This is a genomic window from Prevotella sp. CAG:255, from assembly GCF_000431195.1.
Classification (GTDB): Bacteria; Bacteroidota; Bacteroidia; order Bacteroidales; family Bacteroidaceae; genus Prevotella; species Prevotella rara.
Genome location: NZ_HF986818.1, coordinates 1 through 57,671, shown reverse-complemented (window position 1 = coordinate 57,671; position 57,671 = coordinate 1). Strand labels below are relative to the sequence as shown.

General features: G+C 49.9%; 23 protein-coding genes and 1 pseudogene. 3 read left to right on the top strand and 21 right to left on the bottom strand.

Annotated elements, in window-relative coordinates:
* Nucleotides 1–170 precede the first annotated feature (170 nt).
* A complete protein-coding gene (locus QVO66_RS08345; protein ID WP_021855015.1) occupies nt 171–3,002 on the top strand; it encodes a putative LPS assembly protein LptD in 2,832 nt (943 codons plus the stop codon).
* 844 nt (nt 3,003–3,846) lie between these two features.
* Here QVO66_RS08345 and QVO66_RS08340 read toward each other — a convergent pair.
* Nucleotides 3,847–6,586: pseudogene (locus tag QVO66_RS08340) on the bottom strand (family 78 glycoside hydrolase catalytic domain).
* Nucleotides 6,587–6,958: 372 nt separating this feature from the next.
* Here QVO66_RS08340 and QVO66_RS08335 point away from each other — a divergent pair.
* Nucleotides 6,959–8,191, top strand: coding sequence for a Cof-type HAD-IIB family hydrolase (locus tag QVO66_RS08335; RefSeq protein WP_021855011.1), 1,233 nt, complete (start codon nt 6,959–6,961; stop codon nt 8,189–8,191).
* A gap of 144 nt (nt 8,192–8,335) precedes the next feature.
* Nucleotides 8,336–9,508 carry an iron-containing alcohol dehydrogenase gene (locus QVO66_RS08330; protein WP_021855010.1) on the top strand — a complete coding sequence of 391 codons (1,173 nt, stop codon included), beginning with the start codon at nt 8,336–8,338 and terminating at the stop codon, nt 9,506–9,508.
* 247 nt (nt 9,509–9,755) lie between these two features.
* Here the strand turns inward: QVO66_RS08330 and QVO66_RS08325 are convergent, their stop codons facing one another.
* The 20 genes from QVO66_RS08325 to QVO66_RS08230 form a co-directional block, all read right to left on the bottom strand.
* Complete coding sequence (locus QVO66_RS08325; protein WP_441295431.1) at nt 9,756–11,975, bottom strand: DUF5703 domain-containing protein; 2,220 nt, start codon at nt 11,973–11,975, stop codon at nt 9,756–9,758.
* A gap of 239 nt (nt 11,976–12,214) precedes the next feature.
* Nucleotides 12,215–13,780 (bottom strand): ATP-binding protein, encoded by a 1,566-nt coding sequence (locus tag QVO66_RS08320; protein WP_021855008.1) that lies wholly within the window; start codon nt 13,778–13,780, stop codon nt 12,215–12,217.
* A 918-nt stretch (nt 13,781–14,698) separates the two neighbouring features.
* Entirely contained in the window at nt 14,699–16,108 is a 1,410-nt protein-coding gene (locus QVO66_RS08315; protein ID WP_021855006.1) for a sialate O-acetylesterase, read from the bottom strand.
* Between the two features lie 34 nt (nt 16,109–16,142).
* A complete protein-coding gene (locus tag QVO66_RS08310) occupies nt 16,143–19,289 on the bottom strand; it encodes a glycosyl hydrolase (protein ID WP_021855005.1) in 3,147 nt (1,048 codons plus the stop codon).
* Complete coding sequence (locus tag QVO66_RS08305) at nt 19,289–22,099, bottom strand: glycoside hydrolase family 2 (RefSeq protein WP_021855004.1); 2,811 nt, start codon at nt 22,097–22,099, stop codon at nt 19,289–19,291. The genes QVO66_RS08310 and QVO66_RS08305 overlap by 1 nt, the downstream gene beginning before the upstream one ends.
* 10 nt (nt 22,100–22,109) lie before the next feature.
* Nucleotides 22,110–25,208, bottom strand: coding sequence for a glycoside hydrolase family 2 TIM barrel-domain containing protein (locus QVO66_RS08300; RefSeq protein ID WP_021855003.1), 3,099 nt, complete (start codon nt 25,206–25,208; stop codon nt 22,110–22,112).
* 323 nt (nt 25,209–25,531) lie between these two features.
* Nucleotides 25,532–29,575 (bottom strand): beta-d-glucuronidase/beta-L-arabinofuranosidase, encoded by a 4,044-nt coding sequence (locus QVO66_RS08295; protein ID WP_021855002.1) that lies wholly within the window; start codon nt 29,573–29,575, stop codon nt 25,532–25,534.
* Between the two features lie 18 nt (nt 29,576–29,593).
* Nucleotides 29,594–32,236 (bottom strand): alpha-d-galacturonidase, encoded by a 2,643-nt coding sequence (locus tag QVO66_RS08290; RefSeq protein WP_021855001.1) that lies wholly within the window; start codon nt 32,234–32,236, stop codon nt 29,594–29,596.
* A complete protein-coding gene (locus tag QVO66_RS08285; protein WP_021855000.1) occupies nt 32,233–34,314 on the bottom strand; it encodes an alpha-L-rhamnosidase-related protein in 2,082 nt (693 codons plus the stop codon). The genes QVO66_RS08290 and QVO66_RS08285 overlap by 4 nt, the downstream gene beginning before the upstream one ends.
* Nucleotides 34,298–35,674 carry an MFS transporter gene (locus QVO66_RS08280; RefSeq protein ID WP_021854999.1) on the bottom strand — a complete coding sequence of 459 codons (1,377 nt, stop codon included), beginning with the start codon at nt 35,672–35,674 and terminating at the stop codon, nt 34,298–34,300. Before QVO66_RS08280 ends, QVO66_RS08285 begins: the two co-directional genes overlap by 17 nt.
* Before the next feature lie 70 nt (nt 35,675–35,744).
* The gene (locus tag QVO66_RS08275) at nt 35,745–37,505 is read right to left on the bottom strand and encodes a right-handed parallel beta-helix repeat-containing protein (RefSeq protein ID WP_021854998.1); all 1,761 of its coding nucleotides are present in this window, start codon (nt 37,503–37,505) and stop codon (nt 35,745–35,747) included.
* On the bottom strand, nt 37,484–39,565 hold the full coding sequence (locus QVO66_RS08270; RefSeq protein WP_021854997.1) for an aceric acid hydrolase: 2,082 nt from the start codon (nt 39,563–39,565) through the stop codon (nt 37,484–37,486). Before QVO66_RS08270 ends, QVO66_RS08275 begins: the two co-directional genes overlap by 22 nt.
* A 36-nt stretch (nt 39,566–39,601) precedes the next feature.
* Complete coding sequence (locus QVO66_RS08265; RefSeq protein WP_021854996.1) at nt 39,602–40,267, bottom strand: DUF3826 domain-containing protein; 666 nt, start codon at nt 40,265–40,267, stop codon at nt 39,602–39,604.
* Nucleotides 40,264–41,130 (bottom strand): sugar phosphate isomerase/epimerase family protein, encoded by an 867-nt coding sequence (locus tag QVO66_RS08260; RefSeq protein WP_021854995.1) that lies wholly within the window; start codon nt 41,128–41,130, stop codon nt 40,264–40,266. Before QVO66_RS08260 ends, QVO66_RS08265 begins: the two co-directional genes overlap by 4 nt.
* Nucleotides 41,131–41,535: 405 nt before the next feature.
* Nucleotides 41,536–43,491 (bottom strand): RagB/SusD family nutrient uptake outer membrane protein, encoded by a 1,956-nt coding sequence (locus QVO66_RS08255; RefSeq protein ID WP_021854994.1) that lies wholly within the window; start codon nt 43,489–43,491, stop codon nt 41,536–41,538.
* 13 nt (nt 43,492–43,504) lie between these two features.
* Nucleotides 43,505–46,522 carry a SusC/RagA family TonB-linked outer membrane protein gene (locus QVO66_RS08250; RefSeq protein WP_288172751.1) on the bottom strand — a complete coding sequence of 1,006 codons (3,018 nt, stop codon included), beginning with the start codon at nt 46,520–46,522 and terminating at the stop codon, nt 43,505–43,507.
* Nucleotides 46,523–48,649: 2,127 nt separating this feature from the next.
* A complete protein-coding gene (locus QVO66_RS08245) occupies nt 48,650–50,461 on the bottom strand; it encodes an endo-1,4-beta-xylanase (RefSeq protein ID WP_021854992.1) in 1,812 nt (603 codons plus the stop codon).
* 78 nt (nt 50,462–50,539) lie between these two features.
* Nucleotides 50,540–51,934: a glycan-binding surface protein gene (locus QVO66_RS08240; protein ID WP_021854991.1), complete on the bottom strand. Its 1,395-nt coding sequence runs from the start codon at nt 51,932–51,934 to the stop codon at nt 50,540–50,542.
* Nucleotides 51,935–51,971: 37 nt separating this feature from the next.
* Nucleotides 51,972–53,684 carry a RagB/SusD family nutrient uptake outer membrane protein gene (locus QVO66_RS08235; RefSeq protein WP_021854990.1) on the bottom strand — a complete coding sequence of 571 codons (1,713 nt, stop codon included), beginning with the start codon at nt 53,682–53,684 and terminating at the stop codon, nt 51,972–51,974.
* Between the two features lie 51 nt (nt 53,685–53,735).
* Nucleotides 53,736–56,900, bottom strand: coding sequence for a SusC/RagA family TonB-linked outer membrane protein (locus QVO66_RS08230; protein WP_288172747.1), 3,165 nt, complete (start codon nt 56,898–56,900; stop codon nt 53,736–53,738).
* Between the last annotated feature and the right edge of the window lie 771 nt (nt 56,901–57,671).

Sequence of the window (57,671 nt, the reverse complement as noted above, 5' to 3'; positions counted from 1 at the left end):
AAATGCATAACCGTCTAAGGCACAGATATATGTGCCGATTATGTTTTCATACTTGCATAAATGCCGGTGCAATAGGCATACGGGTGCACGTAAAACGTTAAATATTAAATAAAAAGGCGATTTTGGTGTGCTATTAGGTTTAATTTCTGTAAATTTGCACCCTGCATTATATGAGAACTAAAACCGTAATATTTGTATTGCTGTTTGCCTTCATATTTGTGATGGCAGGCACCTCCTTGCCTTTGTTCAAGGAAAATGACAACGGGCGCGCGCAGAACGACTCTCTGAGTGTGGGCGACACGGTGTCGTCTGACTCCGTTCCGGCAGATTCGACAGATAAGTCAGGCGAGCCCGACACCACCAACATGGACTCGCTTCAACTTGCCATATATCACCATAACAAACAGGTGGACGACTCGATCAGGCTCGACAGCATAAACCGTAAGAAGTCGGGAGCGTTAGACGCCCCCGTTACCTTCTCGTCTGAAGACTCTATGGTCTATGACGCAAAGAGCAAGGTGGCGAGGCTATACGGCAACTCAAACGTGAAATATCAGAACATGGACCTCAGCAGCGACCGCATACAGATGAGCCTCGACAGCAGTCTGGTGCGCGCAACGGGTACTGCCGACTCAACCGGAGCCATATCCGGCACTCCGGTGTTCACCATGGGACAGGACAAATATGAGAGCGACACCATGGCCTTCAATTTCAAGACCAAGAAAGGCTTTATATATAATGTATATACTGAACAGGAAGACGGCTACCTGTCGAGCCAGCACTCAAAGCGCGACTCGAGCGGAGTGCTCTATCTTGAGCATGGACGCTACACCACATGCGACCAGCCTCACCCTGACTTCTACATAGCCCTGTCGCGTGCAAAGGTGCGCCCCGGCAAGGATGTTGTGTTCGGTCCGGCCTATCTCGTAGTGGCAGATGTGCCGCTGCCGCTGGCCATTCCTTACGGATTCTTTCCGTTCACCAAGAGCTATTCAAGCGGATTCATCATGCCGAGCTACGGAGACGAGAGCTCGCGCGGCTTCTATCTGCGTGACGGAGGATATTATTTTGCGATGAGCGACAAGTGGGACCTCAAGCTGCTTGGCGAAATTTACACAAAGGGATCGTGGGGATTGTCGGTGGCAAGCAACTACCGCAAGCGCTACCGCTATAACGGAAGCTTCTTCTTCAGCTACCAGAACACCAAGAACGGCGACAAGGGTATGCCCGACTATACCGAACAGACCAGCTTCAAGCTGCAGTGGAGTCATCGTCAGGATCCTAAGTCAAACCCCTTCAGCAGCCTTTCGGCGAGCGTCAACTTCGCATCTACGAGCTATGAGCGCAACAACCTTAACAGTATGTACAATCCGCAGAGCTACACACAGAGTCTGCGTACGTCAAGCGTCAACTGGAGCACATCGTTCTCGAGCCTTGGCATGACCATCAGCGGATCGGCCAACCTCAGCCAGAACATGATAGACTCTACCGTGAGCCTCACGCTGCCTGACCTCAACATTTCTGTGAGCCGCTTTTATCCGTTCAAGCGCAAGCACATGGCCGGCAAAGAGCGCTGGTATGAAAAGATCTCTATGAGCTATACCGGACAGTTCAGCAACTCTATCGACACGAAGGAAGACAAGCTCTTCAAGTCGAACCTCATAAAGGACTGGCGCAACGCTTTCCAGCACAATATTCCTATCAACGCCAACTTCACGCTGTTCAACTATATCAACATCAACCCCTCGTTCAACTTCACCGACCGCATGTACTCCAACAAGGTGATGAAGTCGTGGGATGAGCAGGCACAGACAGAGCGCGCCGACACAACATACGGATTCTACAACGTATACAACTGGAGCATGAGCATCGGCGCCTCAACCAAGATGTACGGATTCTGGGTTCCGTCGAAGAAGATTTTCGGCGACAAGATACAGGCCATACGCCACGTGCTGACGCCTCAGGTTACGTTCAGCTATGCGCCCGACTGCGGCTCGAGATACTATGAGACCTACCAGAAGACCGATGCCGACGGCAATGTAAGCCTCGTTGAATATTCACCCTTTGAGAACGGCTTGTTCAATGTGCCGTCGAGGGGAAAGACGGGAAGCGTAACCTTCGACCTGTCGAACAACATTGAGATGAAGGTGAAGTCGGACAAAGACTCTACCGGATACAAGAAACTCAGCATTATAGACGAACTCGGATTCAACATGGGCTACAACATGGCTGCAAAGGAGAAACCATGGAGCGACCTTACCGTAAGGCTCAGGCTGAAGTGGTGGAAGAACTATACATTCAACCTCAATGCCGTGTTTGCAACCTATGCTTACGAGCTTGACGATAACGGAAGGCCATACGTCAGCAACCATACCGAGTACAGCAAGGGCCGCTTTGGCCGCTTCCAGGGTCTGTCGCAGAACATCTCGTTCACCCTTAATCCCGAAAAGCTGAAGAAATGGTTCGGCGGAGGAGATGACGAAGAAGACGCCACGGAGGATGACAACAACACGGAGGACGACGACACCGGAATAGAGTCGAACGTTGATGACGATATGGTGAACGGACAGAACGGTGCGAGAAAGAAGAATGCAGGCAAGGCCGAGACCGACGCAGACGGATACATGAAGTTCTCAATGCCATGGTCGCTCACATTCGGCTACGGAATAACGATGCGTGAGAACACAAGCGGAAAGTTCAACACCAAGACCATGCGCTATCCTTACGCATTTACGCAGACCCTGAACTTCAGCGGAAACATACGCATCAGCGACGGATGGAACATCAGCTTCTCTTCCGGTTACGACTTTGAGAACCATGACCTGTCTATGACCACTGCATCGCTGAGCCGCGACCTCCACTGCTTCAACATGAGCTGCTCTGTTGTGCTGGCTCCATACACATCTTACAACTTCTCGTTCAGATGTAATGCCGCCACTCTTACCGATGCACTTAAATACGACAAGCGCAGCGGCTACAGCAACGCCGTGCAGTGGTATTGATGTGAGGCGTAACCGCGTTAAACTTTAACATTGAGCTGAACATAACAGTATTATAAGAACAAGCCAGCTCGTTACATCCTTATTTATAGTCAGTATTTCCTGATGATGGATGTAGCGAGTTGGCTTTTTTTATTCTTTATTTTCTGTATAGCTGCCGACTATATATCAGACAGCTGTAATGCCGCTGTCGGCTTTAGTCTCTATCTGTCATTTTGTCCAAAATATGATGCTTTATTTCAAACCTGCCGGCATCGGTTGATACAGATGTTGGCAGAGCATGGGCAGGCCAATGATTTGCCTTTGTTCTGTCAGATCCGTGCCATGTATACAGGCCGAAAATTGCAGCAGAATTTTTTTAGGGCAAAAAACTAAAAGTAAAATATGCCTTCGTTGTTAACGGATGGTCTGAACTGCGGTTCGCATTATACGGACTGTAAGCAAAATGGCGTGATTAGGTTTCAAATCATTAACCTATCGTTTACGGGTCGTAAGTGGGCCGTTTTTGATGCAAAAGTGGCCGTTTTTTTGTCGTAAATGAATGGCTTTTTGTGGCAAGACCGGTGTCCTTTGGTTAGTTAAGGCGAGCATGACTGAAACTTATTATTTATTCTTGCGCCTGTGTCGCCTCATTTTGCCGGAAATGTGGGACAGGGTGTGGGGTGGTGAGAGGGCTGTTAGGATAAGCCGTAATAATCTTGCGCGTGTAAAAAACAAACCGGGCAAAACATGTTGTGGATAATGTTTTGCCCGGTTTTATTATGTTTCAGATTTTCTTATTGGCCATATAGGCTTCAGATGCCCGTCAGGTGTTGTTGCCGTCAGGGCTGTCTGTATGGATATGCATTCAGAAGTTGAATGTGTGTTTGCCCGATCCGACCTGCTTTTCGGTGCCGTCGGGCAGCACGATGGTGGCGTCTGAGCCTACGGGTATGTCAACGGTGAGCGAACTGCGTGTGCAGCTGACGCTGATTTTGCCGTAGAGCGACTCTGTGCTTGCATTGACATATTTGAGGTCGCCCACGAGCGTTGGCTTTATCAGCAAGTGGCGCAGTCCGTAGGTGCCGGGGCGGTTTTGTATGCCTGCGAGAGTCTTGAAGAGCCATTCGTCTATCTGTCCCATCATGAAGTGGTTGAGCGACGAGCCTTGGTTGGGGTCCCACTGCTCGGTAAGCGTCGTGGCGCCGTGGCGCAGCTGGAAGCCGTAGCCTGGCGTCTCATAATGGTTCAGCATGGAGTAGAGCAGGTCGTTGAGTCCGTTCTGTGCAAGCGTCTGAAACAGATAGCGGTTGCCCACGTCGCCCGTTGTCAGGCGTGTGCCGTGTGCCTTGATGTCGGCCACGAGACTATTGAGCACGCCCTGCTTGTTGTTGCCCGTAAGTCCGAGATATAGCGGCAGGGCGTTGGATGTCTGGCTGCCCGTGCCGTAGGTGCATGAGTCGGCTTTGAAGAAGCGGCTGTTGAAGGCATCCGTGGTGTATGCCAGCAGCTTGGAGTATTTGTCTGCGTCGGCCGTGTTGCCAGTCATGCGTGCAGCGCGTGTCATCAGTTGTAGGTCGAAGATGTAGTGGGCCGTTGCCACAAGTGGTACGGGAGTGTTCTTTGAGAAGCCTGCACGCCATGGACCATAGTCGTACCAGTCGCCAAGTCCGTGGCTCACAATGCCGCTGTCGGCGCGCGACGTCAGATAGTCGACATATCGGCTCATGGCTCCGTAGCTGGCGGTGATGAGCGTGCTGTCGCCATACTGCTCATAATACATGAACGGCATGATGATGAGCGTGCTGCCCCATTCGGGCGAGTCGTCAAACAGATTGCCGAACGACACATACTGTGGCGCCGTGGTGGGCACCATGCCGTCTGACTTCTGCGTGTCGGTTATGTCACGTATCACCTTTGGCGCAAAGCGCGTCATGTCGTAGTTGTATAGAAGGCTGGGGCCGCACAGATGGTCTTGCTCTAGCCATCCCAGCTTTTCGCGGTGAGGGCAGTCGGTCAGCACGGCCTGCATGTTGCTGCGCTCAGCCCTTTCTATGAGGCGGTGAGTCTTGGTGAACAGCTCGTTTGAACATTCAAACGACGACACCTCTCTGGCAGAGTTGTAAACGAAACAGCTGCTGAGTTTCTTCAGTACGGGCAGCCCCTGCGGGTTTGGCTCTCCCTCGCGCACCGCCCCCTCCACCTGTATGTAGCGGAAGCCGTAGTAGGAAAAGCGCGGATGCCATGTCTCCGTGCCGTCGCTGCCCAGGGTATATTCGTAATAATGCTGGCGCCCGGTCTGCCTCTGGTCGCAGGCTCCCTGCTGAGTGAGCTTCTCGGCCACGAGCATTGTAACCTTTTGTCCGCGCTTGCCTTCGATTGTTATCTCAGGAAATCCTGCAAGATTCTGTCCCATGTCGGCAACAATCACAGACGGGTCTATTTCTCGTTTTGTGGCCTTTGACGCTGCTGCCAGCGAATCTGTATGTATCTTCATCCACGACTTCACGCCGTAGCGCTCCATTATCTTCACGGGCTGTGCAGTCTGTGGCGTCAGCGTGCCCGCTGGTCCCTCCACCTGCACGGCGTCATGCCATCTGCTGTCGTCGAATCCGGGCATGTCGCAGCCGGGCTGGCAGAGCCTTGCGTCGTAAGATTCGCCTCCGTAGATGCTGTTGAACGTTATCGGGCTCAGCGTGTATTTCCAGTCTTCGCCGCTCTTTATCACCTGGCGGCTGCCGTCGCTGAAGTTTATTTCCATGCGCATAATCATCTGCGGGGGGCCGAAGCTGGTCTGCAGCTTGCTGTAGCGGCCCATGCGCTGCACGTTGAAGAATCCGTTGCCCAGCAGCACGCTTATGGCGTTGCGCCCCTCTGCGAGCAGCTGTGTCACGTCGTAGGTGTTGTAGTAGACGGTCTTGCTGTATTCGCTCCAAAGCGGTGCAAACTCGCTGTCGCCGACCTTACGTCCGTTTATCTTCATCTCGTAGTGTCCCAGTCCGCTTATGTACACCACGGCATCTGTAATCTTCCTTTTGCCGGTGCTGAACTCTTTTCTCAGTATTATGCTTTTAGCCGACAGCGTGTCGGTGTCTTGCCATTTTGCCTTGAAGCTGTCTTTCTTGAACACAGAGTTGGCCCATCGTCCTTCGGGCAGCTTTGCGTCAGCTTTGGTTATGGCTCCAATCCATTTAGCCCCGAGGTCTTCGGGCACCACTCTCACATATTGCCTCTGGCTCCATGCCGACTTCTTGCCGGCGGCGTCCCATACGCACACCTGCCAGTAGTAGCCGTGCCCACCCGCACCCCTGCCAGTAGTAGCCGTGGCGGTTGCCCTTCAGCGGCGGCAGCGATATCAGCTGGCTTTCGGCCGACGCCGTCTTGCCCGAGTCGTAGACACTTTTGCCGGTTATGTTCTCAAAAATCCTTATGCGGTAGGCAGTCTGCCTGTCGCCGTTGGTGTCGGCCTTCATCTGCCAGCCCACGCGTATGTCGCCGGCTGTTACGGCCAGTCCGTCCTGATAGTTGCACGTAAGTTTTGTAACGGTGAGCTTCGCGCTCATGCTGCACGATACGAGCAGAAGGATAGATAACAGAAAATTTCTCATCTCTTTCAGTGTTTGTGCCCTTGCCTTTGCGGCAGGGCTGCGTTGAATTTGTCTTATTTATATGATGACGCCTTCAGTTGTCGGTTGTAACTTCTTTTGCAGCAGCTTTGTCGACTTTTGAACGTAAATTTGCCCTCTGCACCTTTGGCAACCCTTTTTTAGATATATTTATAAAGGTGGAGGCAAAGGCGCGGCATTCCTTAAAAAACTGAAACGCCGTTACAAAAATAGCCTGATAAGTGAGAATATGAAAATGTTTTTACGTATTTTTGTAAGAAAGATAAAGGCCGTGCCGCCTGCCGGCTGAAGCAGCATACGGCGGCAGGATATGAGCTTTGTCTTGTTTTGACATAACCCTTAAAACATTGAGCTATGAAATATAAGATGCTTGTTCTGGACGTTGACGGAACATTGTTGAACGACAACAAGGAGGTAAGCAAGCGCACGCTGGCAACGCTGCGCAAGGTTCAGCAAATGGGCGTGCGAATAATGCTGGCGTCAGGGCGTCCGACATACGGACTGCTCGGACTTGCCAAGATGCTCGAGCTTGACACCTACAACGGATATGTTATGGCGTATAACGGCGGACAGGTTATAAGGGCTGCTGACGGCGAAGTGATATTTGAGCGCCGCATTAATCCCGAACTGATACCTTATCTTGAGAAGAAGGCCGACAAAAATGGATTTGGCATCCTTACTTATAATGAGGACTGTATTGTTACGAACATGCCTGACAATCCGCACATCAAGGCCGAAGCCGAGCTTAACGGCATGAAGATTGTCTATGAGGAACATTTCTCCATAGCCATCGACTTCATTCCGTGCAAGTGCATGCTTGTCAGCGACGACGAGGAGGCTCTCGTAGGACTGGAGAACCACTGGAAACGCCGTCTCGACGGTGTGCTCGACGTGTTCCGCTCAGAGCCGTTCTTCCTCGAGGTGGTAGGCTGCCGCGTCAACAAGGCTAACACGCTGGCTGCCGTAATGGAGATGGAGGGCATAAAGACTGACGACATCGTAGTCTTCGGCGACGGCGTGGCCGATGTTACCATGTTGCAGCTGGCAAGTCTCGGAATAGCCATGGGCAATGCGCCAGGATCTGTGAAGCGTTGTGCCGACTATATCACACTGTCTAACAATGAAGACGGCGTGGCTGTGGCTGTTGAGAAGGCGTTCTTGGCAGAGGTGCGTCCGAGCGAGATTCCGCTCGATGAGCTTAATGCCCAGTCGAAGTCTACGCTTATGGGCAACCTCGGCATACAGTACACCTATGCCTCTCACGACCGCGTTGAGGCCACTATGCCCGTTGACCACCGCAACCGTCAGCCGTTTGGCATCCTGCATGGCGGAGCCACGCTTGCGTTGGCAGAGACAGTGGCAGGGTTTGGCTCTATGATAATATGTAATCCCGACGAATATGTTGTCGGCATGCAGGTAAGCGGCAATCATATATCTTCGGCCCATGAGGGCGATACGGTGCGTGCCGTGGGCACCATTGTGCATAAGGGCCGCTCGTCTCATGTGTGGAATGTCGACGTGTTCACGTCCACCGGCAAACTCGTTTCGTCAGTGCGCGTAGTGAACAGCGTCATGAAGCGTAAATAGGCAGACATTGCAATCAGGAGTATAATGTTTTATATAAGCATAAAGCTGCTTGTCGGTTTTAATTTAAAATTAAATTCATATTTATTCTTTAGTTTGTAATAGATTTATTATATTTGCTTTTGAAAACTTTAAATTAATACGATCATGAACAAGAACCTTGTATTTAATCTGCACATTCCTACAAAATTATTGTTCGGATGCGGCGAACTCAGAAGGCTGGCAACAGAAAATTTGCCTGGTAAGAAAGCGTTGATTGTTATTTCTGGCGGAACTTCAATGAAGAAGTATGGCTATTTAGATAAAGTGGTAGGCTATCTTAAGGAGAATAATGTTGAGAGCGTTGTCTTTGATAAGATTCTTCCCAACCCGATCAAGCAGCATGTAATGGAGGCAGCTGCGCTGTGCCGTGACGAGAAGTGCGACTTCGTCATCGGTCTTGGCGGCGGAAGCTCTATCGACTCTGCAAAGAGCATCGCCATAATGGCATGCAACGAGGGCGATTACTGGGACTATATTGCCGGAGGTACAGGCAAGAACAAGCCCGTTGAGAAGGCTCTGCCTATTATTGCCATCCCAACAACGGCCGGCACAGGTACAGAGGTTGACCCTTGGACTGTTATTACCCATGAGACAGCTCACGAAAAGATTGGCTTTGGCTGCAAGCTGACATTCCCGACAATGTCTATTGTTGACCCGGAACTCATGCTCAGCATCCCGCCAAGACTTACGGCTTATCAGGGCTTTGACGCATTCTTCCATGCAGCTGAGGGCTACATCGCAAACTGTGCCACTCCGATAAGCGACCTTTATGCTCTCGAGGCTATCCGTCTTATCTACAAGTATCTGCCTGTGGCAGTGGCTGACGGACGCAACTTGAAGGCAAGGACAAAGGTTGCATGGGCAAGTACGCTGGCCGGTATGGTTGAGTCTACATCAAGCTGTACGTCAGAACATTCAATGGAGCATGCCATGAGTGCCCTTTATCCTGAACTGCCTCACGGCGCAGGACTGATTTGTCTGTCGCAGTCTTATTTTGAGACATTCCGCAATGACAGCATGAAACGCTACATGAAGATGGCAGAGGCCATGACTATGGAGCCGAGTAAGCGTCCGTCTGACTTTATTGATGCTCTCGTCAAGATGCAGAAGGCCTGCAAGGTTGACGACTTGAAGTTGAGCGACTGGGGCATTAAGAAAGAGGATCTTCCTGAAATGGTTAAGAATGCAAAGGAAACAATGGGAGGCTTGTTCCAGCTTGACCCGCGCATGCTGACAGAAGACGAAATACTTGCTATTTATGAGAAGGCATACCGCTAAACCAATGCGGTGATATGATATGAAACAAGGCCTTGAGCAATACTGATGCGCAAGGCCTTGTTTGTTGTCTCAATATGGTTATGAATATATAATGTCGTAGCGTGTCAACGTGTATTGTCCGTTTCTTTTTGCAGTAAGGTTGCTTGTGCTCTGACATATTTGCGGCCTTCATGGTTTGTCTTGCCGCAGTTTACGCATCATTATACATTCTTCCTTTATTGTTTTTCTTGTGGCAGACAAGTGGTTTTTATTTTGTTTTCTCTGTCTCAACCTTTATCTTTCCGTCCTTTATCTCCGCATTGACTATTCTTCCGCCTGTCGCATGAAGTCTGAATTTCACGTTCCATTCGCGTGGCCATGCCTGGAAGAGCAGCAGTTGACCGTCGGGTGCTTCCTGAAGCAGCATTTCCTGCAAGCCTATCATGGCCGCACCACCGCGGTTACAGTCGGGTGCCCAGTCATAGCCAGGGTCCCAGAAGGCAGGGAAGCGATAAGGGCCGTCGGCAAATTTCTCAAGGTTAAGGCGTGCCGCATCGTCGGTAAGGCCGAGGCATGCAGCCCAGATGTTGTCCTGTTTCCAGCCGATGTGTGTGCGCATCTTTAGTGCGTGCGGGTCTTTAAGATAAGTGTTGCGTGCAATGTTTAATCCGGGGCGCCCCATGCCGTATATTCGCCATGGGAATACCGGATACAGTTGCGGCGTCTCAACGTTCTGTATTCTGGCCCATACAATGGCAGGGGCTATGCATGTTTCACCCTCTATTGTGCGCAGCGGCATGTCGGGTATGCGGCTTATGAACGTAGAGTCAAGGGCATAAGCAGATGTGTCTTGTATGCCTTTGGCTGCCTTGTATGCTTCAAACTGCTCTGTCACTGTGCGCAATGCTGCCACCACGCTCGACGGGTTGTATGCCATTTTGTATGTCTCGCATCCGGATGAAGGGTAGAGTATAAGCTTTCCTTCACCGTCGAGCGCCTTTACTCCGCGCTGTTTTGCAAGATACTGATAATGTTCGTCGAAGAATTGCAGGCATTGTACAATCAGCGGTTCATACTTCGTGATGTCCATTCCGGTGTAAAAGTGCGCCTGTAGTATCATTGAGCAGAATTCCAATGATGTGTCCCACTGATATTCAAGCCATGCGTTTCGCTCCATACCGTAGTCGTCGCCGGGCTTATGCTTGCCGTATTCGGCAGGATTTGGCAGTCCGAAGTTTTCTATCTGTTCGGTAAACGACGCCCCTCCGTGTCCCCAATAATGTTTTGTGCGTGCAACGGCCGTGGGCAGCAGTCGCAGATATGTGTCAAACTGCGATGCCATCATGTCCGTATCGCCACTCTTTAGCATAGGCCAGTAAACCAGTCGCTGGTTCTGAGCCGTCATGGTTCCGCCTCCCCATTTGCGGTAGTCTGGTGTGAAAGGCGTCTTCGGGTCTACGTATACAGGGTCGAAGGTGAACAGTCCGCCGTTGAATTTAGAGGGCCATTCTCCGTAGGCGTTGCATCCGAGCATATAGCGGAACAGTTCGTAGTTGCGCAGTATTCCTTGCCATTTGCTTGTCGGATTGTCCGTGTTGTCGTTTCTGTCGGCCGGTATGATATAACTTCTTTGCCAGTAAGCGTGCCACCATGCAGCACTTCTTCTTTTCGACTCTTTCGCCGTAGGCATCTTCGGGGCCTTGTCGCCGTCATATAGGTTCAGCGTTATTGTAGATTTTTTTATGCCTTCAGCCTTAAAGTTCCATGCACGGAAGTCTGTTGAGGCATAGGTGCCGTCGGTAGTGCCGCAGAAAGTGAAACCCGGGGCAACGAGTTCACCGCCGAATCGCAGGCCGCCGATGGGGTTGTACAGATTGTTTTTAATGCCGTCTAGGTTTTCTTTGTTTACAGTAAAGTCGAACACAGTCTGTTCGCGGTTCTTGTGCCAGAACACAAGTGTGTTGCCCTTTGCACGTATAGAATCCTGATATGTGGTGCAGTCCTTTGGCAAATTCCATTTGTATGAGCACTGCTGGCATTCGGCTTTTGTAACCGGTCTGTCTTTATATCGCCAGCTTTCATAGCTTAGGGTGGCGTCTGTCTTTGTCTTTGAACTTATCTCCGCAAACACGGCAGATGTCTCCACATCTGCCCACAGGCGTATTTCCGTGTCTTTTCCCTTTATGTAAACAGCGCCGTCATCAAGCTTCAGGGTCTGGCAGAAGCCTGCATCTGCACCGTTAAACGGGTTGGGCGTAAGGCGCAGTCTCAGTCGTCCGGCTTTCAGCAGTGTGTTGTTCTCGTCGAACATTCCGCTACGTGCCACGTATATCATTACGTCGCCGTTCTCCACCCATACGTTCATGCCCACGTCGTGTCCGCCGCATGGCATTGATTCAGATGAATTTTTGCTCTGTGTCGTCCATGTGTAGTCTGCCGGAACATAGTCTTTTCCTCTTGCCGCTTTACCGGCTGCAGCTGCCGGCATGCTTGTTGTCACTGCTGTTAAGACAATTGCAAGCACCAGCATCGCATAGTAAGTGAAATGTGACAGACGGCCGTACCGGTTTGCGTTTAAGGCAAAATGTTTTTTCTTGACTTGTTTTTTCGATAGCGTTTTGTAGTACGTTTTTTTCATATTGCTTTTATCAAAAGTAGGAAATTATCATTTGTTATCTTTTTTTCGGTAGGCTATTGCGGTTGAAATGCCATTTTGAACGTTCTGTTTCAGACACATATCCAGTCTGCTATAGTCCCCGTCTCCGACGAGAAGCTGGCGCCGATCTTGAACACACGGCGCGCATCGGCCGAATATTCGCGGGCATAGCCCTTGTCTTCTATCTGACTGAGAGCCTCATCGGCCGTGCCGTCGAGCTTGAACTCAAAGATATAGACATACTGCGGAGTCTCAACCACGCAGTCAACACGCCCCTGGCTCTGCACTTTCTCCGTGTAAACAGTGTAGACGCTGATAAGACGCATGACGAGATAGAACGTGTACTGGAAGTAGCGTTCGCGCTCCGCCTCATTGTCCTTGCGGCGCATGGTGTAGGGGATGCTCGACAGGAAGGAGGTGAACAGCGTGCGTAGACTGTCGGCCTCGCCTGCCTCCATGGCGTCAATCACGTCGAATATCCAGCCGTTGAGACGCTCGCGCGGCTGAAGATACGAAGAGGCTATCATCGTGAGAAATCCCTTCTTTACCTCGTCGTTGGGGAAGTCGAGAAGGAATGTGTTGTGGCGCATGTTGTAGTCCTTTATCGTGAGGTAGCCGCTTTGGTATATCATAGGCAGCGGGCGCTCCACGTCGGCTTTATAGTCGATGAACTCCTCCATGGCGTAATATTTGCCCGTAAGCTCGTTCATGTTCTCGTTGAAGTGTGCAAGCAGGCGGATTAGATATGTCGGAGTGCCCGAGCGGAACCAATAGTCGTCAACGCTAAGACTGTCAAGAGCGTTGAGCAGACTGAAAGGATTGTAGACGCCCGTCATACGCTTGCTGAAGTGATATCCGTCATACTGGCGTCTGAGCCGCTGGCGCATCTCATCCGGAGTGCATTGGTATTCAACGGCAAGGTCGGATATAGGACTGCTGAAATAATGCTCAAGCTCATCCTGCGTTATGCCGCACAGCGTCTCGTAGCGCGCATCCATGCTGATGTCCTTGGGCTGGTTGAAACCGCTGAACACGCTGACCTGCGAGAACTTGGTTACGCCCGTGAGCAGGACAAACTGCAGATGGGCGTCAGCTCCCTTGAACACGGAGTAGAAGGCCTTGAGAACGTTGCGGTGGCGGTCTTCAAGCTCGCGGCTCATGTCGAGCACGTCGAGTATCGGTTTGTCATACTCGTCTATCAACACCACAGCACGGCGACCTGTCTTGGCATGCGCAGCCTCCAGAATCTTTATGAACCTTCCGCCAAGGTCGAGCGTGTCGCCGTCAGACACCACGCCGTATTCTTTCTCCCAGTCGGAAACATAACCGTTTATACGTTTCTCCAAAACTCCGGCCTGCGTGAAGTCGGAGCCGTTGAAGTCAACATGGAACACAGGATAAACGTTCCACTCCTTCTCCATGCCGTCGATGGCAAGACCCTTGAAAAGATCCTTGCGGCCAAGGTAGTAGTTCTTCAGCGTAGACACAAGCAGACTCTTTCCGAAGCGGCGCGGACGGCTTAGAAAGTAGATTTTTCCTTCATGCGTGAGGTCATAAATCATGTCCGTCTTGTCTACATAAACGTATCCGTCTTCTATTATCTGATCGAAGCTTTGTATTCCTATTGGGTATTTCATCTTTGCGTTTCTCCTTTATATGATAGTTCTCTGAATGAACGGCCTGTGGCTCGTCTGATATGCCAATATAGTGAAAGGCGAGAGCAACGCGAAAACAAAAATGCGTTTCTGGTATTAGCATTGCCGAGCCGCATCCTATATATTTTAATGCAAATATACGCAATTTTGTTTGAATACAGACATTATAGGGCATGCGAAAAACAAAAAATAATGGCTGTGTGTGAACTGAGTTATAAGCGTCAGTGAAAGAATAGCAATGAGGACAGGCGTCAAGATGAAAAAATTGGCTAAGATGGCAGAAAAATGGCGTTGAATTTTACATGTTATGAGGCTTGATAATGTAATAAAAAATTATCATTTGAGATACGTTTGACGCTTCCAGAATAGCGATGCTCTGCGCATCAGTGTGATTTTATGCGAAAAAGGCTCAAAATCGTGTGTTTTTGTTAAGTTGTTGACTTACAGCTTCTTATGTGATTTTAGACTTAAAACCCAGACCGTTAAAAAATATTACTCTGCCGTTTACGATGCAAAAGTGGGCCTTTTATGCTGCATTACATGCCTGTTTTTCACTCGTTAGCCATGCTTTTGCATCAAAAAATCCATGCTTTTGGCCTATTATTTTGTCTGATATCCAAATAAATGTTAATGATGTGCCTTCTGTAATGTTGCTGCATTAACATAAATTTAATGTCCGTTTTCTAGATTGAAAAATATTTTTGTCATGACTTTTTACCTAAATATGATATCGGAATTTCGGGGCATATCAATATTGTCTGCATGAAAAAATCATACTCGGAAAACATGGTTGACAGAAAAGCAAAATCGTTACATTTATGAGTTGCCTTACATCCGGCAGTCATAAGTGTAACGATTTTGCTTATAATGAATGATGCCTGTAACGTTGTTACGGCAGGATTATTCGTCCCAGTTGTCTGTGCGGAACGAGCTTACGGGCAGACCGTCGCAGAACAGGTCGCCGTCGGCCCAGTCTTTGAAGGCGTATCTTACGGCCACAGGCTTCTTCACCGAGTCGCTCTTTACGTACATCTTGCTGCGCTCTATCCATGCCTTGGCGGGGTGGAACACGCGGTCTTCGCCTGCCACTTCAAACAGGTCGCTCTTCAGTCCGTTGCGTCCGTATATCCACATGTTGGCGCGGTTGAACGTAACCACGGCCGTGTCGTTCTTGAACGTTACGTCCTTATAGTATGCACTTTCGGCTGTCAGACCCTCAACACCGTAGGTCTTGCTCAGTGCGAGCAGTGCTAGGCGCATGCCGGCTAGGTTCTTCTTGCGTGGATGTATGCCGTATTCAAGTCCTGCATCCATAAGCACAGCCATGCCGCAGTTGTTGATCATAAGTTCTGCCTTTGCCTGCTGTTCGCGCAGCAGGGCGCTGTTTATCGTATAGTTGATCAGCTTATAGTCGTAAGGAGCAATCTGGCAGTAGTAGAACGGGAAGTCGTCCAGTCCCCACTGTGAGCGCCAGCCTTTAATCATTGCCGTCATCATGTCGGCATAAGTCTGATAGCGCGTAACGTTGTCTTCGCCCTGATACCAAATCACTCCGCGCATGGTGTAGCCGATGATCGGATGAAGCATGCCGTTGTAGAGCACTGTCGGTGTGCGGTTCTTAGATTTTATGTCTTCAGGCGATGCCGGAATCTTGGCATCGGGAAAAGCCTTCAGCCAGTCGGCTGTCATCCATGCCTCGCAGGCAGAGCCGCCCCATGCCGCAACGATAAGTCCTACGGGCACGTTGAGAGCCTGACGCAGTTCGCGTCCGAAGTAGTAGGCTGTTGCGCTGAACTCACGCACTGACGCCGGGCAAGCCTCTTTCCATGAACCGCTTACGGTGTCTACGGCGCTGAATTGGCTGTTGCGCTTCACTGTAAACAGGCGCAGGTTGCTGTCGCTGCTGTGCAGTATGTCCTCAACGGCGTTTTCAACAGGCTGATTCTTAAAGCCTTTCATCGGCATCTCCATGTTGCTCTGTCCCGAGCATATCCACACTTCGCCTATAAGGATATTGTTCAGAACGGTCTTCTCGCCGTCGCTCAGTGTGATTGAGTAGGGGCCGCCTGCTTCGGGAGTGCTTACCGATGCCTTCCATTTTCCGTTGCTGTCTGCCTTCACTGAGTATGTTTTCTTGTTCCACGACGTAGTGATTTTCACTGTGGCCGATGCCTTTGCCTCTCCCCACAGGTTGGCGTTAGTCTCGCGCTGCATCACCATTCCGTCTGCGAACATCTTTGGTAGCGTAACCTTCGCGCTGATGCCAGTAGCGGCAAACATAGCGCCAAGGATTAATGCAAGTCTTTTCATGTAGTATATAAGTTTAATTTTTACTTTTTAATTCTTAATTTTTAATCACCACCGGTCCCAGCAGTCCTGCCGGCAGCAGTTCCTTGCTTGCGCGGCGGTATTTGCCGTTAGTCCAAATGCCTTCAAACGGTGGAGTGCCCTGGTCGTTGCCCTGCAGGGCGTTTGCCCATGTGTTCACTACAACTATTTTCAGCTCGTTTTTGCCCTTTTTCACTGCCTGTGTTATGTCAACGTTGTACGGCGGCATCCATGCCGTGCCGCACATCTTGCCGTTTACATACATTGTGGCAATGTCGGCTACTTCGCCAAGGTCGATTAATACGCGGCCCTCAGGCTTGCCCTTATACTTGAACGTTGTTTCGTATGTGGCGTGTCCCGAGTAGAATTTTACGCTTTGGTCGTCTGCCTTGCTCCAGTCGAAGAGCTTTTCCGTGGTTACCTGTTTGCCGGTTTTCTCAAACTTCACGGTCCATTTGTTGTCGTCAAGGCTTATAGCCGTGTCATATTTGCTCATGTCAGGCATGTTTTCGGCATCAATTTTCTGGTCGGTCAGCACAACAAAGAGCGATGCTCCGGCAGTCAGTGTAAGCTCGTTTTGCGCATTATACACTTTGCCTGTCATCGGGTCAGCAATATATTTGTTGGCTCTTACGGCTCTGAACTCAGGCATAAAACTTATGGTTTTGTCGGTCTGGTTGCTCATGAAGTAGATGTCGGCATCTTCTGCATGGCGATGAACATAGTCGATACCTTCAGGCAGCGTGATGTCGCGCTTGATGCCTATTGACGAAAGGTCGCTCTGTGTCCACGGCTCACGTATCACGCGTACGCCTTTAGCCTCGAGCGAGTCTATCACGTTCCAGCATGTAACTATGCGGTCGGGGTTCATCGGGCGTGCCTGCGGAATAACGAGTGCGCCATATTTTGTGCCGCCTTCTGTTACAATCATGCCGTTCTCAACGCGGGCTTTTGTCAGCACGTCGTGGTTGAACGAGTCATAACGGTAGCCTCTCAGCGGATTGGTCCATGCGTCGGCCTTGGTCATGTTGGCTGTATGTGTAACTCCTACGGGACTAACTTCTAGCGGCTGACCAATGTTTGCCAGTCTGGCTTTTTCGCGCAGAATGTCCTTTTCACTGAAAAGTCCGGGCAGCGAACTTACAAGACGTTCGGGCAGTAATGCTCTTCTCGGTGTCTCGTTGCCTGTGTATACTGCGAGGTCTGCCACGTTACTGCCATATTGCAATAGCGCCTGACAGCGCTTTATGTAGTCGGTGAAGGCAGGCATCTCGCGCCACCATGTGTTGTCGCGTTGAAAGAACGTGCCTATGCCGTCGAGCGTCATGCCCGGTGCGCGGTCGGTCCATGGATTATGAGTGTTCACATGGAACACAATGCTGTTTATTCCGAGACAGTAGTTGCGGTCGAGCAGCGGTTTCAGCAGTGCGAAATCCTCATCCCATGTGCCCCTTACTTCTGTGAAACCTTCGGCCTGTATGATGTTCTTTCCATATATATGCGCTCCACTTACGGCGTCGAGCATGTCGTTGGGCTTGTCGTGAGTAGGACTGTTGAGCCAGAACTCGCCCATCGGATAGTCTGTGTGCTGATAGTGCAGCAGGCCGTCGCTCACCATTGTAGGCGAAACACATTCGGCTGAAAGAGTGCATCCATATTTCTTCCCGAGCTTTTCAACCTCGTCAAAGAACACGTCGTTGATAAGTTCGGCAATGGTAAGGCGTATGTCGCGCAGTACAGCGTCTGACTTGTCAGAAGACACCATCGGCACTCCGGCATAGAGCGGAAGCCATGGCATGAGGTCGTAGCCGCGGCGGCGCTTAAATTCATCAGCGAAGTTGCTGCTCCAGTTTTGGCTGCCGCACTCCCAACTGTCAACGTGCAGACGTGTCAACACACGCTTTACTACATCTTTGGGAGCATGGTTGTATATGGCACCAAACCAGTTGTCAAACTGTTTGTTTATGGCCTCGCGCGAGAACTTGTCGCACTCCAGTCCGCGTCCTCCGCCGCCGGTGGCGTTGGTGTGTCCTGTCGATGTATGGCCTATTCTTAGTATGTGCCACTTGCCTTTCGGAAGGTTTACGGTTACATCTTTGCCTGTTTGATTAGATGAGATAAACTTGTCAGAAAGGTTTATCATTTCGCTTAAAGACACGCACTCGTTGTCGGCAACGGGGAACTTCTTTGACACGCGCCACACCTTGCCCGACTTGCCTTCATATCCGTCAACTACGGGTTCTGAGCCAAGCACGATGCCTGCAATCTTAAGGTTGGGCTTCCATTTTGCCGCATCCATGTCTTCCGAACCAGGGTCGCTGCCTTCGGGAGTCCAGTGGAACTTGAAGAAACGTGCCGTTGTGGCAGGTATTGCATAAGTGGCATAGGCGTCGGTGTTCTGCCATCCTTGTCTTGCCGGACTTATTTCTCTTACGAATTTATAGTCTTTTCCGTTGTCAGAGGCATACACCTTGAAGCGGTGAGCCTGATAGTTGTTGCCTCCGGTAATTATTTCAACGCTGCGCAGGGTGTAGGGCTTGTCGTAAGACATGATGATGTCGCACGGCTCTGACGAGCGGAACGGGAATGTTACTGAAGCCTTTGGCTTGCGGTCGTCGGCATATTCGGCTGGATATGCGTAAACGGCAATGTCCTCATAATAGTCTTTGTATGCCTTAGGCTGTGACAAAGTGAGGCTCTGCTTGCCGCCCGACACAATGGTGTCAGACCATACAATGCGCTGCATCGACTCTGCCGGAGTGATCCAAGGGCCGCCGCCGAGGGCGAAACCGTCAGAGAAGTGTATGCCCATCTGCAGTTTCAGACTGTCTGCCGTGCGGAATACTGTGTCCATGCGCTTCCACCATTCGGGCGAGAGCTGTCGTGCTGTGCCGTTGTAGCCCTTGCCGTCCGTCGTGTCCTTTATCGGCATCAGATAGAAGCCTGCAATGCCTGCGTCGTGCATTGCTTCAAGGTCTAACTTGATACCTTCGTCGCTTACGCAGCCGTACATCCAGTACCAGAAAGTCCAGGGATAAGTCTCTGGGGCAGGGGCCATGAAACGTTTATACCATTCAGGAGCGGACTCCTGAATGGCTTTATGTGAGAACGCGTTTGCGCAAGTGGCGAACGCAAGTATTATCGAAAAGAGTTTTTTCATCATTATTCAAAGTGTAAGGTTACTTCTCCGGTATAGCTTCCGCGTGCCCATACAGGCTGTGCCGAAGGACCGTTGAGGTCTGTGGTGTTCACCTTGTTTCTTACAGCCGGTATCACCTGCATCATGCTTATGCCTGTTTCGGGCAGTGTGTAGAGCAGTTGGTCGCGTCCGTCGCGCGGCTGATAAACTCCTACATATTCCTTGTCGGTGCCAGGCTGCAGGGTTATTGTGCCGTTCTTGGTCTTCAGCTTCATCCACTGTATGCCGGCAAAGTAACCCTTGAACTCAGGATAAGTGAAGCTTTCGCCCGGAACGGGGTCGTTGTATTCGTTGCTCCATACTCCAAGCTGCGGACCATGCAGTCTGTTCTTCCATACACGGTAAGGACCGTGGCCGAGCCATTGCTTGCTCAGTACGTCAGATTCAGGCAAATTGAACATTACGCCCATGAGGTCGACAACGCCGTTGAAGTTGTATGTATAAACAAGACGTGCTCCGCCGTCGGGTGCGATGCGCCATTCTGCCTTCTGAAGTGAGCCGAGCTTGTAGTCGGCTGTTACTATCAGGGTGTCGTTCTGTCCGTCTTTGCAGCTCAGTCCGGCAAATGTTCCCTGGTCTTCATAGGCGGTGTAGGTGGTCTTCTTCTTCTCTGCTTCAGGGTCGTCGTGGTTATAGAACTGGTCGAATGAGCGGTCGGCGCGGCGATAAGCAAAGAATTTCGGGCCGCCGTTGAACTTATATTCGCCCTTGCCTGTGGTTACGCTGCTCAGTGTTCCGTCTGTCTCTGAGAATGTATAGGTAACGTTTCCTGCCTTCACAGTGTTGCCGTTCATAACAGGTTTGCCGGCCTTTGCAGCCTTAACCTGCAGTTTGTCTGCGTCTTTCAGCTTGAACACCCATGTGTAAAGTTCCTCACCATACTGGTCTGTCGCCTTTATGCTGAGTGCATCTGCATTGTCGGGAGCAGCAGGAATCTTTATTTCGCCCTTGCTGTCGGCAGCTATGTCGGCACCGTTTACAGTGCCCTGTTTTACTGTCTTGGTTTCAGCTCCGTCGTATTTTACGTAAGAATAATTAAACTTGCAGCCCTTGAGCGACAGGAAGTTATATCTGTTCTCAACGTTGAGAGTGCCGTTGAAGTTGTCCGGCATTGACACCTGAACAGGGCTCCATATCTGTTTCACGGTGTAGTAGCTGCCTTCCTTCTCGCGGTGAGGACCAACTATGCCGTCGGCTCCGTAGTTGCCAACGTTGTCAATCATGCCGTTCATGTCGGTTCTTACAACGCCTTCATCGACCAGTGCCCATATAAATCCTCCGGCACATCTCGGCCATGAGCGCATAAGTTCCCAGTAGTCATACAGTCCGGCACCTGCTCCGCCGTCATAAAGAGCATGCAGAAACTCTGTAGGCATGAATATTTCAGGCTTGCGCATATACTCCTCACTCTCGCCGTAAGAGCGGTAGTGCATTGTCTCATAGCCGCTGAAGTTGCCCTGCGGATGCAGCACCGGACGCTTCTGAATGTCCCATTTGTGGAACTCGCCGTCAAGTTCGGTGTTCCATCCCTTCTCGTTTCCGTTGCTCCACCATATTATAGAAGGATGATTAACGTCGCGTATAACCATCTCACGGATAAGTTTCTGTCCGTTGATAGTTTCGTGATGGCCATGCCATCCGCTTAGTTCGTCCATCACATAGAGGCCGAGGCTGTCGCAGGCATCATAAAACTCAGGGTCGGCAGGATAGTGAGAAAGGCGCACGGCGTTCATGTTCATGGCCTTCATCAGTTTCACGTCGTCGATGTTTCTCTGCGGAGTTAGCGTGCGTCCTGTCTCCGGCCAGAAGCTGTGGCGGTTCACACCACGTATGTTCACCTTCTTTCCGTTGATGTAAAGTCCGTCGCCTGCTCTTGTCTCTATTGTGCGGAAGCCGAATTTGTCCTGCTCGATGTGCAGCGTCTTGCCGTTCTTGTCGATGAGTGCGAAGCTCACTTTATAGCGGTTAGGCGTTTCTGCCGTCCACAGTTTAGGACTCTTCACGCTGAACGAAACGTTGGCTTCGTTGCCGCCTGTCCTAACGTCTGTGGTGTTCTCTGCCACCTTCTTGCCGCTCATGTCGCTGATAGTGGTCTTCACCTTTGCGCCTTCGAGCGTGTGGTTAAGCAGCACATAGGCGTTGAATGTGCCGTCGGCCTTGGCGTCAATGGCTGTGCGCTCTATGTTGATGGCAGGCTTGCAGACGATGAACACAGGGCGGAAGATGCCGCCGAAGTTCCAGTAGTCGGCACGGCGCTCGGCAAGATTCACACCGGCGTTGGTGCTCTCCTTGCTCACGGTAACTTCAAGCAGGTTCTTCTTTTTGCCGAAGAACACGCGGTCGCTCACGTCGTAGGTGATGCGATAGAATGCTCCCTGGTGCATAGAGCCGGCCTTACGCTTGTTTATCTTCACCTCTGTGTCGGTCATCGAGGCTTCGAACACGAGCTCGATGTGATGGTTTGCCCATTCTTCGGGCAAGGTGAACTCATACTTATACATGCCTTTCTCATCGGCAATGCCGTCGGGAAAAGCCTTTCCATAGAACTTCATGCCATACTGATAGTTGCCGAAGCCCTGAAGCTCCCAGCAAGAGGGGACACCAATCTTGGTCCACTTGCCCGAGTTGTTACCACCGGTGCAGAAGAAGTCCCACTGCACCATGTCGTCGCTTCCGCGTCCGCTCAGATACTGGCGTTGCGTGTAGACGCTGCTTTGGGCCATTGATGTCATGGCCGCAAAGAGCGAGAGTGCTGAAATTAAAATCTTTTTCATATCTGTATTTTTATTTAATCTTGGTGAAACGGAGGTGCAGCGAGTAGGGCTGCTGCTTGATGGCATACTTCGTGAGCACGCCGGGACCGCAGCTGCTGTTGCCAAGTCCCATCACGGCGGCGTTGATGTTGAGGTAAACATGGTCTTCAACCTTCAGGTCGCAGTCGTGCGCCGTGTTGTAGAGCTGCATGTCAGAGTAGGGCAGGGCAGAGAAAGAGAATGGCTTGCCGCTCTCTGTCGTAACCTTCCATCCGTTGCCCTTGCTGTCTGTCAGCATTAGTTCAGCCACCTGTTCGTGGTTGCCGCTGTCCTGCGGACGCGGATAGTGGACATACTGCTTGTCGACAGTTGAGTTCCAGCGGCCTATGCATGCTGCCTCAAGACGGTCGGGGTAAGTGTCCTGCATGCCCATGCCATACCAGCTGATGTTAGTGTATGACGCCGGCATAACAAAGGTATTGCCCACGCACGGCAGTGGCGGCAGTTCTCCGCTCGGTGTGTATGTTGCCTTAAAGTCTACCGAACCGTTTGCGTCTACGGTATAGCTGTAGTCGGTACGTATAGAACCTTTGATGTACTTGCAGGTGTAAGAAGCCTTGACGCTCACAGTTCCGTCTGTATTTCTCGTTGCCTTCACCGGCTCGTTCTCAACAATTTCGGCTGAGTCGAGACGGTTTCTTTTCCAGTCTTTTGCAATCCAGTTGCCGAAGCCTTTGTCGTTGTCGGTCGGCGCACGGAAGAATCTTGGCTTTACGTTCTCTATCCACTGCTTTGCAGCCTCTATGTCGGCATCCTTGTTCTTCTTGAGTTCAGCGGCCTTGAAGGCTGTCGCGAGCTTGTCGTTGAGCACAAACTGGCTGTGCATGATCTCATGTCCTGCCTTTGCCCAGCTTGCGTCGTTCTTCAGCGTTACGCTTATGTTGAGGCGCACGTCGGCATCGTCAGAATATTTAAGTTGAGGCAACGTGAAGTCTTTCAGCTCGCCTTTCTTCTTTATCTTGCCGTTCTCTGTGATATTCCATGTAAAGCGGTAATTGTTTATATCAACGTGTTCGTCGCGCTTTATAACGTTAATGCGGTTGCCGTCGAGCGTCAGTTTAAGAGGCGCATAAACCTGCTTTACCTCATAATATTTAGGCGTTGTCTGTCTGTCGGACGACACGATGCCCTTCACGCAGAATGCACCGAGGTTAGGCGCGTCGCCGAAGTCGCCGCCGTATGCCACCATAGTCTTGCCGTCATCGCGCTTCTTGAATATGCCTTCGTCGGCCCATTCCCATATAAAACCGCCGAGCATGCGCGGATTGCTGTATATCTCGTCCCAGTATTCCTTGAAGTTTCCGAGGGCGTTACCCATAGCGTGGGCGTATTCGCTCGTCACTACGGGGCGGTTGTCGCCTTTCTTCTCGGCAATGCTCAGCAGGCGTTCCCAGCGCGCGTTCTCAGGGCGCTCCATGTTGTTGTCCTTCACACCGGGGTTAAGATATTCCTCCTGCACGCGCGGATAGAAGCGGCTTATCACGTCTACCGTTGCCGGGTCGTTGCTGTCGGGGCCCTGCGCTCCTTCGTAATGAATGAAGCGTGTGGGGTCGTATTCCTTTATCCATGCGCCGGTAGCCGCGAAGTTGGGGCCCCAGCCCGACTCGTTGCCGAGCGACCAGAACACCACGCAGGGGTAGTTGCGGTCGCGGATTACGAGGCGCTGTGTGCGGTCTATGAAGGCCGCTGCCCACGAAGGCTCGCTTGCCAGCTTGCCGCGCAGTCCGTGTTCCTCTATGTCGGCCTCGTCCATGACGTATATTCCGTATTTGTCGCACAGTTCATACCAGCGCGTGTCGTTGGGATAATGGCATGTGCGCACGGCATTAATGTTGCACTGCTTCAGCAGCATTATATCCTGCAGCATGCGCTCTTCTGTCATCACCTTGCCCGTTATGGGGTCCATCTCGTGGCGGTTTACGCCGCGCAGGCGCACCTGCTTGCCGTTGACGAGGAAGCGGCCGTCCTTAATTTCGAGTTTGCGGAAACCCACCTTTGTCTCTGCACGCTCTATGGTGTTGCCTGCCTTGTCTACCAAAGCCAGCTTGAGCGTGTACAGATAAGGCGTCTCTGCCGACCACTTATGCGGATTCTTCACCTCTGCCTTGAGCCATCCGTAGGCGGCATATCCGCGCTGCGGGTTGCGTGCATTCATTATCTTTGCCTTGTTGTCGAGGTTGAGCATCGTGGCGGCATCTTCTTTCAGAGTGCTGTCGAGCACTGCCTTGCCCTCGGCGTCATACAGCTGCGCCTCGATGTGATAGCCCTCGCCGCGCTGGCTGCCAACGACTTCAAGTTCGGGATGAACCACGAGTGTGGCGTCGGTGTATGTGTCGTCGAGAATGGTGCGCACGCCAAAGTCGCGTATGCGTATCTGCGGCGTGGCATATAGATACACGCTGCGGTGTATGCCTCCGATGCGCCACATGTCCTGATCTTCGAGATAGCTGCCGTCTGAATATTTCAGAACCTTAAGCGCTATGAGGTTAGTGCCGCTGTTGAGGTAGGGCGTGAGCCTGAATTCTGCCGGCTCCATGCTGCCCTGCGAGTAGCCCACCTGCTTGCCGTTGACATAAATGTAGAATGCGCTCGACACTGAGCCGAAGTGGACATACACCTCCTTGCCGCTCCATGATGCCGGAACGGTGAACGTGCGGCGGTAGCAGCCCGTGGGGTTGCGCTCTATGAACGAAGTGTATTTCTGCTTGGGTTCGCCCATAACGTAGGGCGGATTAATCTTGAACACGTAGCCGGAGCTGCAATAAATAGGCGTGCCGTAGCCGTTCATCTCCCAGTCGCCCGGCACGGGAAACGTTGTCCAACCGCTGTCGTTGAAGTCGGTCTGATAAAAATTCTCCGGCTGCATGTCGGGCGTCTTGGTCCAGTTGAACTTCCACTGTCCGTCGAGCGTCATGGTCATGTCGCCCGGAGCAGTAAGATATGGCGTAAACGCCGCCCTTGCCGGTTCGCGGTTTATAGAGAGCACATACTGGTTTTCCCAGTCGTGGCCTTGTGCCATTGCCATGCACGAGCATAAGGCAAGTGTGGCTGTCATCAGGATGTTTCTCATTTGTCTGTATCTTCTTTTATGTTATTTTTCCGAGTTTCGGTGCATCGTTGTCATGCGTCCTTGTCATGTATCTTTCCTTTTAAGTTTTGCGATACATGTCAGCCGTTTTGTAAAAGGCGTCCTTTTGCATCCTAAAAGGTATGCTTTTACCGTCTAAAATGGCATCTTTTGCAGTCTAAAAGACGGCCTTTTGCAACGTGTTGAAAATCAGTGCGTTGTGCATCCGATTAAAAACGTTGCTGCCGCAACGGCAAAACAGCCCTTCAACAGCAGTAGGGCCGTATGCCGTGGCGGCTTGAGTTGGCAGCCGGCAGAGCCGGTCTTTATTCGATAGTCAGTTTGTCAAACAACATTTTCTCAATACCTTCGCCGCTCAGTGTCACTATGTAGCTGCCGGCGTTGGTCTGCGAGCCGGTGGTGATGCTGGTGTTGCGCCTCTTGGTTTTCTTTTCAGGCGTCTTTACGAACGTTATGTCGTCTTCCTTATACACCACGCCGTTGAGGTCGGTTATCTTCACGTGCAGTGTGCGCTCGGCCTCGGGGTTGTAGTAGCGGAAGCGCAGGGCATAAACCTTTGCCACACCTACGTTGTAGTTCCATGTCATCACTCCGTTGTTTATCATTCCCTCCACGCTTATCGAGCTGTTGCTGCGCGGCGGCAGCAGGCTGTCGGGCGTGTTGGTGAGTATGTCGCTGTCAAAGTTTTTCCACATCTCCGGCTCGTTCTCCTCGGGATAGTCGGCAGCCGCAGTAGAGTCTGTTGTGGCTATGGCTATGGCCGATATTATGGCCTGTCCGGCGTTCACCTTGGGGAAGTTGATGTTTATGCGGTAGTCAGAGTTGTGTATGTTCACCACGCGCTTGTATGGCTTGGCATATCTTGCCTGTGCCCAGAGGTCGAGGTTTCTGATATACGTGCTGTCGTTGATGCCCACGTCAAACAGGCGCAGACCTTCGCAGTCGGTTGTCTCGCTTGCGCCTGCTCCATACCACGGCTCAATGAAATAGAGCTCTATGCGGTAGTTGCCCGGCTTGGCGGGGAAGCTGTATGACAGCTCGTGGCGGCCGAAGCGCGACGTGCGGAACAGAGGCGACACGGCAAGGCCGTTGTTGCATGTCTGGCTGGCTTGATACGGACTGGCTTCCTTGGGGAACTTGCTGCCCCATGATTTAGACCATTTTGTGTTGTCCTGCATCCACACCGTGCCGAACTTGTCGGTGTAAGAGTCGCCGCCGCAGTTGATGTTGTAAAGATAGTTGTAGCCTTTCAGGGGTTTCAGCATGCTTTCGTCCCAGTCCTTGTATGACGGCAGGGCTATCGAGTCTTCGGCCACGGCCTTGCCGTTGTGATATGCCGTAGCCTTGATGATGTCGCCGTCGAGGCTTATGCCTGTCCATCTGAAGAGCGACGTCGTGTCGGCCTTCACCTTAGTTTCTGCCCACTTGCCGCAGCTCAGTCTTACAGAGTCGCAGTTGCTGTATACGCGCACGCTGTCTTCAGAGATGTTAGGCACGATATATACGGTCTGTTCGTCGTCGGCCTTGACATAGCGCGACTTATACATATAGAAGGCGTCTGTAGGCTGCTCCCATGTGGTGAAGAGTCCTTTGTGGTTAAACGGACCCACCTTGTCGATGCGTCGCAGGCCCTCGTCGGGCTGACGGCGTCCGGGGTTGTCGTGGCTCTGCAGCACCCAGAGGAACTGTCCGCATACGCTGTCTTTTACGCTCTCGGCCAGCTGTGCCTTGCGCTCCAGTATGTCGCAGAATTTCTCCTCGGTGTATCTTTCGCCCGTATGGTTGCCCACGGTGCGCCATGCGCCATATTCGCCGTTGAGCAGCTGGTCGGGCTGTTTCAGCTCGTTGCCGTAGTTTTCAATCTTTCCTCCGTAGGTTCCGCTCCAGTTCTGCACCACGTTCCAGTCTGTACCTTCGCCTCCGTTGCATGTCGTTATCAGGCGCATGGTGCCGCATGTCGGGTCGAGCTTGCGTATTATGTCAGAACATTCCTTGGCAAAGTCGGCCGGCAGGGTGCTTTCGTTCTGCAGTCCCCACAGTATTATCGACGGCGAGTTGCGGCGCTCCTTCACCCATTGGATAAGATGGCGCTTGAAGCTCTCCCTGAACTGTGGCGTGTCATACCATATATGGGCCGAGAACTGCGGCCACCACAGCAGTCCCTCCTTGTCGATAAGCTCCTGATATCTGAGGTTGTGGGGCTGATGGGCGTCTCTGAAGGCGTTGAATCCGGCGCTCTTCACCTCCTTTATGCGTGCGTCTATCTGCCTGTCGGAGAAAGCGTGGCTCTGTCCGAACATGTGTTCGTATTCGCATACGCCGTTGATAAACACGGGCTTGCCGTTCAGATAGAAGCGCTGATCGCCGTCGTTGCGTGTCAGCGGCCAGCTTGCCGTCCTTACACCAAACGGAGTTACGAGGTCGTCGGTGGCCTTGTTGTTGCGCTTTATAATGCTGCTGAGCTTGTAGAGATAAGGCTTCTCTATGCTCCAAAGATTAGGATTGCTTATCGGAGCCGACTGTCTTATGGTCTTGGTCTCGCCCGGTTTCAGCGTTATGTTCTCTGTGAGGCGTATCACCTGCTTGCCGTTCTGCTCGCATATCTTGCTAGTCAGGCTTACAGAAGCGGTGTCAGTGCCGTAGTTGCGCACTTCTGTGTCTACGAATATGCTGTCAGCCGTGGCATTGTTCCATACGTGCACGCCGAAGGGTTCTATCCTCACCTTGTCTGTTATCTCAAGTACCACGGGACGGTAAATGCCGAACGGCTGTGAACCTTCGCTGAAGCCCCATTCTGAGCTGCATCCGCCGCACACCCACGGCATGTCGGTTATGCCCTTCGGATGGTTCACCCTTACTTCAAGCTGGTTTTCGTCGCCCTTGCGTACATATTTTGTTATATCAATGGTTTTGGTCGTGCGGCCAATGTCGTAGGTGCCTATTTTCTTGCCGTTGAGCGTCACTTCGGCGTATGTTCCTACGCCCTCAAAGCGCAGGAAGTATTCTTTGCCCTCCATGTTGGGCGCAAGGAAAAACTTCTTGAAGTCGGCTCTGCCGTGCAGGTTGCCGTGTTCTTTTTGCAGCGCACCGTAATAGTCGTCAAGATTGTAGGGTATGTCGGTTCTGAACTTGTTGCGGCCGTAGCTCACTTCCCAGTTGTCGTTGAGCGACGTTATAAAGCGCTTGCCCGTTGCGTTGGGCTTGGGGAAGCTGACTTCGCTCTGTCCCATGGGCTTGCTTGTTGCCAGGGCGATGCCTCGCTGTTCAGAGTTGTTTACGGCACAATAGAAGTGATATACCACGCCGTTATGGTAGATCACGGAGCTCTTGTGAGCGAACATCTCGTCGTAAGACTTCGACGGCACAATGAGGTCTTCGCCCTTCCAGTCGGTCCAGTGAATCATGTCGTAGCTGGCCGCAAAGGTGTTGAACGCGTTATATTCGCGTGTAGGGTTGAAGGCCGAGAAGTAGAACATTACATACAGGTTGCCCATCTTCACTATCTGCGCGTCGCCGGTTATTGTTCCGTCGCTGTCGTGTGCGAATATGGGGTTGTCCTTGTATCTGTGCCACTTCCTCATGTCGTTCGAGAAGGCAATGCCTATGCGTTCGCCTTTTGGATGAGTGGCGTCTTTTCCGCCGGCATTGTAGAACATCATGAACTGGTAGCCAAACTTCTTTTTGTCTACTCTGTACACCGTACTCTTGTATTGAGTCAGCTGCTCCCACCATTGGGCATTCTTGTCGTCATACGACAGTATGGGCTTCTTGTAGGTTTCCCACAGGTGCGCCTTGGTGATGTCCTCTTTAGTTGAGGCCAGACCGATGCTCAGCGGAGCGTTCACGGCCTCGTAGCCGGTGCCCTGTCCGCCGATGTAAGTCATCCAATAGCGGTCCTTGAATTTCTCAATGTTGTAGCTGCCGCCCCATTCATAGTCGATAAGTGCCGGAAAACCGCCGCGCTGGTTCATGTCCCAGCCCTCGCTGCCGAATGCCAGTATGCGTCCGAGAGTGGTCCAGTGGAGCAGGTCGTCGCTCTTGGCAAGCCACGTCTCATAGCCTCTTCCGTTCGTGCCGTTAGAGCCGTTGTAGCACACATAGGTCATATACCAGCTGTTGCCTTCCCTGAACACGGTGGGGCAGTCTATTTTCCGGTCGTTGCTTTCGGGAGCAACGACCAGACCATATTTATACGGAGTTCGTGCGGCCTCATACACCTTCTGCATCTCTTTCTGGCTCACGACAGTCTGCACAACGGGCTTTGCCTTTGTGCGTCGTCTGCTGCGGCTCTGTGCGCTTGCGTCGGTGCATATCAGCAGCATCAAAACTAACAGGATGTTCTTTACCATTATTATTCTTCAGCAGTGTTATTTCATGAATAGCCAGTCAACCTCGTTGCTGCCGCCGTTGAGTTTGGCGTCTCTTATCTTGAGGTCTGTGGCTGTAAATCCGGCAACCATTATAATGCCCTTGGGCAGGTTTATCACGTGGCGTCCGGGGTTAAGATGATATGCATGAATGTTTACTATAGGCATGTTAGACATGCTTATGGCGTTGGTTATCAGCGCCTCAGCCTGTCCGAACTCGTTGCCGGTAGCGTCGGTCTCTAGTTTTGGAGGACTGGCAAACTTGTTCTGGTCGTCGATGAAGAAGCCTACAAGCATCTTGACGGGTTTGCTGGTCTCAAACTCAACCTTGCCTCCCACGATGCGCGTTGTGTCGCGGTTGAGCACAAGAGCCTTGAGTCCTTCAAGTTCAGGAGCAAGCGAATCGATAGCCTCGTCGCGGTTTTCAAACAGTTTGGCGCCCTTGGTCAGCGTAACGGTCTTGTAGTTGCTTATCAGTTTTACGTCAGCGTTTACGGCCTTGGGATATTTCTCGTTCTTGCTGTTAGCATCATCCGGAGAAGTAAGCTTCACGATGTTGCTTTTCAGGCTGTTAAGCTCGTCCTCATAAACAGGAATCATCTCTTCCCATGTCTTGAACTTGCCTCCGTCACCGCCTACAGGTATACGGCGCTGTGAGGTCTGCATGCTGTTGGCGTAGAGATATGTGTCCTTTGTTCTCTCGGCCAGTTTCTTATAGTATTCGTTACTCTTCTCGAGCAGCGGAACGGCCTTTTTCAGGTATTCTACATCCTTGCTCCACTTGTAGTTGAGCACCTGTTGTGCGCCGAGAACCTTGTATTTAAACGAATATGCAAACTCTTTGTAGCACTCCATGTCGTTCACAAGACGCTCAAACTCGTCTTTGTTCTTTGTAATCTTGTCGCTGAGATTGCTTATTGCTGCCACAGCTTTGTCGCCGTGTTCAACACACTGGTCTACTATGTCGAGCGGAAGTTCGCCCACGTGCTTTTCGTGCTTCCATTCTTTCTCAACATATTCAATGAGCTTTTCGCCGGCAGGGCCACAGCTCTGGTAGAACTCCTCATAAACCGTATACTTATAAGGATTTACGAGCTGGCTGGCTTTCATGCCGAGCAACAGACACTGGCGGTTGCCCTCTGTGATGCCGAAGCGGCGTATAAGTTTAGGTGCAATCTCGCCGCTCTCGTCATAAGCCTTGAGAATATGTCTTGCTGTGAGCGTATCGGTGCCGTAATAGTCTGCCAGAACCTTCTGCCAATACACATTGTCATTGTCTCTCTGGCTCTTCCATGCGTAGCGTCCCCATGCCGAATACCACATCCAGTCGCGGTCTATCTGCAGCTGACGCTCACCGTTGGGGAGCTTGTCGGCTGTGTAAGGCCAGTCCCAGTAGTTTGCCTGAGGATAAAGGTGCAGACCGTTTGCGCCATGAACTCTGTGCATGGCTTTCACCGCCTTGTCGACAAAGGCTGGCGAGCTCCATCTCCACGGCTCGAGGTTGGCAAGAATATGCACGTTGCTTATGTGTATCGGAGCCACGCTGCTGAGCTGTCTCTGAGTCTCGCCCCATGGGCCTCCCGGCTCATATGTGGTGAGCGATTCGCCCGTATATTTTGTCATTGTGTAAATGTTCTTGTAGAGCGGAAGCGACTCACGCAGCACGCGTGGACCGTCTGTATCGTGCGAACGCAGGATGATAGGCGGCTCATCTGTTCTGCCAGACGCTTTCAGACCGTCCTTAATGCCCGGTATGATGGTATTTTTCATCCATTCAACGTCGTCTTCTATCGTAGCCATAGCTTCGCCGAGGCATACAAGGAAGCCTACATTTGGGTATTTCTGGATAAATGCCGAAATGCTCTTGCGTGTGTAGTCGCTGATAAGCGGAGTGATGGGGCGGTTGCGGTCCTGTGTGGCGATGCCGTAATGGTCGGCAAATGGTTTCGACAGGATGATATTGTAGAACATCTGTATTACACGTATACCGCGCTTTGCAGCCTCTGTCGTAAGGAATGAGAACATCTCCTGGTTCTTAGCCATTGTGGCATCGTCAACTTCGGCGGCAAAAGGATAGTCTTCAAGTTTTACAAGTGAAGCAAACGGATGGCCGTTCCACAGGAACACGGCGTTCATGTTGTCTGCTGCGAGCATGTCGAGATATTTTATCCACAGCTCCTTGTCGTAGAACCAAGGGAAGTTCTCTGGTGTGTAAGGATATTCGTAAACTTTGTGCCCTGGCAGGTATACTGTCTTCTGAAGGCCCACGCATGCTCCGCGTATTTTCATTTCGGGTGCGTCAACGATGATTGTGGGTATTTCCAGGTTGCCGTTGAGCTTATAATACTCGAGCAGTCGGTTAGCGCCATATATGGCACCCGACGCGTCGTTGCCGATGATGTTTATTGTCTTGCCTTTTCTCTTTATTGTGAATCCTTCCTGCGGCAGGTTAGCCGGATTTTCGGCCACACCGATTTTAATCTTGTATCCCTTTTGCATTGAAGGCACATAACTGTTGATCAGAGATGCCGCATACTCTGTCTGCGGCACTGCCGGGTTATGTTCTACTTTCGTTACAGAGGTTCCACAACTCGATAATGCTATCACCAGTCCTGATGCAATTATGCTTCGAATGTTTCTCATAATTTAATTGTAATTTCTTTTCCTGATGGTATTTCTATGTTTCTTTTTCCGTTTTCCAATATAAGCGTTCCATGGCCGCCGTCACTCTTTACGGTAACCGAATTGCCATCCATTTTCACATAGATGGAGCCGAACGGAGCCGGCACGGTGCCTTCCATCCATTCGAGTCCGCCGAGAGCCGGTTCGACGGTATATTCCTCATAGCCGGGCTTTGTGGGCTTCACGCCGAGATAATATTTGCCGAGCAGATATATCGGGCTTGCTCCCCATGCGTGGCAGAGACTCTTGCCGTATGGACGGCCATACATTGCCAGTTTCTCGGTTCCGTGTTCGTCAGGGTTGTATTTCTCCCAGAATGATGTTGCACCTTCCTTGAGCATGCCTCCCCAATAGTCTTTTATCTCTTTCATAACCTTGTCCTGCTCGTTCAGCATGCACAGGGCTTCAAGTTCGTAGAAGCGCATGTAGGGTGTTGTTATTCTGAGAACGTCCTCGTTGAGGATTACAGAATTCTTCACGGTCTGCTGTCTTTCCTCGTCAAGATAGCCGAATATTATGGCGAACATGTTGGGGTAGCGGAACACGTCTTCGCCCTGCTTTCCGTTAAGACGGTTGTGTACGAGTGCCTGTTTATCGTCGTTCCAGAAGAACTGCATCAGTTTGTTGCCAAGTTCGTCGGCTTTTTCCTGGTATGCGTTTCCTTCCTCATCGTTGTCGGTAAGTTTGGCCACGGCAGCAATAGCCTCAAGAGACTTTCTGAAAAGAATCTGCTCAAAGGCGAGCTGTCCGTGCTTGTCCATGGGTTTGTCTGCCCAGTCGACGAACACCCAGTCGCCGTCCATACCCTCAACCATGCCGTCTTCGTCTGTTCTGCCGAGCACGTAGTCCATGTAGGTCTTCATCGTAGGATATATCTGTGTGAGGAAATGGCGGTCGCCACTGTACAGATAATAATCGTATACAGAGTTAAACCAGAAGAAGGTATAGTCCATTATGGTGTTTATGTGGCTTGTTATCGGAGCCTTGCCTGCAAGCAGCCATGTGGTTCGTTTCACCATGTCGTTGTCATTGAACAGATAGTAGTTCATCAGATAGCTCTGTGTTGCGTCGCCGCTCCACACCCATCTGTCGCGCTTTATGCCGTCAATGAAAAACTCGCGTGTGGTAAGCTGCATTGTGTATGCGCCGATTTCCCATATTCTGTTAAGTTCTTCATCGTTGCATCTGAACGTTCCTTTCTCTTCTTCGGGCATAAACTCATAGTCCATGCTTACGCCGCTTACAGAGCATCCTTCTGTCTCAACGCAGATAAACCTAAATGCCTTGCTGTTGCCGAGCACGTATTCGTCAGCGAGTTCTGTTGTCTGGTTTGTAGCCAAATCAGTTACTATGCCATTGCATACTTCAAGTTTGTCGAGTGTTTCACAGTGGTCTTTGTCCGTGGCTTCTTCCTTGCTCTCGCCGTAGTAGATGTTTATCGTGCCGTTGCCTCTTATGCCTTTCAGTATGGCATAGCCGAAAGTCTCTTTTCCGAAGTCGTATACGTTGCCGTCGGCAGCCACGGCTTCATGGCGTTCGCGCTCAAGTTTAAACTGTGACGGGCGCTGTTCTATGTTATCAAAGTTATAGAATCCTGCCGGCATATATACTGTAGATGACGTGTCGCTGGCCTTGCCGCTCTCGTCAATCCACTCTTTGTCCTCAAATGTTACGTTCCATGTGCCGTCTGTCTTCACCGTCTTTCCGTCAACATAAAGTGCCGGCGGGGTGCATTGGTTGTGCACCTTGATGTTTATGCGGTGTTTTCCTGCAGCCAAAGTAATTTTCTTGGGCATGCCAAAAAGCATCTTTCCGTCAATCTTTATGTTGTAAGAGCCTTCGGCTTCGATCTTCAGTTCTTCGTCTTCTGTAAGGTCTACGGCCTTGCTGAACTCTACGGTTACATAGTGGCTGTCCTGTTTCCAGAACGGCGGAAAATACGCACCGCGGTCTGTGCGGCGGTTGTTCATTTTGTTGCCGAGCCATATCTCATAGTCGCCCGGATACCATATCCATGTTGCTTTATATGTTGTCGCCATATCTTTCTTTTGTTATTTGTTCAAGTGTTTTGCCCTGTGTCTTAGGTGCCCACACAGTGCCTATGATGAGGGATATTATGAAGAATGCCATCATTATATATCCTGCGATGGTGAAGCCTTCGCCGTTCTTGCCGTAGATGTGAACAAAGTAGAGTCCCCATACGGCTGATACGCCTCTTACGATGAAGAACATGATGCCCTGTGCCGCTGCCCTGTATTTGGCAGGGAACAGCTCTGATGCCCATAGTGCATAGAATGTCTGTACGGATATTCCGGCCTGGATTGCCCACAAAAGTGTGAACACAACGAGACCAGTCATGCTGGTGATGCCTATAGTTACAATAATCAACCAAGCCAAAACACCCATGCTTACGCCTATGGCAAAGAGCATGCGCTGGTTGACACGGTCGATAATCAGCGAGCAGACAAATGTCATGATGATGATGACCACCCACTGTCCGGCAGCAAACATGTTTGCCATCTCGTTGCTGAGACCGCCTGCCGTCTCATATATGTGCGGCTGGAAGAACCCCATGACAGAACATACAAGGTTCCATGTGAGATACATTCCTGCCAAGAACAGCATAGAGCGCACGCAAACCTTGTTTGAGAAGAGTTCGCCAAATGAAGAGAACACTCCGTGTTTCTTTGTGTCGTCTTTTGCTTCAGCAGCCTTTGCAGCTTTCCATTCTGCGCTTTCGTCGAGACGGCGTTGCAGCTGCCATGCTATGAAAGCAACGATGAAGAGAGATGCGAACACGATGCGTGAACTGAACACGTTTAGTGCCGCGCCCTGTGCCTCGCCGCCTGTTATGAGGTTGGCCACGTATTCAACAAAAGGAAACAGCACTCCTCCGGTGTCGCCTGCTCCTCCTGTTGCCGGTGCCAGCAATGTTCCGATGATAAGAATGATAAGAGGGCCGATGCCCCATGCCATCTGTGATATGCAGATGTTGCGTCCGCGGTTTGCCGTCTCAGAACTTTCTGAAATATAAGTCCATGATGCCGGTACGCCTACGCCGACAGATATACCTGTTACGAGAAAACCTAAAAGCAGAATGGGGAAGTTGACGGCCAACATGATTATTGCCACGCCGAGCATATACACTAGCATGTTATATGTGTAGATGGCCTTGCGTCCGTATTTGTCTGCGAGAAATCCTCCTATTATCGCTCCTATTGCTGCACCGAGGCAGTTGGCGCTTATGGCATTGAGCCATCCTAAATGAGCTTCGCTGAGGTCGAGATAATTCTGCCAAAGCGTCAGGCCGCTGGCTCCGGCCACTATTGCTCCCGCGTCGAGATAGTTTGTCAGCGACACGGCTATGGTGCTTTTTAAGCTTCCTTTACTTTTTCCCATATTATTAGATTTGTAAATAGATTCGTTTATTTGTTTTACTGATTAATTCGTTTAAAGGTATTATGGCCTGTTATTCAGCCATAATACCTGCATTTGCCTTTATGCTGTCGGCCACGTTCGGGCCGTTGTTCTCCCATGTGTTGCCGGGTCCGTTGGCGTTTTTCAGATATTTCTCGCTCGGAGTCCAGTTGTTTCTTACGGTTATGTAAGAAGAGCCTTCGTCGGTATACAGATAGAACCAGTGGTTCGGGTCGTGTGCATAGCTCGGCGAGTAGATGTCTCTCACTACATTTTCTTCGATAAACGAGTGAGGCTGAGAGCCGAGAGTATAGATTCCGGCTGTATCATACATGTGCTTGGCATAATGATGGATGAGGTTGCCTTTAATCAGGTTGTTAGACATAGAGCATACTTGCTGATTCCAGCCCCATCCCATGCTGATGCCTGTGTATGACACTTCGCTGATTTCGTTGTGGCATATCTTTATGTTTTTCACAAAACCAGCACCTATGCCCACGCATCCCCAGTCTTCGTTCGACACATTTGTTATGAGGTTATTGGTTATGTTCAGGTCTGTGCATATAATCCTGCGGTCTGATGGATCATAAGGAAGATGGGCCTCGTGAGCCTCCGGACCGAAGCTTCCGGCCAAAATGCCGTTGCCTCCCATGTCGCTGAACTTGCAGCGGTCAACGGTTCCACCTTTTATATATGTATGATAGTCGAGACCTGTTGATGCATTGTGCTCAAAGCTGCACTTTGTGAATGACACGTTTTCGGCACAGTTGAGGCTTACTGCCGCTGCCGGACGTCCCACCCATCCCTGGTTGTCTAGTTTGTGGTCGCCGTTGGGACGTATCATCTTCGGTCTGAGCTTGTAGGCCTCAGTCATGTACATACCGGCCTGAAGTGGGGCGTGTCCGCTTATAGACGGGCGCATCCATGTTGCATAGCTGAATGTTATGCCTTCAAAAGTTACGTCTTTTACGGGATTGTCGGGCGTGCCTTCCACTTTCAGCAGAGTTTCCACTGCAGGCACAATCACCTCGGCCGTGTTCATGTTTTCGCCTTTGCGGGGAATGTAGTATAGCTTAGATGCTTTGGCATCGAGATACCATTCGCCTTCGCTGTCGAGCAGTTCCTTAGCGTTAGTGAGATAGAAGGCCGAGTTGCGCCCGTCTGATGTAACCATTGGCGATGGCCAAGGGTGCATGAAGTGGATGTGACTTTCGGGCTGATGGAATGTCACTTCAGCACTGTCGCCGGCTATCTTAACCGACTTTATGCGCAGATTGGCCACACACCACATTTCATGAAGCACCATTTCAGCATACTTGGCGTTCACTATTTTCTTCACGGCCTTTGCCGGTACGTATATTGTTTCTTTTGCCTTGTCGAGACTTCTTATTCTGAACATGTCGCTGAAGTCTTCAACATCACGTGCGCGTATGGCTTTCTTGCCGTTTACCCACATCTGCCTGAACTCAAGCGGACGGCCGTTGAAGTCGGGCACGTCGGCCACGTACATCTTGCCTTGCTTGTGCCAGTTGGTTATCCTTACGCCACCGCTTATCGTCACATTGCCGTCGGCAACAATGCGTGTGCCGTTGTCTTCGGGTCTTACAACGATGGGCTGATTAAGGCTGTATGTGCCTTCCGCCAGACGTATGGTTATGTCCTTTGCGTTGTTCATGCGTCTTTCTTCTCTGGCCTGCTGCAAGGCTTTCTCTATAGCATATGCGCCCGGCTTGACAATCAAGTCGGTCGCATAGATGTTTATTCCGGCAAAAGCTGCGGATATTAGTGTTATTAATATTCTGCGGGTATCCATACTGTCATTTCGCTCTTGCCTCTGTTGCCCCATGCATAATAGGGTATAAGGCGTATTTTCACTTTATTCTTGTCTTTGCTCACTTCTCTGTAAAGAGTGTTGTTCCATGACTTCTCGCTGCGGTTTACGGCTTCTGTCTCAAGCGCCATGATGCGGCTTCCTTCTATGTTTGTCTCTACGGGCACAAACTTTGCGTCTACCGGTATGGCTATGTTGTCAATGTCAACGCCGTTGAGGTCGTTGCTCTCGAGACAGTATATAATAGGTCCGCGCTGTACAACCACTTGGCCGCGGCACTCTTCAACCAGCGGATTTGCCTCAACGAGCTTTGTCTCCATAGGCATTTCGAGTCTTACAACGTCGCCTTTTTTCCAAGTGCGTGTAATTGCAGCATACGATTCACTCTTGATATCAGTGTTAACAGCTTCGCCGTTTACAGTTATCTTGGCGTCATTGCACCATGCCGGAATTCTCAGCTTCAGCGTGAAATCTTTTTTGCCTTTCAGCTTTGTCACGTTGAGGGCGATGCTTCCGTTCCACGGATAATCGGTTTCCTGTGTTAGAGTTATGTCGCCTATTCCGTCAAGCTTTGTGGTAAGGGTGTTTGCGCCATACAGATTAACGTAAATCTCTTTTTTGCCTACGCTGTAAGCATAGTCCTGAGCCTCGCAGAGTGTGCGCAGCGTGTTCGGCGGACAGCAGAAACAGCTGATGTATTCTGTACGCTCTTTGGGCCAGCGCAGCTTATACGGCAGCTCGTCTGACATTCTCAGCGGGTTGGTGTAGAAATATTTCTTGCCGTCAAGACTTATGCCGCACAAAATGCTGTTGAACAGGCAGTTTTCCACCAGGTCAGTGTATTTTGCGTCTGCTGTGTTCTGGAACAGACGCCAGTTGAGCAGCATGTTGCCAATGTTGGCGCAGGTTTCGTTGTGTGCGGTAGAGTGGGGCAGCTGATATGGGCGGCCGTAGCTCTGGTGTACTTTTTGTATAAGGTCTGGTTTATATTCAGTACCGTCGGGCGAAGTGCCGTCATACAGTGCGCCGCAGGCTCCGTTGATATACATCTTGCGGTAGACGATGTCGTTCCATATTGAGTCGAGGTTTTTTTTCAGCTGTGCCTCGCCGTCCTCAACATAAAGGTCGGCAACGCCGGCATACAGATAGTTGGCTCTGACCGAATGTCCCATGGCGTTGTACTGCTGGCGGAACGGTATGCGGTCCTGGTTGTCGTCTGTGCCGTTCTTTACGCTGTCGCGTATGTTTATCAGCTGTTTCGACAGCTCGAGATATTTCGGATTGCCTGTCTCACGGTAAATTTCGGTTATGGCCATATAGTGTGAGGGGCAGATTACTCCTTTCTCGAGTGCGTCGGCTGACGGATTCATGTAGAAGTCATACAGGCAGTCGGCAGCCTTTATCGCGCAGTCGAGCAGAGTGGTCTTGCCTGTTGCGCGGTGGTGGATAATTCCGGCAGTGATGAGATGTCCCAGATTGTAGGCCTCAAAGTTGAGCGGATTGCCGAAGCGGCCGTCCTTGCTTGTGCCTACTTTTGTGCCAATGGTCTCATTCTCTTTCTCTTCGTCCTGAAGTGCCTTCTTGTTGATTTCAGCTATTACCACAGGTGTGTGCAGATAGCCGTCCGGACGCTGGGCTTTTGCTATAAGCTCTATCACGCGGTCCATTATCTTCTCAAGTTCAGGGTCTTTGTTGACTGCATATACTGCAGCTACGGCCTCGAGCCACTTATACATGTCGCCGTCGTGGAACGGAGGTCCGTGGCGCTTGCCTTTCTTCTCGCCGGCTGCAATCATGAAGTTGTTGTAACTGTGGCCTTTGTCTGACTTCCATGTCTCCCACATGCTCTGCAGCGAAGTGCCGCTGAACACGCCAAAGCGCTCACCCCAGAAGCCGCCTGTCCATTTTACGGCGCTTATAGGGGTGGAGTTTATTATGGCATACTTGCTGTTGCGTGTGTCTGTTATGCCATTCTGCTGTGCCATGACCGGTGTGGCTGCGGCTGCAGAAATCAGAATATTTATCAGAATAGATTTTTTCATTATATATCTTCGAGGTATAAATGTTTTTTAGATGCGTTACAGTGTGCCTCCGCGTGCCTTAACGCGTTTAGCCCATTCTTCACGCTCTTTCTGCAGATTATATCCGCGCTTGCTTAGGTAGTTGTTGATTCTTCCTTTGTATTTTCCGAAGGTTTCGTGCTTCTTCTTAGAGCTTTCTGCATCTATGGCATATTCGCGTGCCTCTTTAAGCCATGCCAGAATCTGCTTCTTCTCTTCATCTTTCAGAGTAGGAATCATGTCACACTGAGCGTCGTATGTAACCTTTACGACGTTGTAGGTCATCACGTCCTTAACTGTCTCGATCTGAGCATCGTCAAGGAACAAAGACAAGTCGGCAATAAATCCTGCATGTGAACGGTAAAGTTTCTGGTCTTTCTGACTTTCTGCGAAGTTCTGTGCGAGTTTCTTGTCGTCGCCGGCAAGTGAAGAAGCAACTTTCTTCAGGCTGTCTCTTTCTTCGTAAATGTCATTAAGAATAAAATATCTGTTTGCAACAATGTTTCTGACTTGTTCGCCCTTGTCTGTTCCGGTTATGTTCAATGCGTCAGTTACTTTCTGCGCTCTTCCCAGAATGGTGTTAACATAGTTCTGGTCGCGGCCGTTAGAGTTTAACTGGATTGTTTGAGCGTAATTTGTTCCGAATGTTATAAGCGATACAAAAATAGTTAAAATTTTTTTCATTGCATTATCTCTTTTAAGTATTTAACATTTTCGCCATAGTTTTTCTTTACGTTGCGAACTTGATTTACGTCGCGGCTGCGTTCAACGAAGAGCCAGCCAGACCATCCTGCCTTGTCGAGGGCCTTTTTTATCTTTTTCATGTTTACAGCCTTGTCGTTTCTGAGCCACACACCGTCCGTGTTGCTTGCGTGTATGGCACAGATGCGGTCTTTGCCGAGTTTTTGTATTTCTTTTGCTATGTTTCTTTTGTTTTCTATAGCTGTCTGGAATTTGTAGAATATCTTAATTCCTTCTGAATTTATCTCATCAAGCAGCTTTATGTTGCCTTCAGCATCGAGCGGGGTGTCTATTCCGATCACTTTGCCGCGAGCTTTGGCCATCTCGCCAATTTCGTGCAGACGCCACACTATCTGCTGGCGCAGCGGCAGTGAGTCGGTCCAGTTGTTGCCGCATCCTCCAAGGGGCAGAAATGCCACGTTGGCTCCCATGGCGTCCATCGTGTTGAGACAGTCTTGTATCAGCCAGCGCCAGCTCTCTTTCTTTGCAAAACTTTGTCCGTAGAAGCCGGACATTGCAACGGCTCCAACCTTTATGCCGAAACTGTCGGCCGTGTGGTTGAAGAGCTTCACCATCTTGGGGTCGCGCATCTTGTTGTCGAACGAGTTGCGCACGCCCAGGCCTCCCATGTCCATTTCTATGCCGTCGCATCCCAGTTCTTTGGCCAGCTTAAACTCGCCCAGTTTCTGGCGCTTCAGCACCATCCAGTCACACACTCCGATTTGATAGCGCTGTTGCGCTAAAACCGATTCAGGAACAATAATTCCTGCCGTTAATATTAATAATGTAATAAATAAACGTTTCATAATTATTTTACAGACGTGCCATGGCCTGTTTTGTACTATTTATTTGAGACCTATTTGTGATTGTGTTAGCCGTTAATAATGTTTTTCTACTTCATTTTTTGATAAACAAGGCAAAGTGCCATTGAAGGTTCCATTATATATTGGGTGTGGAATAAAGCTTTTGTGTTTACATTGTGGCGGAATGGATTGTTGAGTTTCGTTTGTTGCAGGCAGCTTTTCCTGCCATAGGTTAATCGGTAGCTTTCTGTAAATGTGGACGCCGGCATATTGCTGATGAAATGAAAAAATAAAAGGAGATATGCCAACACGGCATATCTCCTTCCTAACTTTACCATAAATAAAAACCTGTAGAAACACTTTACCTGTTATGTAGTGCTTACATGCAGATTTGGGGATAAAGACTCATCAATATCCAGGATTCTGGAATTCAGCCTTCTCTTCTTCTGTCATTTCCATAGCGTCGAGCTGGCTCTGTGGAATAGGACGAAGATAGTGCTCCTTATTGATGGTTCTTGTATATGTCTGTGGTGTAACGTCTGTAGCGTTCATGCCGGCGATTGTATAAGTGCCAGCGCGCTCAGCCCATGTCTGTGTACGAACGAGGTCGAACCAGCGGTGACCTTCGCCGAAGTATTCGCGGCTCAGCTCATCGAGAATGTAGTCGATTGTGATTTCCTGCGGAGTGGCATCTGTCATCTCTTTGCTGAAGTCGGCTACATAATAGTCGTTCTTTGCATTGCTGAAGCTCCATTTACCTGCACGTGCACGGATAACGTTTATCAGGTCGCGTGCTGAATAGCCCGGCTGTGTTGCTGCACCCTTAACTGCTGCCTCTGCTGCTGCGAAGTAGAGCTCAGAGAACTTCAGAATCGGGAACGGACGTGTGCTGGCTGCATTAGGCTGACCAACTGTTCCGTTGTTGTCTGTACGATACGGACCAAGTTTCCACAGAATAGGATATTTCAGACGGCTTATGGCTTTAGGTTCAACCACATAGTCAGCGCGTCCTTCCATAACGCCTCCGCCAACAGAGTTGTCTGTTACATATTTAATCTTAGATTGATCTGCAACATCGCTGTCGAGGAATGAGAGTACGGCATCTCCTACGCTGATAAGTGAGTCGTTGGCGTTCTTTGCATGTGTCAGTGTTCCGTAGTTTGCCTGGTCGAGATTCCAGTTAGCGCGCAATACGGTTGTAAATGTACCGTCGTAGCGAGAGTCGTGAGTCTTGTCGGCAAATGTATTATAGAATACTTCCTGCGGAGGAGCCATACGTGTCCAAGGACGTCCGAGATTCTGAGTTGCAGCACGGAGCACCGGAGTGAACTTGGCACCATTGTCAGCTCTTGTGGCTGTCATGTTAGGATAGTTCCATGTAACCATCCAGCCTGCAAAGTTGTCAGGAGCGCTTCCGCTTCCGTAGCTGAGCGAACCGCCGTTGAACTCTTCGCTGTTTTCAGTGTGGTCAGCATAGAGCACCATTTCGTTGTTGCGGTCGTTTGAACCTACGTTTACGTCATAGAATGTAGGCTGCAGTGCAAACGGGCCAGGGTTCTGTATTCCCTCGAGTGCAATGTCGTAAGCCTTCTGGAAATACCACTGTGCGTCGTGGCCGTCCGGGTCAACGCGGTCGCATACAGGGTATGTCGGGATGTTGTTAGGATTCTGAAGCCACCATCCGTAGGTCAGATAAGCCTGAGCCAGCACCAGACGTGCAGCAGTCTTTGTAAGTCCGCCAGTTACGCGTCCTGTTTCCGGCAGATTGGTTACTGCAGTGATGAGGTCGGGGAATATGGCCTTTGTGTAAACCTCAGGCACAGTGTTGCGCTTTGAAACGCGAGAAGGAGATGTGTTGAACTTAAGTTCGCCTGCTCCGAGGTCGAGTGGCACACCGCCGAATGTCTGAACGAGGCGGAAGTAGTCGAATGCACGGAAGAATCTTGCCTCGCTGATAAGGCTTTCGTCCATGCCTGAAGCCATACCGTTCTCGATGATGCCGCTGGCAGAGTTGATGTATGTGAACACGTTGTTCCACAAAGCGTCTGCGCGGCATGACTGTGATGTCAGTGAGCCCACTCCTGAGAGGTCGGCATCCTTGAAGTTGCCGTCAGCGTCGTGGCCGTAGGTGTATTCGTCGGTACCTGTTTCGCAGATGTTGTAGTAGTAAGCGTATCCGTATGTGTCTCTCAGATGTGAATAGAGTGCGGTCAGACCGCCTTCTATTCCTTCTTCTGTTCCGAAGAAACTTGGATCGTACTTAGTACGAGGCTGCTCGTCAAGGATATCAGAGCATGAACCGAGCATCAGTAATCCTAACGATGCTATTCCGAGGTTCCTTATTTTTATTAAAAGCGTATTCATGGTTATTTGTTTTTTAGAAAGTCAGATTTATACCAAATAAGAAATTACGTGTGGCAGGAGTGTTATAGCCGACAACCGGAAGTTTGTGTGATCCTGTGTAGCCTTCCATTGTTACAGCCATAGTGCTGTTATCGTTACTCATGGTATTCGTCTCCGGGTCAAGACCGCACTCGTTTGTGAACGGAGAGAACAGTACGAACGGATTCTGCACTGTGAAGTAAGCACGCAGCTTGCTGATGCCGAAGTTCTTGACAGCCTTCAGCTTGGCAAAGTCGTAGCCGAGAGTGATGGCACGTACTTTCAGATAGCCAGCATCGAAGTATCCGAGTGTGCTTCCGTACTTAGGATTGTCGCTTGACATTATGCCGCCCGGTTTCGGGTATTTTGCGTCAGTGTTGTCCTCTGTCCAGTAGTCAACGTCGATCTGTCCGCGGCGTCCTGACAACATGTTGAGGTAACCGTTAGAAGAGTGGAGTGTACTGATGAGTGTACCGCCAATCTGGAATGCACCGATTACAGTGAAGTCGAAGCCCTTGTAGCCTACTGTTGTGTTGAAACCACCGATGAGGTCAGGTTCCATGTCGATAACCTGCATGTCTTCCTGGTTGATCTGACGTGTAGGAGTTCCGTCCTCGTTGTAGTCGCCTGTATATTCAACCTTGATCATACCTACGTTTCCGCCCGGTTCAAGAATGTTGAGATACGGGTCGCCTTCCTGCCACAAGCCAATCTTCTTGTAGTCATAGATAACGTCGATAGGATGACCTACGAACCAGCGGTTGCCCACATCTTCAGTTGCACCTGAAGCAAGTTCAACAAGTTCGTTGTGGTTTACGTAGAAGTTTACGCCTGCATCCCATGTCCATCCGTTCTTGTTGTCGATGATGACACCGTTCAAGCTCATTTCGAATCCCTTGTTGCGTGTCTTACCGATGTTGGCCATATAGCTGCCCACACCTGATGTAGCCGGCAGAGATACGCTCAGCAGAAGGTCGTTGGTGTTCTGTACGTAGTACTCCATCGTACCGCTGAGTCGGCCGCCGAAGAGTGAGAAGTCAAGACCGAAGTTCCATGTAGATGAATACTCCCATCCGAGTTCCTCGTTAGGCAGTGTAGAAACATAGTATCCGCGGAGGAATCCTGTGCTTGCAGGACCGAAGTTGTAAGGACGTGTGCTGAGTGCGCCGAGTGTAGAATACGGGTCGATACTCTGGTTAGATGTTTCACCATAACCAACGCGCAGCTTCAGGTTGTCGAGCCAGTCGAACTTCTGCATGAACTTCTCGCGTGAGATGTTCCAACCTACTGATACGGCAGGATATGTGTGCCACTGATGACCTTTGGCCAGACGTGAAGAAGCGTCGGCACGTACTGCGGCAGAAATCATATACTTGTTGTCGTATGTATACATGATACGGCCCATCCATGACATAAGTCCGCTCTGCCAGTAGTTCTGGTTGTTGGGATTGACAGAAACCTCGTCTGTTGCAGAACCGATATTGTAATACTGGAAGTATTCAGCCGGGATGCCGCGGCCTGACATGTATGTACGCTCGAATGTAGTCTGCTCGGCAGAGTAGAGGCCTGTGAAGTTAACGTGGTGCTTCTCAGCAAATGTGCGGTCGTAAGTCAAGAGGTTTTCTACAACCCAGTTTCTTGTTACGTCCTGCTGTACAGAAGCACTGTTGATGGCGTCGGGGTTGGTGTTGTTTACACCTGTGCCTGTGAACACACCGTTCTTTGCTGTACGGTAGTTCAAACCTACGTTTACGCGATAGCTCAGACCCTCGATCCACGGACATTTAACTTCAGCGAACATGGTGTTGTATGAACCAAGACCCTTGTCCTCGTTGAGCCATACGTCCTTAAGGTCTTCAGCTACGCTCTTTGTCAGCACGAATGTCTCGTCGAGAGGCATGCGCACCGTGCGCTTCAGGTTGCCGTTCTCATCATAAGGAGATGCAAGAGGGCTCATAGACAGCACGTTGTAGATGCTGATGTTGCTGCCCTTTGTCTCGCGGTAGCTGGTGTTGGTAGAAAGACCGAAGCGGAAATACTTGCCCACGCTCTGGTCGAAGTTACCTCTGATAGATATACGGTCGTAGCCCTGTGTCGGGATGACAGCCTCGTCGTGATAGTAGCCTGCGCCGAAGCTGTAGCTTCCGCCCTGAGTTCCGCCCTGTATGCTTACGTCGTGGCTGTGGGTGATACCTGTGCGGTAGAACAGATCCTGCCAGTCGGTGTCTGTGTCGTCGCTCTCGTCGAGAGAGTTTGTATACAGGCCGGCATACTTACGCATCTCGGCATATTTCTTTCCGCTCATCATAGGATATTTGTGGAACACGGTCTTGAAACCGATGTATGCGTTGTAGCTTACCTTGGCAGGTGAACCCTGCATACCCTTTACGGTTGTGATGAGGATAACACCGTTGGCACCGCGGCTACCATAGATGGCTGTTGCCGAAGCGTCCTTCAGAATATCCATCGACTTGATGTCGCCAGGGTTGATATCAGAGAGCTGACCCATGAACGGAATACCGTCGAGCACAATCAGCGGGTCGTTGCTGGCGTTGAGCGAGCGCTGACCGCGGATACGGATCTGCATTTCAGCACCAGGCTTTGAAGATGTCTGTGTCATGAGCACACCGGCAACACGTCCCTGCAGGGCCTGTGCGGCGTTGGTGGCTGCAATCTGGTTGAGCTCGTCGCCGCTTACGTTGGCAACAGAACCTGTTACGGCCTCACGTCTCTGTGTACCGTAACCGATAACCACAACCTCGTTGAGCGAGTGTTTCTCTTCTTCGAGTACGATGGTCAGTTTCGACTTGTTGTTGATTTTTACGTCCTGTGTGATATATCCGATGTATGACACTTCAAGAACGTCGTTTGGACCGGCAGAAATCTTGAAGTTACCGTCAATGTCGGCTACAACACCTGTTGACGTGCCCTTAATCTTGATGGTTGCTCCAACCAACGGACCTGTAGCATCGCTTACGTTACCTGTTACAGTAATTTTCTGTTGTACGGCCATGGCTGTGTTAGCCCCGGCATTCTCTGGAGGTGTTGCAAGTGATACCGCAAAAGCATTGGAAGCTGTGCAGGCTATTCCGAGTGCCAGCACGATTCCTCTTAGATTTTGTCTAGATTTAAAGTAATCCATAGTCTTTTGAGTTATCAAAGTTAAACATTAATTTAAAGTATTATTTTTTTTTTAAGTTTTCAGAATTATGCTTATTCTACATTATTATATATTGGCTTTCTTTTCCTTGTCTTTATGGCCGGCTGTATGCCTTGTGCCATGACATTTGTGTCTCATTAATATTTGTTTCAAGTATTTTTGCTTTGTTTTTTATGGTATTTTTGTTACGTGGTGATGTAAGTTTTTTTATAGTATTTTTTATAAAGTTTTCTACGTCGCAAAATATAAATTAATATTTATAAATGTATTTCTTAATGTTTCATCAACGTTTCTTAATGTTTCATCCGCGTTTTTCTACGTCTCATATAAGCAAAAAGAGCTTATATTTAGACGTTTTACATGGTTTAAGGCACGTTTCTTCTGTTAAAATGGTCTGAATATTTCTATTTTATGGTTTTTTGTATCAAAAATCATAGTACAAAGGTTTTTGATGCATGCAAGGTTTTTCGGTGTGTATGTTTTGACGTTTCAGCCTGATTTTCGTGCGAATTAAGTTTTTAGTGAAAAAATATTTAATGTGTTTTTATCCTTAGTTTTATATTTTGTTCTAAGTCTGTCATGTTTTTTCTGAAATTGTAACATATTTTTTTTAAAATATTTGAGCGCTATATTTCTAATTTTTGCCGTTGCCGTTTTCTCAACGGCATACTTCTTTCATGTTTTTGCGGCATGCTTTTGCTGTTGGAATGTTTTTAGTGAAAACAGATTTTTATTTACATCAGTTGGGTTATGGGCATACGGTATATCGGTCAGTCTTTGCCGGTTTGCCTTGTACATGTTTTTCATGTTGTATTTATCACCGATAGGTGATGCTGCTGCATATGTTTTTTAATCTTAAAGTAGACTTAATTTTTCTGCCGTCATATTATTTTTCTGTTGCTGTATTGCTGCCTGCTTTTTTTGACAAGTCAGCTAATTTCATGAGAAGGCAAATGGTAGTCAGCTCAGTATAAGACAATCTTTTGATGAATCCTGACGGCAGATAGAAGCGTTGTCATGCATTTTATATTTAATGCCTTTCGGCTGTGGCTTATTAAGGGCGTGTATGCTTATTCTTGCTTTGCTGTTTGCTGTATTGTCTGGCTGCATATATTTGGGTCTTGAAAATAATGGATGACATACAGACACGCTGTAAGTATTTTTCGTAAAATCCGAACGGTTAACGCTTCCAGAATGGCGGTGTTCATCATGAAACCGGATTTTTGACCATAGATGGCGCAAAATTTAGCGTTTTGTGTAAGTGGCTGATATTATGTGTTTTAGTTCCATTTTGGCTTTGCTGTGTATGTGTTAAATAATATTACTATGCCGTTTACGGGTCAAAAGTGGCATGTTTTTTACTTAAAAGTGATGCTTTTTTGCTTCAAAACCGGTGCTTTTAGCATGGCAAAACCATTGTTTTTGCATGTTTTATGTGTGCATATTGTGAACAATAGTTAATAGAATGGTGGATTTTATTGTTCCCGTTTAACTTATATTATATATTGGCTTTCTGTAATGAAAAAATATAATGTCCTGATTTTTTACCGTCTTCAACGCCTGTTCTTATTCTTGTCCTGACATCATAATCTATCCATGTTTTGCCTTGTGTTGCTTTGATTTTTGCAGGCTTCTTACCCGCGAATCATGATGAACGGCCGGGGGATGGCGGGCATTGTTAAGAATGGCAGGTGGCGTGATGCTGGCGCAAGGCAAAAAGACTAAGCCGTGTTATGATGTGGCGACGTGGCCGGCAGAATGAAGACTGGTGGCCGATAGGGCGTAGTGCGCCTGATGCGAGCCTGATTTAGCCCTTTCTTTTGTCTATGGCAAATGGTCATACGGGCATGATGCCGGCTTGCAGAAAGCCTAAGGCGGTATATCTTTGCCCGATTGGCGGCAGTGTATATAAAAATAATAAGGTGCACGGCCGATAGCCTATGCACCTTATTGATAAGATAAATCGCTGTATCAGAATTATTATTTTCCGTTCATCCACATGTCTCCTGTGAAGTCCTCGCTTATGTCCTTGCCTGCTATACCGTCGCATACACCCTTGTAGGCTGTCTTGCGGGCATAGTTCTTGTCAAAGATGTTTGGTGCGTCGTCAGGATACCAGTAAGTGTGCTCGTCGGCAGCATCAGAGAGAGTCCACAGTGTTATTCCGCCCTGCTGTGCCTCAGGTATGTTTGCCTTGTATGATTCGATGATCATCTGATATACGTCCGACTGTGTCTGCAGGTCGTCGGCTGTAGGCGATGTCGTGCCGATTCTTACGTCGAGCTCGCTTATCCTTATCAGTTTGCCTGTAGCTGCAAGAGTCTGGAACATTGCGTCAATCTGCTCTTTGGTTATCGACTTGCCGTCTACGTGCATCTGTGTGCCGATACCGTCAACCTTTACGCTTCCGTTCTCGTCGATGTATTTTACGAAGTTGATGAGCTCTGCCAGTTTTGCCGGACTTGTCTCCAGGTTGTAGTCGTTTACATAGAGTTTGGCGTTTGGAGCGTATTTGCGTGCAAGTTCAAATGCCTTTGTAGCATATTCCTTGCCGATGTAGTAGCCCCAGTAGAAGTGGCCTGACTCCCAGTTGAGGTTGAAGCCGCTTTCAGGATCTTCAACAGGCTCGCTGTCGCCTTCGCTGAAGTTGCCATCTATGCCGCGCCATTTAGGTGTGCCGTCGGTTATAGGTTCGTTTATTACGTCCCATCCGCTTATTCTGTTGCCCAGATGTTCTGCCATGCCCTTAATCCAGCTCTCCATAGCTCCGAGCAGGGCTGCCTTCTTCTCTTCAGGTGTCTTGAACTTGTAGGTTACAGACGAAGCCTTTGCAGGGCCGCGCTTAGCTGATGCCGATCCGCCTATTTCCTCGCCGAACTCAACGTCGTCGATGTAGTAGGTTCCTGCCACCTTGCCGAAGTTGATGAGCACTCGGTTCAGGTTGTCCTTTGTGCAGGTATAGTCATACTCACATGTTGTCCATTCTGTGCCTACGCTGAATGAGTGGTATCCCTCGCCAGAGTAGTCGCTGCTGTTCTGTGTGGCAAACTGCAGTGTGCCGGCAGGAGTGCTGGCCTTAGCCTTAAATCTTATGATGTATTTCTTTCCTGCTACGAGCGGGTCGGTCAGGTCGTAAGCCAGCTGTGCCGAATAGTCGTCGGCATCGCTTGGGTTAACCATTACGAGTCCGTAGCTTCCGTCATATCCTGCACCTTCCTGCACCTCTGTTGTAGAGCTGTTGCCCCAGCTGCTCCAGTGGTCTTTTGTGCCGCTCTCGAAGTCGCCGTTCTGAATGACGTTGGCGATGTCGCTTCCCGGAGTAACCTCCACCGTAGGTGCGATGAGCGATTTCAGATATGTCTGGTTCTGCTGGGTGTGCCATATAAAGTTGTGGCCGTATATGTCAATGTCTGAAGGCACCTTTGCCAGGAATGCGTCAATCGTGGTGAACTTAAGGCTACCGTCGTTCTGAACAACTGAGCCGTGCTTCATGGCGTTGCCTGTAACAAACTGCTGGAAGTTGTCGTTACATCTGTTCACATAGGCTGTGTCGTCAGAGATATATTTGTCTGCTCCGAGTCCCAGGCCGAGCTTTACGTTAGGCATATATTGTGCCATGTAGGCCTTGATGTTGTCGTAGTTGGCAATCTTCTCCTGGAGTGAGAGTGGAATCTCGTCTGATACAACCGGATAATGTCCGTCCGGCGTGTGCCAGTCCATCTTCTCGTCGTAGCATCCTGTGAGGAGTAACGGGGCTGCCAGCACCGGTATGATTATTTTATTCAGTTTCATGATATTACTTTTTTGTTGTTTTGTTTTTTTTATTCTGCTCCGGTGTTTTTGTTCGCACCGGAGCAGGCGGTGTATTGTTTATTCTTCTTCGTCGGGGAAGTCTGATATTACTTCGCTCTTGCAGGGCACTACACGCCAGTTGTCGATGTAGATGTGCTGCTTGAAGATTGTGGCTGTTACGCTAAGACCGTCGAACACGAAGTCGGTGTTGACAAAGCCCATTCCGAAGTTGCGGTATGTGGCTGCATTGCGGTCTTCAACAACTTCTCTGAATGTGGGCGACTTGCCTTCTTCAATCTCGCTTGCATATTTCTTGAACTCGCTGAACGGTATTGTAACAGTCTGCCATCCGGCTGTCTTGAACGGAATGGCCTTGCCGTCCTGTATCCAAGGGCAGTAGAAGGCTGTCTGCTTGCCGTCGGCATCATCGTCAGAACCTATACCGCCGAAGTTGAAGTTGTTCATGAGGCAGAGCTGTATGTGGCCTGTGCCTACCCATGCTTCAGGAACGTAGATGTCAAACTGGAAGGCTACGTCGGTGAGCAGTGTTGTGTCGGGTATTACAGAGTACATGCGGCTCCAGTCGTCCATCGGGTCGTCGTTGCCGGCTGTCCAGCATTCTGTTGCGCGGCTCTTGCCGGCTGCGATGCCGTTGCTCAGCAGGCGTGAGGGCACAAAGTCGATCACCTTGCCGCGGCCGCTGTTGAGCGGGTCGTCAACCACGTCTTCGCTTCCGAGCATGCTGCCTGTCTCGCTCCAGCTCCAGAAGCCCTGGCTGCCTTCGCCGTCGAAGTTGAGCACCATACATTTGTCGTTGTTGAAGTATTCTGCCGACTTGGCTGTTCCGTTGGCACACTCTATTGTTATGGCGCCGTAGCCCTGAATGCTGTGAGGCATTACGAATGAGAACCATTCGCCGTCTTCATCTTCAGGAGCATTGGTTATTGCGTTTCCTGTTATCTCTGTTCCGTCGGGCAGTGTAACCTTTGAAGTCTCCTGAAGGTTGGCTCCGTACACTGTAACCGTCTCGCCCGGCATAGGCAGCGTGTTGTCGATGCTGGTTATCGAGGGAGATGCGGCACGTATTGTGAAGGTGTAGACATATTCAGTGCCTCTCTTCACGAAGCGTATCGTGTTGCGCACGCTGTCTGGAGCGTCTGATACGGGAGTGTCTGTGTCGATACTCAGTATCAGGTTGTTGTCTGTAACGTAGGCATTGTTGAAGTAAGTGTCAAAGCCGTTGATGTATACCTTCTGCATGCCTCTGAATCCAGAACCTGATATGCGTATGGTCTGGCCAAGGCGGGCAAATTCTACGGGGCGGTCTTTTACCGTGGCTTCGGCATCTTCAAGATATACTTGCAGCACGCTTATGGGTGCGCTGTCTATCGCATCGTCGTCATCGTTGCATGATACCAGTCCGGCTGTAACGAATGCGAGGCATAAAAGCCATATATTTTTAAACATTTTCATAATGAAATTCCGTTTTTATTTTGTTTTGCTGATAATTTTAGTTGAACAGGCTTTCTTCTGAAACCTCACGCTCTCCGAACTCATAAGGAACGGTCTGTATGTTGCCGTTGGCGTCGCTCTTGAGATACGGGTTGCGGTTCTGGTCGGTGTCAGAGTAGGGCAGCAGCAGGTTCTTCTCTGTTGCTGTTGCAACACCCTTGCCCGGAGCTACATAGTCTTCGCTGAGCTTGTATTCATGAGTAGAACTGTCGTAATAAGATGCGTTGCGGTTCTGGTTGTTCACGTAGTTTACAACCTCCTGCTGCTTGTAGTATGCACGTCTTACGAGGTCGTACCAGTACTGTCCTTCAAAGGCCAGCTCCATGCGGCGCTCGTGGCGCAGGTCTTCATATGTGAGTGAAGTCTTGGCGTTGAGTCCGGCACGCTTGCGCACTTCGTTGAAGTAATAGAGCGCTGTTGCGTCTGTTGTAGATGCGTTGTTGCCCAGAATAGCTTCGGCAAGGTTGAGGTATACCTCAGCCAGGCGCAGCATGTGGGTGTTGATGCCTGAGCTCTGCTTGTAGCTTACGCCGTTGTCGTCGTGTGTGCCTACAACATACTTCTTGATGTTTGCACCCTGAGAACCTGCATTCTCGGTTACTCCGTAGGTGTAGCCGCCGCCCTTTGTGTACATGTCGGGATAATATTCGCCGTACCATGCAACGCTCTCATGCTTGCGCAGGTCGTTGTTCTCATATTCGGTGAAGAGGTCGTAAGAAGCGTATGTGGCACCTCCCCAGTTGGTTCCGTCTGTAACCATTGTTGACCATCCGAAGTAAGCGGTGATTGTCTGGTTGCATCCCCATCCGATAGCGTCGGTTGAGCCTTGGTTCCACTGCAGCTGGAACATATCTTCCTGGCAGTTGTTGTTCTCAATCTTGAACAAGTCGCCGTAGTTTGTCATCAGCTTGAAGTCAGACTCGTTGATAACCTTCATTGCGGCCTTGCGCGCAAGTTCAAGATAATAGGTGTTGCGTGTTCCGCGGTTAAAGTCGGTAGCCACGTTGTTGCCGTCATACTGTCCTTCTGTGGTCAGACCGGCCATTGACAGATATACTCTTGACAGCATGCCGTATGCGCTGTATTTGTTGATACGTCCGCTCTCAGGAGATGTTGCGGGCAGGTAGGCAGCAGCATATTCGAGGTCGCGTATTGCAAACTCCATAACGTCAGCTCTCGGGTTTGCCGGTACAACATAGTTGTTTACGAGGTCGCTTGTCCTGGTGTATATTATGGCATTTCCCCAAAGAGATGCGATATACCAGTAGGCCACGCCTCTCATGAATCTTGCCTCAGCCACGCCTCTTGTCTTGGCTTCCTCGCTTACAGCAGAGGTAGAGTAGGTGAGGATGTTGTTTATTGTGTTGTTTGACTGTGCAACTACAGAGTAAAGAGAGCCCCATGCGTCAGACAATCCCGGGCTTAACGATGTCTCGTTGAAGTTGGTGTACGGGTAGATATAGTCTGAATACTGAGCCGTAAGGTTGTTGGCACGTCCGTCGCCCATGCCGTAGTAGGCCTTGTCATTGAAGCTCTGCCATACATAGTTGTAAAGCGGATACATGGCCTTGTCGATAGCTTTGTCGCTGTCGAAGAATGTTTCCTGGTTAGGGCTCGTTGTATTTTTCTGGTCAAGGAAGTCGTCGCTGCATGATGTCAGTGCTATTCCGGCTGTCAGGAGCGAGCCTACTAAGAATATTTTTGTTTTCATTTTCTTTCTTGTTAAAATTGTTACTTTCTTTCGCAAATACATTTGTGATTATCAGAATGAGATGTTCAGACCGAAGGTGTAGATGCGCGGTGAAGGATAGCGGCCGTAGTCGAGACCGGTCAGAAGTGCATCGCCGTACATTGATCCTACTTCAGGGTCGTAGCCGCTGTAGTTGGTCCATGTGTAAACATTCTGCAGGTTCATGTATACCTTGACATTTTCGAGCTTGAGCTTTCTTACGAATGACTTCGGAAGCGTGTAGCCCAGCGAAATGTTCTGCAGACGAATGTAAGAGCCGTCCTCAACATAGAGGTCGCTTACACGGTTGTTGGCATTTGTTGTTGATGCGCTCAGACGCGGCAGGCGTGAGCTCGGGTTGGTTACGTAGAGGTTGCGGAAGTCGTCGTCGGGCAGGTTGGGGTCGATGACGCCAATCTGTGCGTAGTCGGCTGCGCTCTTCAGCAGGTTGCTGTTTACTCTTACGTCCTCGATGTTGCGGCGTGTATAGTTCAGAATGTCGTTGCCGTAGCTGCCGCTGAAGAATATGGTGAGGTCGAAGCCTTTGTAAGAGAATGTGTTGCCGATACCGTAAGTGAAGTCAGGCTGCGGGTCGCCGATGAACGTACAGTCGCTGTTGTTTATCACGCCGTCGCCGTTGATGTCTTCAAATATATAGTCGCCAATCCATGTCTTGTCCTCTCCGATAGAGCTTCCTTCGGGCAGTGCCACCGGCTTGACGTTGCCGTCCTTGTCTTTATAGTAGAAGTCTTCTGCCTTCTCGAAGCGTCCGATAACCTTGTAGCCCCAGAACTGTCCTACAGGCTTGCCTTCAACAGTTCTTGTAACAGTGTTGTTCTCGCTTCCTGTCATGAAGGTCTTATCGATGGTTGCACTTTCTGTGTCGAGCTTGAGCACCTTGTTGCGGTTGAGTGAGAACACGAAGTTGCTGCGCCACTGGAATCCGCCTTTGTCAATGTTTACAGTGTTCAATGTCATTTCGATACCGGTGTTGCGCAGAGAACCTACGTTCTTCCATGGGTTAGAAGCTGCGCCCTGTCCGTATGATCCGAGGTACTCAGGCAGAGGAATCTGCAGCAGCATGTCCTTGGTCTTCTTGTAGTACCAGTCGAAGATAAACTCGATGCGGTTGTCAAAGAGGTTGAGGTCGAGTCCTACGTTGTATGATGTTGTTGTCTCCCATTTCAGGTCTGGGTTAGCAGTGTTGGCTGTAAGCACACCAGTTCCCCATGGCGTGGTCTTTGAAGACAGCAGAGCCATGTAAGCCCAGTCTGATACGTTCTGGTTACCTGTAGAACCCCAGCCGAGGCGGAGTTTGAGGTTGTTGATAACGTCGCTTGTGCCGGCCATGAACTTCTCGTTAGAAACTCGCCATGCAAGTGCTGCTGACGGGAACCATCCCCAGCGGTTGTTCTTTGCGAAGTGAGAACTACCGTCGCGACGCAGTGTCGCTGTGATGAGGTAGCGGTCGTCGTATGAATAGAATGCACGTCCGAAGTAAGAGAACAGAGAGTTGTCGTTCTGTGTACCTGTACCTGTTGAGGCTGTTATGTCGCCTGCCGACGGGTCGTGGGCGCTGTTTGTCAGGAAGCCTGTAGCCGTGCTCACCTGTGTCTCCCAGTGAGAGTTGCTCATTTCCTGACCGAGCATAACGTTGATGCTGTGAACCTTGTTGAAGGTGTTCTGATAGGTAAGGATGTTTCTCCATGACCAGTATTTGGTGTCAGTCTTTGTCCATTTACCGGTACGTGTAGAGTTTGTCAAGGCACCGAACTCATAGTCGGGCTCATAATAATAGAACTTGTTGAGGTTATAGTCTGTTGAAAGCTCTGTCTTGAAGGTGAGGCCCTTCATCAGGGTTGCCTCGAGGCTTCCGTTTATACGGAAATTCATCTTCTTGTTGTAGTTCTCTCTGATAGATGCTATGGCCACGGCATTTACAGGCATGTAAACGTCGTCCGGACCGTCGAAGCTTCCGTCAGGGCTGGTAACAGCTACTGAAGGCTGCTGGAGCAGGGCATTCATGATGACGTTGTTGTCGGCACCTACTTCCTGCTTTGAGTCAGTCAGTGAGAAGCTCAGGCTGGCTTTGAGCCATTTCTTCACCTGTGCGTCAGTGTTGCCGCGCAGAGTAAGACGCTTGAAGCCTGAACCTATGGCTATACCGTCCTGGTTCATGTATCCTCCGCTTATTGCGTATGTCGCGTTCTGTGTTCCGCCCGTAACAGATATGTTGTGGCTTGTCATCAGAGCGTTGCGGAACAGGGCGTCCTGCCAGTCGGTTCCTTCGCCAAGAGCGTCGGGATTTACGAATGCGTCGTTATATTCAACGATGCCCTCTTCGGCGCGTGCGTTGTGGTGTATGGCATACTCACGCAGGTTCATCATGTCGAGCTTCTTTGCCATTTCCTGCCAGCCGATGTAGCCGTCGTAGGTTATAGTGGCTTCGCCAGACTTACCTCTCTTTGTGGTAATCATGATGACACCGTTAGACGCTCTTGCACCATAGATGGCTGTTGCAGAGGCATCCTTGAGCACGTCCATTGACACGATGTCGCTCGGGTTGATGCTGGCAAGCGGGTTGTTACTTGACAAGGGGTCGTTGCTGTCTGCTCCTTGTGCGTCAACCACAACACCGTCGATGACGAATATAGGCTGGTTGGTTGCATTAAGAGAGTTGACACCACGTATGCGGATACTTGTGTTGGCACCAGGAGTACCTGAGTTTGCCTGAATCTGCACACCTGCAGCACGTCCCTGCAGCACCTGGTCGATACTTGTAGATACGGTCTGCTCTATGGCCTTGTCGTTGATTGACACCATTGAACCTGTTACGTCTGATCTCTTCATCGTTCCGTAACCGATGGCCACAACCTCGTCAAGCATCTTTGAGTCTGGTTCGAGCTTTACGTTTACTTCTTTCTGATTTGTAACCTTTACCTCCTTGTCGGCATATCCGAGGTAGGTGAACGTTACGACTGATCCGGGACTTACCTTTAATGTGTATTTTCCGTCAAGGTCAGTTATTGCACCTGTGGTCGACCCCTTAACCTTTACTGTTGCTCCGATGATAGGGCCGTCGTCATCGGTAACAAGACCCGTGATGGTTACTGTGTTCTGTGCAAATGCCCAAATAGGGAAAATGCTCATCAGAATCAGTAAGCCCAGAGTCTTACATGCTTCTTTTGCGCGTTTCATGATTAATTGTTTAAAATTGTTTGAATTTGGTAAAGTTTTCAACGCCACAAAAGTATGAATTTATGTTTAAAAGTGTATTAATTAATGTTTCAGCAACGTTTCTTAATGTTGCAGACGTGCTGATTTGTGTCGTTTTAGTGGCTTTTTACTCTCTTTTTTGTGTTTTCTTGTTAATAATATGATTTTTTATCTATTTTTCATGTAGGCTGGTCATATTTTATAGTTATATGATTTTGACCGTTGTTTACGCATGCTGATTGTTTCTATATGTTAAAATATTTTTTGCGGCAGCCATGTTTTTTTTGCCGTTTTCCGGTTATTGTGTGTTCTGTCTATGCTGTGCTTTGCAACATGAAATATGTAGGGACGCACGTTTTTCTGTTGCCTTTTTTGAGTAAAACCGTATGCCTTTTATGCTTTTATGGCTGCCGTTGTCAGGCTCATGTCCATGCCTGCGTGGTTGTGTTTTTACGTTTTGCTCATGCTTGTTCCTGCATGCAATAATGACCACTCTTTATTTTGTACTGCGAAATTACGAAAAAGGTCTAAGTGATTGAAAATGAGTTGCAGTTACCAACTCATAGTAGTAATAGGTTACGAATTAGTTAGTTATCTGCTGTTTTATTCTTCTGCGCGTTGCGTAACCTTCAAAGAACTCTTCGTATGCAAAAGTAGCACTTTAATGGCATATATTGAAATAAAAATCCAGCTTTTTAAGCTCCACAGACAAGTTTTTCCGTAAAAGCGAATTTATTCGTAGGAACATCATCA

What these genes read in the sequence shown, in the direction of transcription:
- QVO66_RS08255 (WP_021854994.1), bottom strand. Translation starts at nt 43,491, where the DNA reads ATGAATACGCTTTTAATAAAAATAAGGAACCTCGGAATAGCATCGTTA.
- QVO66_RS08235 (WP_021854990.1), bottom strand. Translation starts at nt 53,684, where the DNA reads ATGAAAACAAAAATATTCTTAGTAGGCTCGCTCCTGACAGCCGGAATA.
- QVO66_RS08305 (WP_021855004.1), bottom strand. Translation starts at nt 22,099, where the DNA reads ATGAAAAAGATTTTAATTTCAGCACTCTCGCTCTTTGCGGCCATGACA.
- QVO66_RS08280 (WP_021854999.1), bottom strand. Translation starts at nt 35,674, where the DNA reads ATGGGAAAAAGTAAAGGAAGCTTAAAAAGCACCATAGCCGTGTCGCTG.
- QVO66_RS08300 (WP_021855003.1), bottom strand. Translation starts at nt 25,208, where the DNA reads ATGAGAAACATCCTGATGACAGCCACACTTGCCTTATGCTCGTGCATG.
- QVO66_RS08310 (WP_021855005.1), bottom strand. Translation starts at nt 19,289, where the DNA reads ATGATGAAAAAACTCTTTTCGATAATACTTGCGTTCGCCACTTGCGCA.
- QVO66_RS08260 (WP_021854995.1), bottom strand. Translation starts at nt 41,130, where the DNA reads ATGAAACGTTTATTTATTACATTATTAATATTAACGGCAGGAATTATT.
- QVO66_RS08230 (WP_288172747.1), bottom strand. Translation starts at nt 56,900, where the DNA reads ATGAAACGCGCAAAAGAAGCATGTAAGACTCTGGGCTTACTGATTCTG.
- QVO66_RS08325 (WP_441295431.1), bottom strand. Translation starts at nt 11,975, where the DNA reads ATGCCGGCAGCTGCAGCCGGTAAAGCGGCAAGAGGAAAAGACTATGTT.
- QVO66_RS08250 (WP_288172751.1), bottom strand. Translation starts at nt 46,522, where the DNA reads ATGGCCGTACAACAGAAAATTACTGTAACAGGTAACGTAAGCGATGCT.
- QVO66_RS08320 (WP_021855008.1), bottom strand. Translation starts at nt 13,780, where the DNA reads ATGAAATACCCAATAGGAATACAAAGCTTCGATCAGATAATAGAAGAC.
- QVO66_RS08240 (WP_021854991.1), bottom strand. Translation starts at nt 51,934, where the DNA reads ATGAAAATGTTTAAAAATATATGGCTTTTATGCCTCGCATTCGTTACA.
- QVO66_RS08265 (WP_021854996.1), bottom strand. Translation starts at nt 40,267, where the DNA reads ATGAAAAAAATTTTAACTATTTTTGTATCGCTTATAACATTCGGAACA.
- QVO66_RS08345 (WP_021855015.1), top strand. Translation starts at nt 171, where the DNA reads ATGAGAACTAAAACCGTAATATTTGTATTGCTGTTTGCCTTCATATTT.
- QVO66_RS08245 (WP_021854992.1), bottom strand. Translation starts at nt 50,461, where the DNA reads ATGAAACTGAATAAAATAATCATACCGGTGCTGGCAGCCCCGTTACTC.
- QVO66_RS08330 (WP_021855010.1), top strand. Translation starts at nt 8,336, where the DNA reads ATGAACAAGAACCTTGTATTTAATCTGCACATTCCTACAAAATTATTG.
- QVO66_RS08295 (WP_021855002.1), bottom strand. Translation starts at nt 29,575, where the DNA reads ATGGTAAAGAACATCCTGTTAGTTTTGATGCTGCTGATATGCACCGAC.
- QVO66_RS08285 (WP_021855000.1), bottom strand. Translation starts at nt 34,314, where the DNA reads ATGGCGACAACATATAAAGCAACATGGATATGGTATCCGGGCGACTAT.
- QVO66_RS08290 (WP_021855001.1), bottom strand. Translation starts at nt 32,236, where the DNA reads ATGAGAAACATTCGAAGCATAATTGCATCAGGACTGGTGATAGCATTA.
- QVO66_RS08270 (WP_021854997.1), bottom strand. Translation starts at nt 39,565, where the DNA reads ATGAAAAAATCTATTCTGATAAATATTCTGATTTCTGCAGCCGCAGCC.
- QVO66_RS08315 (WP_021855006.1), bottom strand. Translation starts at nt 16,108, where the DNA reads ATGAAAAGACTTGCATTAATCCTTGGCGCTATGTTTGCCGCTACTGGC.
- QVO66_RS08335 (WP_021855011.1), top strand. Translation starts at nt 6,959, where the DNA reads ATGAAATATAAGATGCTTGTTCTGGACGTTGACGGAACATTGTTGAAC.
- QVO66_RS08275 (WP_021854998.1), bottom strand. Translation starts at nt 37,505, where the DNA reads ATGGATACCCGCAGAATATTAATAACACTAATATCCGCAGCTTTTGCC.